Annotated in this window: 49 protein-coding genes and 2 pseudogenes; 39 read left to right on the top strand and 12 right to left on the bottom strand. The window is 58.7% G+C overall.

The window, feature by feature from the left end:
- Window positions 1-347: 347 nt before the first annotated feature.
- Entirely contained in the window at window positions 348-836 is a 489-nt protein-coding gene (locus E7813_RS18630) for a hypothetical protein (RefSeq protein WP_291576335.1), read from the bottom strand.
- Window positions 837-1,140: 304 nt separating this feature from the next.
- Here E7813_RS18630 and E7813_RS18625 point away from each other — a divergent pair, with 304 nt between their 5' ends.
- From E7813_RS18625 to E7813_RS18615, 3 genes and pseudogenes are all read left to right on the top strand, one after another.
- The gene (locus E7813_RS18625; RefSeq protein WP_291576333.1) at window positions 1,141-1,398 is read left to right on the top strand and encodes a hypothetical protein; all 258 of its coding nucleotides are present in this window, start codon (window positions 1,141-1,143) and stop codon (window positions 1,396-1,398) included.
- A gap of 92 nt (window positions 1,399-1,490) precedes the next feature.
- Window positions 1,491-1,628, top strand: a pseudogene (locus E7813_RS18620) (sigma factor-like helix-turn-helix DNA-binding protein); the annotation flags it as partial.
- A 588-nt stretch (window positions 1,629-2,216) separates the two neighbouring features.
- A complete protein-coding gene (locus E7813_RS18615) occupies window positions 2,217-2,762 on the top strand; it encodes a recombinase family protein (protein ID WP_291576331.1) in 546 nt (181 codons plus the stop codon).
- A gap of 275 nt (window positions 2,763-3,037) precedes the next feature.
- On the opposite strand, the gene E7813_RS18610 is transcribed toward E7813_RS18615, so the two are convergent.
- Window positions 3,038-3,922 carry a thymidylate synthase gene (locus E7813_RS18610; protein ID WP_291576329.1) on the bottom strand — a complete coding sequence of 295 codons (885 nt, stop codon included), beginning with the start codon at window positions 3,920-3,922 and terminating at the stop codon, window positions 3,038-3,040.
- Between the two features lie 28 nt (window positions 3,923-3,950).
- Here E7813_RS18610 and E7813_RS18605 point away from each other — a divergent pair, with 28 nt between their 5' ends.
- Window positions 3,951-4,877: a LysR family transcriptional regulator gene (locus E7813_RS18605; protein WP_291576328.1), complete on the top strand. Its 927-nt coding sequence runs from the start codon at window positions 3,951-3,953 to the stop codon at window positions 4,875-4,877.
- Window positions 4,878-4,884: 7 nt separating this feature from the next.
- Here E7813_RS18605 and E7813_RS18600 read toward each other — a convergent pair whose 3' ends face one another.
- On the bottom strand, window positions 4,885-6,459 hold the full coding sequence (locus E7813_RS18600) for a methylenetetrahydrofolate reductase C-terminal domain-containing protein (protein WP_291576326.1): 1,575 nt from the start codon (window positions 6,457-6,459) through the stop codon (window positions 4,885-4,887).
- A 19-nt stretch (window positions 6,460-6,478) separates the two neighbouring features.
- Window positions 6,479-7,357, bottom strand: a complete 879-nt coding sequence (locus E7813_RS18595; protein ID WP_291576324.1) for a 3-methyl-2-oxobutanoate hydroxymethyltransferase — start codon at window positions 7,355-7,357, stop codon at window positions 6,479-6,481.
- Between the two features lie 219 nt (window positions 7,358-7,576).
- Here E7813_RS18595 and panB point away from each other — a divergent pair, with 219 nt between their 5' ends.
- The 18 genes from panB to E7813_RS18505 all read left to right on the top strand — a co-directional run bounded on the left by panB (window position 7,577) and on the right by E7813_RS18505 (window position 26,250).
- Complete coding sequence (gene panB, locus E7813_RS18590) at window positions 7,577-8,464, top strand: 3-methyl-2-oxobutanoate hydroxymethyltransferase (RefSeq protein ID WP_291576322.1); 888 nt, start codon at window positions 7,577-7,579, stop codon at window positions 8,462-8,464.
- 59 nt (window positions 8,465-8,523) lie between these two features.
- Window positions 8,524-8,823 carry an ethanolamine utilization microcompartment protein EutM gene (gene eutM / locus E7813_RS18585; RefSeq protein ID WP_291576320.1) on the top strand — a complete coding sequence of 100 codons (300 nt, stop codon included), beginning with the start codon at window positions 8,524-8,526 and terminating at the stop codon, window positions 8,821-8,823.
- Between the two features lie 30 nt (window positions 8,824-8,853).
- Window positions 8,854-9,486, top strand: coding sequence for a hypothetical protein (locus tag E7813_RS18580; RefSeq protein ID WP_291576319.1), 633 nt, complete (start codon window positions 8,854-8,856; stop codon window positions 9,484-9,486).
- Between the two features lie 15 nt (window positions 9,487-9,501).
- On the top strand, window positions 9,502-9,807 hold the full coding sequence (locus tag E7813_RS18575; RefSeq protein WP_291576317.1) for a EutN/CcmL family microcompartment protein: 306 nt from the start codon (window positions 9,502-9,504) through the stop codon (window positions 9,805-9,807).
- Window positions 9,808-9,815: 8 nt separating this feature from the next.
- Complete coding sequence (locus E7813_RS18570) at window positions 9,816-11,273, top strand: aldehyde dehydrogenase family protein (RefSeq protein WP_291576315.1); 1,458 nt, start codon at window positions 9,816-9,818, stop codon at window positions 11,271-11,273.
- A 15-nt stretch (window positions 11,274-11,288) separates the two neighbouring features.
- On the top strand, window positions 11,289-11,714 hold the full coding sequence (locus E7813_RS18565) for a hypothetical protein (RefSeq protein ID WP_291576313.1): 426 nt from the start codon (window positions 11,289-11,291) through the stop codon (window positions 11,712-11,714).
- Window positions 11,715-11,804: 90 nt separating this feature from the next.
- Entirely contained in the window at window positions 11,805-12,110 is a 306-nt protein-coding gene (locus E7813_RS18560) for a hypothetical protein (protein ID WP_291576311.1), read from the top strand.
- A gap of 1 nt (window position 12,111) precedes the next feature.
- The gene (locus E7813_RS18555; RefSeq protein ID WP_291576309.1) at window positions 12,112-12,570 is read left to right on the top strand and encodes a dihydroneopterin aldolase; all 459 of its coding nucleotides are present in this window, start codon (window positions 12,112-12,114) and stop codon (window positions 12,568-12,570) included.
- 209 nt (window positions 12,571-12,779) lie between these two features.
- Window positions 12,780-15,050 carry an arylsulfatase gene (locus tag E7813_RS18550; RefSeq protein ID WP_291576307.1) on the top strand — a complete coding sequence of 757 codons (2,271 nt, stop codon included), beginning with the start codon at window positions 12,780-12,782 and terminating at the stop codon, window positions 15,048-15,050.
- A 277-nt stretch (window positions 15,051-15,327) separates the two neighbouring features.
- On the top strand, window positions 15,328-16,362 hold the full coding sequence (locus E7813_RS18545) for an ABC transporter substrate-binding protein (RefSeq protein ID WP_291576305.1): 1,035 nt from the start codon (window positions 15,328-15,330) through the stop codon (window positions 16,360-16,362).
- 25 nt (window positions 16,363-16,387) lie between these two features.
- Complete coding sequence (locus tag E7813_RS18540; protein ID WP_291576304.1) at window positions 16,388-17,155, top strand: ABC transporter permease; 768 nt, start codon at window positions 16,388-16,390, stop codon at window positions 17,153-17,155.
- Between the two features lie 8 nt (window positions 17,156-17,163).
- Window positions 17,164-18,018, top strand: a complete 855-nt coding sequence (locus E7813_RS18535) for an ABC transporter ATP-binding protein (protein WP_291576302.1) — start codon at window positions 17,164-17,166, stop codon at window positions 18,016-18,018.
- A gap of 390 nt (window positions 18,019-18,408) precedes the next feature.
- A complete protein-coding gene (locus E7813_RS18530; RefSeq protein WP_363331188.1) occupies window positions 18,409-19,131 on the top strand; it encodes a DUF2270 domain-containing protein in 723 nt (240 codons plus the stop codon).
- Window positions 19,132-19,882: 751 nt separating this feature from the next.
- Complete coding sequence (locus E7813_RS18525; RefSeq protein ID WP_291576300.1) at window positions 19,883-20,701, top strand: SIR2 family protein; 819 nt, start codon at window positions 19,883-19,885, stop codon at window positions 20,699-20,701.
- Window positions 20,698-22,428, top strand: a complete 1,731-nt coding sequence (locus tag E7813_RS18520) for a hypothetical protein (RefSeq protein WP_291576298.1) — start codon at window positions 20,698-20,700, stop codon at window positions 22,426-22,428. The genes E7813_RS18525 and E7813_RS18520 overlap by 4 nt, the downstream gene beginning before the upstream one ends.
- Complete coding sequence (locus E7813_RS18515) at window positions 22,421-23,380, top strand: hypothetical protein (RefSeq protein ID WP_291576296.1); 960 nt, start codon at window positions 22,421-22,423, stop codon at window positions 23,378-23,380. The genes E7813_RS18520 and E7813_RS18515 overlap by 8 nt, the downstream gene beginning before the upstream one ends.
- Window positions 23,381-24,038: 658 nt before the next feature.
- The gene (locus tag E7813_RS18510) at window positions 24,039-24,911 is read left to right on the top strand and encodes a site-specific integrase (protein WP_291576294.1); all 873 of its coding nucleotides are present in this window, start codon (window positions 24,039-24,041) and stop codon (window positions 24,909-24,911) included.
- Window positions 24,912-25,041: 130 nt separating this feature from the next.
- Complete coding sequence (locus E7813_RS18505) at window positions 25,042-26,250, top strand: DUF2235 domain-containing protein (RefSeq protein ID WP_291576292.1); 1,209 nt, start codon at window positions 25,042-25,044, stop codon at window positions 26,248-26,250.
- Window positions 26,251-26,728: 478 nt separating this feature from the next.
- On the opposite strand, the gene E7813_RS18500 is transcribed toward E7813_RS18505, so the two are convergent.
- From E7813_RS18500 to E7813_RS18490, 3 genes are all read right to left on the bottom strand, one after another.
- Window positions 26,729-28,207 carry a hypothetical protein gene (locus E7813_RS18500; RefSeq protein WP_291576290.1) on the bottom strand — a complete coding sequence of 493 codons (1,479 nt, stop codon included), beginning with the start codon at window positions 28,205-28,207 and terminating at the stop codon, window positions 26,729-26,731.
- Window positions 28,208-28,618: 411 nt separating this feature from the next.
- A complete protein-coding gene (locus E7813_RS18495; protein WP_291576288.1) occupies window positions 28,619-29,521 on the bottom strand; it encodes a TIR domain-containing protein in 903 nt (300 codons plus the stop codon).
- A gap of 497 nt (window positions 29,522-30,018) precedes the next feature.
- Window positions 30,019-31,137, bottom strand: a complete 1,119-nt coding sequence (locus E7813_RS18490; RefSeq protein ID WP_291576287.1) for an ROK family protein — start codon at window positions 31,135-31,137, stop codon at window positions 30,019-30,021.
- Between the two features lie 347 nt (window positions 31,138-31,484).
- Between E7813_RS18490 and rplU the strand changes: the two genes are divergently transcribed.
- The 3 genes from rplU to E7813_RS18475 all read left to right on the top strand — a co-directional run bounded on the left by rplU (window position 31,485) and on the right by E7813_RS18475 (window position 33,099).
- Window positions 31,485-32,033, top strand: coding sequence for a 50S ribosomal protein L21 (gene rplU / locus E7813_RS18485; protein WP_291576285.1), 549 nt, complete (start codon window positions 31,485-31,487; stop codon window positions 32,031-32,033).
- Window positions 32,034-32,104: 71 nt separating this feature from the next.
- Complete coding sequence (gene rpmA, locus E7813_RS18480) at window positions 32,105-32,377, top strand: 50S ribosomal protein L27 (protein WP_291576283.1); 273 nt, start codon at window positions 32,105-32,107, stop codon at window positions 32,375-32,377.
- Between the two features lie 125 nt (window positions 32,378-32,502).
- On the top strand, window positions 32,503-33,099 hold the full coding sequence (locus tag E7813_RS18475) for a GNAT family N-acetyltransferase (protein WP_291576281.1): 597 nt from the start codon (window positions 32,503-32,505) through the stop codon (window positions 33,097-33,099).
- A 156-nt stretch (window positions 33,100-33,255) separates the two neighbouring features.
- On the opposite strand, the pseudogene E7813_RS18470 reads toward E7813_RS18475, so the two are convergent.
- Window positions 33,256-34,174, bottom strand: a pseudogene (locus E7813_RS18470) (DMT family transporter).
- 189 nt (window positions 34,175-34,363) lie between these two features.
- Between E7813_RS18470 and E7813_RS18465 the strand changes: the two are divergent.
- Entirely contained in the window at window positions 34,364-34,849 is a 486-nt protein-coding gene (locus E7813_RS18465) for a MaoC/PaaZ C-terminal domain-containing protein (RefSeq protein WP_291576280.1), read from the top strand.
- Between the two features lie 24 nt (window positions 34,850-34,873).
- Here the strand turns inward: E7813_RS18465 and E7813_RS18460 are convergent, their stop codons facing one another.
- Window positions 34,874-35,848, bottom strand: a complete 975-nt coding sequence (locus E7813_RS18460) for an ABC transporter substrate-binding protein (protein WP_291576278.1) — start codon at window positions 35,846-35,848, stop codon at window positions 34,874-34,876.
- Between the two features lie 133 nt (window positions 35,849-35,981).
- Here E7813_RS18460 and obgE point away from each other — a divergent pair, with 133 nt between their 5' ends.
- Window positions 35,982-37,022, top strand: a complete 1,041-nt coding sequence (gene obgE, locus E7813_RS18455) for a GTPase ObgE (RefSeq protein WP_291576276.1) — start codon at window positions 35,982-35,984, stop codon at window positions 37,020-37,022.
- Between the two features lie 2 nt (window positions 37,023-37,024).
- Window positions 37,025-38,656, top strand: coding sequence for an alkaline phosphatase family protein (locus E7813_RS18450; protein WP_291576273.1), 1,632 nt, complete (start codon window positions 37,025-37,027; stop codon window positions 38,654-38,656).
- Between the two features lie 22 nt (window positions 38,657-38,678).
- On the opposite strand, the gene E7813_RS18445 is transcribed toward E7813_RS18450, so the two are convergent.
- Window positions 38,679-39,647, bottom strand: a complete 969-nt coding sequence (locus E7813_RS18445) for a Bug family tripartite tricarboxylate transporter substrate binding protein (protein WP_291576272.1) — start codon at window positions 39,645-39,647, stop codon at window positions 38,679-38,681.
- 110 nt (window positions 39,648-39,757) lie between these two features.
- Here E7813_RS18445 and E7813_RS18440 point away from each other — a divergent pair, with 110 nt between their 5' ends.
- The 11 genes from E7813_RS18440 (at window position 39,758) to E7813_RS18390 (ending at window position 50,036) form a co-directional block, all read left to right on the top strand.
- On the top strand, window positions 39,758-40,126 hold the full coding sequence (locus E7813_RS18440; protein WP_291576270.1) for a VOC family protein: 369 nt from the start codon (window positions 39,758-39,760) through the stop codon (window positions 40,124-40,126).
- 123 nt (window positions 40,127-40,249) lie between these two features.
- Window positions 40,250-41,386 carry a glutamate 5-kinase gene (gene proB / locus E7813_RS18435; RefSeq protein WP_291576338.1) on the top strand — a complete coding sequence of 379 codons (1,137 nt, stop codon included), beginning with the start codon at window positions 40,250-40,252 and terminating at the stop codon, window positions 41,384-41,386.
- 134 nt (window positions 41,387-41,520) lie between these two features.
- Window positions 41,521-42,813, top strand: a complete 1,293-nt coding sequence (locus tag E7813_RS18430) for a glutamate-5-semialdehyde dehydrogenase (protein WP_291576268.1) — start codon at window positions 41,521-41,523, stop codon at window positions 42,811-42,813.
- Window positions 42,810-43,448: a nicotinate-nucleotide adenylyltransferase gene (locus tag E7813_RS18425; protein ID WP_291576266.1), complete on the top strand. Its 639-nt coding sequence runs from the start codon at window positions 42,810-42,812 to the stop codon at window positions 43,446-43,448. The genes E7813_RS18430 and E7813_RS18425 overlap by 4 nt, the downstream gene beginning before the upstream one ends.
- Window positions 43,449-43,662: 214 nt before the next feature.
- A complete protein-coding gene (gene rsfS / locus E7813_RS18420; protein WP_291576265.1) occupies window positions 43,663-44,019 on the top strand; it encodes a ribosome silencing factor in 357 nt (118 codons plus the stop codon).
- A gap of 157 nt (window positions 44,020-44,176) precedes the next feature.
- Entirely contained in the window at window positions 44,177-44,659 is a 483-nt protein-coding gene (gene rlmH, locus E7813_RS18415; protein WP_291576263.1) for a 23S rRNA (pseudouridine(1915)-N(3))-methyltransferase RlmH, read from the top strand.
- Between the two features lie 144 nt (window positions 44,660-44,803).
- Window positions 44,804-46,075 carry a peptidoglycan DD-metalloendopeptidase family protein gene (locus E7813_RS18410; RefSeq protein ID WP_291576261.1) on the top strand — a complete coding sequence of 424 codons (1,272 nt, stop codon included), beginning with the start codon at window positions 44,804-44,806 and terminating at the stop codon, window positions 46,073-46,075.
- On the top strand, window positions 46,072-47,442 hold the full coding sequence (locus E7813_RS18405; RefSeq protein WP_291576259.1) for a S41 family peptidase: 1,371 nt from the start codon (window positions 46,072-46,074) through the stop codon (window positions 47,440-47,442). The genes E7813_RS18410 and E7813_RS18405 overlap by 4 nt, the downstream gene beginning before the upstream one ends.
- 203 nt (window positions 47,443-47,645) lie before the next feature.
- Entirely contained in the window at window positions 47,646-48,848 is a 1,203-nt protein-coding gene (locus E7813_RS18400; RefSeq protein WP_291576257.1) for a divergent polysaccharide deacetylase family protein, read from the top strand.
- Window positions 48,849-48,922: 74 nt separating this feature from the next.
- Window positions 48,923-49,426 carry an RNA pyrophosphohydrolase gene (locus E7813_RS18395; protein WP_291576255.1) on the top strand — a complete coding sequence of 168 codons (504 nt, stop codon included), beginning with the start codon at window positions 48,923-48,925 and terminating at the stop codon, window positions 49,424-49,426.
- A 103-nt stretch (window positions 49,427-49,529) separates the two neighbouring features.
- A complete protein-coding gene (locus E7813_RS18390; RefSeq protein WP_291576254.1) occupies window positions 49,530-50,036 on the top strand; it encodes an RNA pyrophosphohydrolase in 507 nt (168 codons plus the stop codon).
- Here the strand turns inward: E7813_RS18390 and E7813_RS18385 are convergent.
- Complete coding sequence (locus E7813_RS18385; RefSeq protein ID WP_291576252.1) at window positions 50,033-50,440, bottom strand: F0F1 ATP synthase subunit epsilon; 408 nt, start codon at window positions 50,438-50,440, stop codon at window positions 50,033-50,035. The genes E7813_RS18390 and E7813_RS18385 overlap by 4 nt on opposite strands.
- A gap of 136 nt (window positions 50,441-50,576) precedes the next feature.
- Window positions 50,577-52,007 (bottom strand): F0F1 ATP synthase subunit beta, encoded by a 1,431-nt coding sequence (gene atpD / locus E7813_RS18380; protein ID WP_291576250.1) that lies wholly within the window; start codon window positions 52,005-52,007, stop codon window positions 50,577-50,579.
- Between the last annotated feature and the right edge of the window lie 11 nt (window positions 52,008-52,018).

Genomic DNA, 52,018 nt, shown 5'->3' with positions numbered 1-52,018 from the left:
CTCCGTCCTCTCCGCCGCAGTAAACCCTCTATGAAATCTCCGTTCCATCCCACACTCCATCCTTTCCCTCTAAGATAAAGTGTTGCGTCAACCGGTTGAGACCACCTCCGCATAACGGACATCGACCGGCCAAGTGCGACCATTGCCCGGATGAGACGGGACCCTTGCGAGCAAACCAAACCCACAACTGAATCGGATTCGTTCGCCCTATACGGAAAACCCGTTCGCTTTCGCTTGAAGGGTAGGGCCGTATTCAAAAGGTTTCCTGATCGCATTTGAGATATACTGAAATCATTCGAGTTCCGTATGGTCATGAACTGCGATTTAGTAATCGGGCAGGGAGGCCGTCAAAATATGGGCTTACTTATCGGACGGCATATTCCCGTACGCATGTATTTCATGCCCTCTGTTTTCTTGCCCGTTGCATTGCTTCCGGTGTGGTGCGTCGTCTCCATAAAAAAATTGTACTCCCCGGTTTCCCTGTTGATATACGACTTCATCTCCCGGCTTTCACTTCCGTTGTCGATGGTGCTCGGATAAACGGCCTTCCCGGTACAAATAACAACTCCATTTTTCAGTTCGCAATTGTTCGTGTTGAGAAAAAACGAGTCTGTGTCTGCCAACTCTCCATCCTTTAAACGTAGGGTGGTCTCGAATTTATGTGGCGACAGCGAATCAATGGTAGGCTTGGTTAAAATGATCGTGAGCTTGCCTTCACATTTCAGGAGCAGATTTTTCGGCAGTTCATCAGCCGAGGCGCTCACCGGCCAAAAAAAGCTAGCAGGACCAATGCTCGTTTCATGAGTATCCCCAAACGCGACAGGGCGCGATCTCACCGTTCCACTCCATCCCCTTTTACCATGCCTCTGACGGCATCCAACGCCTTCGGCTGCGCCGAGGCAAGTCGCCGGTAGCACTTCGGGTTTATCGAACCCAAACCTCACTCAAATCGCGTTGCTCGCGGCATGGAGTGGGCACAGGCGCAATGAGAACTTGCGCCGTAGGATACCGTTTTTTCGGCCTGCGTATAAAAATCGCTACGAAATCAAAGGCATGTCGCCAAATTAGGGAAACTGCGAGCTGAAACGTGTATAGGGCAGGCGATCTGGCCTGCAGAAACAGCAAGCAGGAGAATGAGCCATGGTTGACGTGAAAAATGTGCGGGTTGCAGTCGTACACTATGAAGGTGATAGAGATTTTGCCGGGACTGGTCGCTATCTGTCGATCAGAAATTATCAGGATAATGGGCGCTTGATGATGGGACCGGCGATTCCGATCAACAGCCAAATGACCGACATGCAGATCGAGCATCTCGCTGGTTTATTGATCAAGATGGTCTGCGGTCCTGATCCTGACGAGGAGAAAACGACACTTGCTTTCATTGGTGAAGATGCCTGATGACATCTTCTCGCAAGATAAACGCTACTGATGCCCTGTGTTGCTGCGCAGGGCATCAGCGTTTTTAAAACGGGGAAGCCATAATGGACAAACTGAATTTACGGGAGCGTCGTGTATTTGAAGCGCGAGTGCTCACAGATAATCCGATGTCGCTAGAAGACCTTGCGGCCGAATTCGGCATCGCTCGTGTACGCATACGGCAAATTGAGGTGAGCGTTCTGCAGAAAATGGGGCACGACCTGATGCTTTTGGCTCTAGAACAAGAAATTCTTGCCGATAAAAATGGTGATCACTGGAACAGAACCATCGAAACAATGATCGATACCAACGCGGACTCGCTTGATGGCGTTCGCGCAAAAGCGCGGGTCGCATGCTCCAACCGGCTCGGCGATCTCGACGAGGCTGTTGTCGACTTATCGGCTTCGCACAACGACAGGACATTGGAAAATTCAATATTGCGGGACCTGATCCGGCTTTACGACCCGCATCTTGAACAAAAAGGCGCGGTGCAAGCACTGCTCATAGAATGCACGACGTAGGATAAAAAATGGGCTGAACTAAAGCGGCGATTAGCCGACGGCGCGGTGCCGTGTCAGCATTGCAACCTCGTTTGCGTCGAATTTGCTCATTCCCCTCCCCCTCGACTTTTGCGTGCTGGCGCCGCTTCGCGGAATGTCCGCCCAACTTTTTAGAACATGGCCTGCCGGCCGTTACCCAAAGGCGTTGTGCAAAAATCATGATTTATGCACAGAATGCTTGACTCGTATAAAATGCGGCTTTATGTTGTGCATATTATATGTGCGAAATGGAGGGGCGATATGGCGGTTTACGGATACGCGCGGGTGAGCACTGACGGTCAATCTCTATCCGCCCAATTGGGTGAGCTAAAAGCAGCAAAATGCGAAAAGATATTTCAGGAGAAGATCAGCGGCGCTCGGTCGGACCGCAAGCAGCTAACGCGACTAATGGCGGTCCTGGCAAAAGGAGACGTGTTGGTCGTCACCAGGCTCGATCGTTTGGCGCGGTCCACACGTGATCTGTTGAACCTGTTGGGGACGATCGGGGAAAGAGGGGCAGGCTTCAAGTCGCTGAGAGACACTTGGGCTGACACCACGACGGCGCATGGTCGTTTGATGCTGACCGTTTTGGGCGGTCTCGCCGAGTTCGAGCGCGAACTGATCCGGACACGAACCGGGGAGGGGCGCGAGCGCGCAAAGGCGAGGGGAGTACTCCTTGGTCGAAAGCCAAAGTTGACCAGCCATCAGCGACGAGAGGCCCTTGCCCGTCGGGAGGCTGGAGAGGTGCTTACGGAAATAGCTCGATCGTATAACGTGAGCCACTCGACTATCAGTCGGTTGAATTAGCTTGGCGTCGTCATCGGCAACGACGCCCATCCGATGGTTGGGCCGGGGGTTAGAGTGCTTACAGCTCTCATTAGACGCCGTTCTTCGGAGTATTCGGCTTGTTGAAGGCGACCGGAGCGACCGCCTGCTTCTGTCCTAGGGGCCGCGCGGTGGATGTTTTCGACGTTTCGGCGAAGCGCGGTCAGGGTGTGGTCGTCTCCAGTCCCGTCAAAGCGGATTTCATCTGGGCGTAAAGATGTGTGAGCCGGCCGCTAACGGAGTATGAGGATCACCAATTACACCGCAACGGGTGCCCAAATGGAGGGGTGGGGATCATAGCCGTCGAGTTTGAAGTCGTCGAATACGAATGCGAACACGTCCTGCACATTCGGGTTAAGATGCATCGTGGGTAGTCTACGCGGCGTACGGGATAGCTGCAGTCGAACTTGCTCAGCATGATTTGCATAAATGTGTGCATCGCCTAGAGTATGGATGAACTCACCGGGCTGAAGATTTACCACCTGAGCAATCATAAGAGTGAGCAGGGAGTAGCAAGCGATGTTGAAGGGAACACCTAGAAACATGTCCCCGCTGCGCTGATATAGCTGACAAGACAGACGGCCGTTCGAAACATAGAACTGAAAGAGCGCGTGACATGGAGGCAGCGCCATTTCAGCGATGTCCGCTGGATTCCAGGCGATAACCACGTGCCGGCGGGAATTGGGTACGGTCCGCAGGGTCTCGATGACGCCGGCTAACTGATCGATTTCCTGCCCACCGGGCGATTTCCAGCGGCGCCATTGTTTGCCATAGATAGGACCCAGATCGCCGTCGACGCCTGCCCATTCATCCCAGATCGAGACACCGCGCTGTTGTAGCCACCGCACGTTGGTGTCACCCCGCAGGAACCAGAGCAATTCATAGATGATCGATTTCACGTGCAGCCGCTTGGTGGTGAACATAGGAAACCGAGTGTCTAGCGGAAACCGCATCTGCAGGCCAAACGTCGAGAGGGTGCCCACGCCCGTTCTGTCCTCCTTGTGTTCGCCATGCTCAAGGATATGCTGAAGGTGATTCAGATATTGGCGCTCTAAGGCGCCGTCTTGCTCCGAAAGCTCCCGGTCAACGGACGCAGAGCGGGATGAGTTCGGATAAACAGGGGAGGAGGGTTGGATCAGCATGGCGATACATTCAATGGGAATTCGAAGATTGGCGCACGTGGTCGCCCTGGCGGAGCACGGCAGTTTTGCGCAAGCTGCAGAGGCGGTTCACCTGAGTCAACCCGCGTTTAGCCGTAGCATTCAGTCGCTGGAGGAGGATCTCGGCGTCGAGCTCTTTAATCGCGGGCAACGAAAGATCACACCTACCGCATATGGGAAGCTTGTTGTGGACCGCGGCCAGCGGGTGCTGGCCGAAGCCACGAGCCTGCAGCGCGACGTCAAGCGCATGCGCGCCCACGAGTTCGGGGAGATCGCTTTCGGGCTCGGTCCGATACCGGCCGCTGTACTGTTGGAGCCGATTTTGACGCGCTCCACGCGCGATCACCCCGGTATTCGCACGCGCGTGGAAATTACTCATTGGCGAAATCTACTCAAGTTGTTGGAAATTGACGAACTCGACTTCTTTATCGGAGACATTCGAGAACTGGTTTCGAGCGACCGGCTGGTCATCGATCCGTTGCCAGAATTTCACATTGGGATGTATGCCCGCCGGAACCATCCCGCGCTCTCTGTTCAGCCGATCAGCCCCCGCGAATTGCTGAGATTTTTGATCGGCTCCTTTAAATTGCCGGACATTAGCTTGGCAGAGTTCACGCAGTGGCTGGAATTCGAAGGCGACCCGAAGACCTTGTTCGCTGTACAATGCGACAACATGGGCACTCTTGAGCGCGTTGCGATTCGCAGTGATTTGATTGTGGTGGGTCCTCAGCTGAGCTTCCGGGAAGCAATCGCAAATCAGCTCCTTGTGGAAATTGAACTTAACGTCCCTCTGAGCATGACCACGCATATGGGGGTGGTGCGCATGCGCGAGAGAATGCTCGCGCCCGGTGCCGAATTGCTCATCGGCATGGCATTTGAGGCGTTGACCGGCGGCCCCGAGGAGTTTCCCCCGCCTCAGCCCGTCGCCGCCGGTTAGATTAGAGTCAGAGCACTTTCGGCGTTTTACCCTTGAAGTGGTTGACCCAAGAAGAGGTTCCTCGCGTTCCCTCGACCGGAGGAATGATCGTGCGCTCCAGTTCATCAAGTCGGCCTTCACTCTTGGCCAACCGATACTTCCGGTTGTGGATGCATTCGCGATCCTTGAATTCACAGGTGTTCTCGTCTGTGCCGGCGCATGATCCATTAGCAAGCCCCTTCGGACAGGTCTCGGGACAATTATAAAAGAGATATTCGATACGACAGAAACCGCAAGTTTCGCATCCAAGAGCAGCGTGCTTCGTGGTTTTTTCCAGCTGCAGGAGCGCGGAACGACCGATTGCGGTCCTATCTAGAGCGCGGACCGCTAAGCCCATCACAGACGCTCCAACAGTTCCCTCCTCGAACACGGCATGATGCAACGATTTCATGCGCGAGTACTTGGCCAATTCTTCCTCGGACGGCTTTGCGCACCCGAATGTAGGGAGATGACTCAGACTTTTAGGTGCAGGCTTCGTGTCGAACAGGTATAGTCCGCCCGCGGGAGCAAATTCGACTGTGCGTCCATCTGCTAGACGATGAGCTTCGTCCCACGCCTCCTTCCAAGCTTCCAGCGAGGGCAGCTTGCGAGCAAGGTTCTCCGCCGTCTCGATCGTCGCGCAGAGATCCTCGTACCTGTCAACCCCGCTCATGTGAACGCCGGCATAACCGAGATGTTGCGCGCCGACGATCTGTAGGGCCAGTCGGTTCCAGGCCATCCGCTTGGCCTCGGCCTTTCCTTGCGCGTGCTCTTCACAAATCTTGTTGAAGAGATCATCCGACATAAAGACTCCGGGCAATCGCCGCGAGTGGATACCCCGAGCCCACCCCATAGTGGGCATGAGAAGGTTTGCGACCAACGGCGTTCGGAAGCCTCGTGCGTCGCGATACCACGCCAGCTCTTCCAACTTCCGCATATCCCAGCCGCAATTGGTGATCAGGTAATCGACGCCAATGTTCACCTTCTTCGCCATCTTGAGGTACTGGTTGGCCAGTTCTTCCTCGCGATATTTGAAAGGTGAGATGGCGCCGGCCACTAGGCAGGTCGGCGCCATCTGCTTGGCATCGCGAATCGCATTGATCGATTCCTGATAGCGAAAACGTTCGGCTCGCTGTTCCGTGATGCCATCGCCGGTCAAGAGAAGCATGTTCTCTAGGCCTTGAGACAGCGCACGGGCGATGACGGCACGTGCCTGATCGGGCGTACGGTCCTTGCCGGCCAGATGCAACAGCGGAACTTTCCCACTTGCGGCTGCCGCGACGCAGCCGCAAGTAATGGTATCGAGTGAGTCGAGCGATTTCACGCGGTCGCCGATGTTCACCCCGGCGATGCGCGGGTCTCGCCCTAGCAGTTCAGAATTGCGCCTAAGTTCGTCCATGACACCGGGGTTGGCTCTGCTCAGGTCCGGGACATACTCTAGCGTGTAACAAAATGTTCCCTTCTGAAGCGATTCTCGAATCTGATTATGATAACCAACCTTTTGCGAAGTTACCGAACTTTCCACGGATCGCTGCTCGTCCAATTCACTCAGGTCAATTGTCACCGCTTTATTTCCTTCGGCTTTATACGGTGGTCTTCTCGACGATCTTAAGGAATTTGTCGTGTTCCTGCGGCGACATGTGCTGTACAAATTCCTCGTACGGATATCGCTGGGATAGGACTTCTTCCTTGTATTGGCGCAAGCCTTGCTGGATCAGCGGTCGCACGTCGGCAAAGCTGCCTTCGTGCTTGGGGCGAGGGAAGGCGCTGTAGCCCACTGCATCGCCGCTGATGAGATAGATGCCGTCGGGTGAGGCACCGCCGCCGACGCTGATCACCGGGATAGGCAGCGTCCGGGCTAGATACTGAGTAATTTCCACTGGCACGTACTCTATGATCACCGCGAAGGCCCCGGCATCAACAAATGCGCGCGTGTCGTCTACGATCTTGGCTGCGTCGATGGCGGCGCGCCCCTTAAACCCAAATCCGCTTTGCTCCAACTTGCGGGAGGCCTGCATGCCCATATGCCCCATGACGGGTATGCCGGCGCGCACAATCTCAGCCACGATCTTCGCCGTATGCCTGTTGCCTTCGCACTTCACGGCATCAGCTCCCCCTTCGCAAATCAGGCGCGCGGCGTTTCGAATCGCGTCCTCGGAAGAGAAGTGATACGTCATGTACGGCATATGTCCGACAACCATGCCGTAGCGGGTGACACGGCTCACCGCCTGCGTGAGGATTAATTGCTCCTCAAAGCGAACGGTCATCGGAGTTTTGTGTCCGAGCAAGGACATCGGGCCTGCATTGCCATTGATCAACATGTCAAAGCCGATCTCATCAGAAATGGCGGCCATCGGGGAGTCGTACACGCCAAGGGCAACGATAGGCTCCTTGTTAGCCTTCTTGTCCAGGATACTTTTAACAGTGACTTTACGGCGCTTTTCTGCAGACGCGGTGCTCATGGAAGAAACTCCGGTGGACGATGCGAAACTGAATAGCAGTTGTGCGCACATCCCTCCAATGCATTGTATTGCAAGACACGATGCACACGGTGCAATTAGCGACACTTGCGTCTGGCGCAACGAAATCGGTTTATAAATGCATTGGGAGACTTCGTCTTGTACTGCTAATTCTCGCGGCATCGAAACTCGCGTCACACTAAGCAGCGAAACAAGCAAACCATGGCCGACGAACTATCCAAGAGTCGCCGGAAGATCACGCCCGCGGCCATCCGTTCTCGAAAGAATGGTGGCACTCCCATAACTCTCGTGACGGCTTACGATTATCCATTTGCGTCCTATGCCGAGCAGGCGGGAATCGACATTGTGTTTGTGAGCGACGCGCTCGCGAGCGTCGGCATGGGGTGCGAGAATACGCTGTCGATGACTGTGGATGAAGTCGTATATCATACGCGTGCGGTGCGTCGGGCAGTGTCATCGAGCCTTGTGCTCGCGTCACTGCCGTTTCTCTCGTACACGACGCCGGCCGATGCCGTCCAAAATGCAGGTCGCCTGATCCGCGATGGAGGCGCGGATGCCGTAGAGCTCGAGGGCAGCGCCGATTTAGTCCCGATCGTGCGTGCTCTCACGAAGGCCGGCATCGCCGTCGTTGCGCATGTAGGGTTAACGAAAGTGCTCGCGGCGCGGACCGGAAGCTATCGCGCGCAAGCGCAGGACGCCGAGTCCGCAATTGCAATCATACATGACGCCCTGACTCTGTCGGAAGCCGGAGCATTTGCGCTCGTGCTCGAGTGCATTCCCGACCGCATCGCAGCAGCAATTACGGAGCTTGCTTCGGTTCCGACCATCGGCATTGGGGCGGGCGGTTACTGTGATGGCCAAGGTCTGGTAACCCAGGATATGTTGGGGTTATTCGAAAAGTTTACGCCCAAATTTGTGCAGAAATATGCAGCGCTTGGCGAGACGGCGCGCAACAGCTTTCGACTGTTCAAGGAGAACGTCGAGTCGGCTGCATTCCCAGGTTCCGCGCATACGTTGCCGATCGGAGACGAAAAGCTCGGCGACATCGTGGCGCGGCTCAATGGTGCCATCAACGGTACTCCGTATTGAAGGCCGCGTGAGGTTGTCTGACGCGGTAACAACTCAACTTAATGGAAGGAAAAGGAAGAATGGCAATCGAGAATATCGCACTGGGTCTTGTGGAGACCCGCGGCTATGTCGGATCGATCGAAGCGGCAGATGCCATGGTCAAGGCAGCCAACGTGCAATTGATCGGCAAGGAATTGATCGGCGGAGGGTTCTGCACAATCATGGTTCGCGGTGACGTAGGCGCAGTCAAAGCAGCGACAGATGCGGGCGCCGCGGCAGCGAAGCGCGTTGGCGAACTAATATCCGTGCACGTGATTCCGCGTCCGCATGGTGATCTGCACGTGATTCTTCCGTCGCCGACGAAGGGCGAAGTTAAGTAGGAATGTCGCCGGCTTAAGTGAGGAGACTACATGTCCAAGGCAAATAACGTGCAGCTGCGCGCATACTTCTTCATTGACCGCATGCAGCCGCAATACGCAGCGTATTTCGGTACGGTGACTGCTGGCGATATTCCGGTGGCGGGTATGGCTCAGCTGTACGTCGAGCTCGCTCCAGGTAACGAGGTGTTCCGTGTCGTTGACATGGCCGTGAAGGCGACGGAGGTGAAGCCCGGAGTGCAGATTGTTGAACGCGAGTTCGGTATGTTGGAAGTGCATTCCGAGTCGCAGGAGGCGGTACGCGAGGCGGGCCGCACCATTCTGGAACGGCTGGGCATGCGCGAGGAGGATCGGATCCGGCCAAAGGTTGCGTCGGTTCAGGTGATCACCAATGTGTCTCCTTATCAGGCGCAGCTGATCAACCGTTCGCGCCGCGGCAGCATGCTTGTTCCTGGCGAAGCCTTGTTCGTGCTGGAGGTCACGCCGGCCGCGTATATCGACATCGCGGCCAACGAGGCCGAGAAGTCCGCGAATGTTCGACTCGTTGATCTGCGCGATGTCGGGCGGTTCGGCCGTCTATTTATGGCAGGTACTGAAGCGGAAGCTCGCACGGCGCAACTCGCTTCGATCGCGGCCATCGAAGCTATCTCTGGCACTGACAAGTAGAACCGGGAGTTGTGAATGTTGATCTGCAGAACGACCGGGACCGTCGTATCGACTGTTAAGCACGAGCGGTTGCATGGTCGCAAACTGCTGCTCGTAAGACGTTGCTCACCCGATGGTAAGCCTGTGGGTGAACCATTCGTGGCGGTAGATACTGTCGGTGCCGGCGAGGGAGAGCTTGTGATCGTCGCTGAGGGCAGCGCAGCGCGCGAGCTTGATGGAACCCGCTCGGCACCGGTGGACGCTACGATCATCGGTATCATCGATTCTACGGCTATCGGTGGCAAGCTTAGCTTCGCAAAGTCGAGGGAGGCGGGTGCATGACAAGTGACTTGGACAAGGATCTGAAGGCCATCCAGCAGGCTAGGCGTTTAGCCGAACGGTGTCGTGAGGCCCAGCGCGAGTTTGCCAAGGCGTCGTCCGCCACCGTGAATGCTGTGTGTGAGGCGGCTTCCCAGGCGGCATTCAAGGGTGCTCGGCGCCTCGCCCAGATGGCACACGAGGAAACTGGCTACGGAAATCCCGAGCACAAGGTGCTAAAGAACGAATTTGCCGCCCGCAATGTGTGGGAATCGATTCGTGGTGTACCTACCGTCGGCATCATCGAGCGCGACGAGGCCAACAAGGTGATCGTTATGGCGGAGCCGATGGGCGTGGTGGCGGCGCTAACGCCGTCGACCAACCCGACATCGACCGCGATCTTCAAATCGCTGATCGCTCTCAAAGGCGGGAATGGCATCATATTTTCGCCGCACCCTTCAGCGGCAAAGTGCACGGCCGAAACGGTAGATATCATTGCCCGGGCAGCGGAAGCGGCAGGCGCACCGGCCGGCTTGGTCAGCTGTCTCGACGGGTCTTCGTACGCCGGGACGCAGGAACTCCTGCGCCACTACGCCGTCAACGTGATCCTCGCCACTGGTGGCGGCCCGATGGTTCGCGCCGCGCATAGTACTGGCAAGCCAGCGTATGGTGTGGGTCCCGGAAACGTTCCCGCCTGGGTCGATCGCAGTGCCGACATCGCGAAAGCCGCGCGCGACCTCGTCAACAGCAAGTCGTTTGACTGCAGCCTCATCTGCGCTACTGAACAAGCAGTAATCGCTGACGAACCGATCGCAGCGGAGTTGCGCAGCCGGATGGAAGATCAGGGCGCGTATTGGGTTCCTGAGGCCTATCGTAAGAAACTCGCGGCGGTGTTGTTTCATCCAGATGGCAGCATCAACCCGCGCTCCGTCGGCCAAACAGCAGCCGCGTTGGCGAATGTTGTCAGTATGGAGATTCCCGCCAGCACGCGAGTGCTCGTGGTACCCCTCGGGGGGATTGGCAAAGACTATCCGTTCTCTCGCGAAAAGCTGACATCCGTGCTTGGGTTTGCGACGGCGCGGGACGCGCAGGCCGGGCTTGAGTTGTGCGTACAAATCCTTCGTTTCGGCGGGGACGGACATTCAGCGGTGATCCATTCGCTGAATGTGGCGCAAACCGAGCATATGGCGGCGCAACTTCCCGCGTTCCGTGTGATCGTAAATTCCATGTCGTCGCTGGGCAGCATTGGTTACACATGCCGCTTCCCCCCGTCGCTGACGCTGGGTACTGGAGGCATGGGCGGTGCTATCGTCGGTGATAATATTACCGTCACGCACTTGATCAATCGAAAGTGCGTCGCGTGGGAAGTCGCGTCTCCACCGGCAAGCGTGCAATTGCCCGAGGCAACTGTTACGGGGCGAGAGCCAGGCATCGATGAGATTGTTGCGCAAGTGTTGGCGCGGCTGGGTCGTACCTCGGTCGCAGCTTAAAGAGTGAAAGCAAAAATGACGTATTTTCGTCCTTCCCAGGAGCGAGCGCATGTGACGAAGCGCTTCCTAACTGCACGGGAAGTGGAGGATATTGCCGCCGCCGGCGCGGTCGAAATCGTGCAGGTCGATGGCCTGGTCATCACGGATGCGGCGCGCGAAACAGCGCAAGATCTTGGCTTGCGTATCAAGCAACCGCAACGTCAAGCGGAGCAAGAAAGAAAACCGTCGGAACGCAACTCGCCACCAGAAGCGCCGCAGCGTGTCGAGATCGGCGCAACGCCGGCATCGATGGGACATGTCGTATCCGCGAGATTGGCGGGGGGCAGGCCGGGCACGTCGGGATCCCGTGGTGCGATCTCAGTGGATCCTTTACTGCAGGCCCTCGTTCAGGCGGTGCGCTCTAACCGACCAAGGCTGGCGGCATTGGCACAAGGAGACTAAGAAATGTCGAGTCGGGTTGCCAGGAGTTTGCCGCGGCAGTTTGTCACCAGTGATGACGTGCGATCCGCCGCCTCGCGGAGCGAAAGTCATATGACGATACCGCAGAACTGTACGGTGACCGACGAGGCACGAGAATTAGCGCTGAAGTTTTCCATCCGTTTGGAGAACGCTGGAGCTGCCAAGCAGGCTCCGGTTGCCAATTCTCCTGCGCAACGCCCCAACAACGCTCTGGCGCCCGCTGCCGATCAGCAAACTTGGCCAGAAGACACGAACCGACGTGTCGTAGAAGCTGTTACTCAGGTGCTCGAAGAGCTAAATCTGGTAGAGCGTAAAGCAGCGCTACTGCCAACGATCATTCGCCGAGTATTCGCCGGACTCGCCGCCAATCGGAGCTGAAATGAACACATACTACAGCCCCGCGGAGACGCTGGGGGGCGACCGCGTAATCATTGAGGACCTGCGGATCCCTGCTTGCATTGGTGTCTATCCGCACGAGAAGATCCAAAAGCAAGTCATCACTTTGAATATCGAGATGGGATTGGCAACCCAGGTCTGCTTCCGAAGCGATCAGGTTCAAGACACTATCGACTACGCCGCAGTCGCCGACGCGCTGAAAAGGCTGGCGGTCAGCCGGCATTTTCATCTGATTGAGGGCCTCGCCGAACAAATTTCGAATGTCGTGATCGATTCTTTCGGTGCCTCGTGGGTGAAGGTGCACATTAGGAAGATCGGTGTAATCCCCGACGCGAAGTGCGCTGCCGTAGCGATCACGAGGCTAAACCCGCGCTTTTTCGGCAGGAGGCCTTTGTCCGAATTCAACGCAGTCGCGCAGGATAAGCTAGCTGTCTCGACGTAATGGTGCAGCGAGATAGCACATAAAATTATCAATCTAGGCAACTGGCTGAATCTACGTCTCGGGTCGCGTGAGCAATCCACCCTACAGCGCAAGAAAGTCACTCATGTGGTTGGGTATAACGCGCTACCGAACCAACCACGAAGACAGGTTCGTAGATAATCCGCTCGGTGATAAAAAGGGATTGCGACAGCACAAGCAAGAGGTGCTGGATGGAGACCGGTATGCGGAATGAACATGGGAAAGTTGGTCGCACGGTGGCTGAATCGACGCCATGGTGGCCGCAGTCCCTGAAGGGGCCGGTAGGCTCGCCCAACATCCTGCTCATTTTGTTCGACGATGTCGGTTTCTCTGACTTCGGTTGTTACGGCTCTCCTATACGGACACCCGCAATCGATCGGATTGCGGCGGAAGGCATTCGCTACTCGGGATTCCACACCACTGCGATGTGCTCGACGACACGTGCTGCACTACTCACCGGTCGAAACCATCACTCGGTGGGGATGGGGTGTTTGGCGAATTTTGATAGCGGTTACCCAGGCTATCGCGGCAAAATCGCGCGTGAAGCCGGCACACTGGCCGAAATTCTGCGCGGCACCGGCTACCGCAATTACTTCTGCGGAAAGTGGCACGTAACGCCGATGAGCGAAGCGGGATCAACCGGTCCCTTTGATGGTTGGCCCCTTGGGCGCGGGTTCGATAGGTTCTACGGCTTTATGAATGCCGAAACCGATCATTACACGCCCGAGTTAGTCCAGGACAACTCGCGCGTTGATACTCCGGGTACCTTCGAGACGGGCTATCACTTGACGGCGGACCTGGTCGATCACGCGATTCAATTCGTTGCCGATCACGTCGCGCAGCGACCAGACCTCCCTTGGTTCACATGGCTGGCTTTCGGCGCATGCCACGCACCCCATCAGGCGCCTCGAAGCCTTATCGACAGCTATGAGGAGGTTTTCGCGACAGGATGGGATGTCGAACGCGAAGTGCGTCTGGCGAGCCAGAAAGACATGGGGCTGGTACCGCAGGAAACGCGACTTCCGCCTCGTAACGCTGGAGTGCTCGCATGGGACGAGCACACGGCGGAGGAGCGGCGACTTTTTATACGGCTGCAGTCCGCCTATGCAGCTATGCTGGATCATGCGGATCAGCAAATTGCACGTCTAGTCGAATTCCTCGAACGCACAGGCGCGCGCGAAAACACGATGATCCTTGTGCTTTCTGATAACGGAGCCAGTCAGGAGGGGGGACCGCTCGGCGCTGTGAACACGCTCGGCAGCTACAACTTTCAAGAAGAATCCTTTAAAGTAAAATTGGAGCGATTCAACACCATCGGTGGGCCGGGAAGTCATGCCAACGTCCCGCACGGCTGGGCTATGGCTTCTAACACTCCGCTCAAGCGCTACAAACAGAATACCCACGGAGGCGGAATCCGGGATCCTCTCGTGATCTCGTGGCCCAATAGCATTCCCGCGCGGGGTGAGATCCGCCATCAATTCGCTCACGCGTGTGACTTGTTGCCGACGCTGCTGGAAGTAATTGGCGCTCAGATGCCGGAGCAGGTAAGCGGCATTCCGCAGATGCCTATCGAAGGTGTAAGCTTCGCCCGAAGCTTCAACGACACCCTAGCGCCGAGCAAAGCTTCCGCCCAATATTTCGAGATGTTCGGACATCGAGGCATCTGGCATGATGGTTGGAAGGCTGTGGCCTATCACGCTCCCGGAGCGTCCTTCGACGAGGATCAGTGGGAGCTCTATCACCTCGATCGAGACTTTTCTGAAACACGTGACCTCGGGATGGACGAACCGGGGCGCCTTGAGACGTTGAAGCGAATGTGGTGGCGGGAGGCGAAGAAACACAAGGTATTGCCGCTGGACGATCGATTTGGCCCTCGTTTCGCCGAGAATGCGGCGCGGATCTTAGGCGATAGGCGTCAGTTCGTGTTTCACAAAGGTGTGGGTCATGTGCCAACCGACCTCGCACCGGATGTGCGTAGCCGAAGCTACACCATCGAAGCCAGCGTAGAGTTATCGGGTGACGACAGCGGTGTCCTCATCGCTCACGGCGACGCGACGACCGGATATGTGTTGTTCGTCCGTGACGGCTACCTAGTACACGACCTCAATCTCGGCGGAGTGCACGAAATCGCTGTATCCGATCGCCGTATTCCTCGCTCAGCCCGCACGCTGGGCCTGCGTGTGGACCGGCTCAAGCGAGCTCCAGCCGGTGATGCCTTAGCGAGTCGCTACACGCTGTTGATCGAGGGCCAGGTAGCGGGCTCCGTCTACACCCAGAGGTACTTCAAGTCGCTCATCTCCTGGGCTGGTTGCGATATCGGGTGCGATCGTGGAACTCCAGTCGGAGACTACGTCGCGCCATTTGCGTTCACAGGTAAGCTGTCAAAAGTTGTCGTGACTTTAGATAACGACCAGCAGCTGGACGGTGATGCTGTTGGGCGTGCGGAATTAAGTCGAGAGTGACTCGACTTTTCGTCTGGGAACGAAGCCCGACATCCGTTCCTTGGAGATTGGATTCGCTAGGAACTTTGGATCGAACGACACATCACTGTTCGAGCACGCTTCCTAATGTTATTTACCCCAGAGCCGACGTGGGCAGATGAAAGTGATGAAGGTCGACCGCATGTTGCGCGGGATGCAACGATTCTGGATGAAATATGCAATTGTGGATGCAGATCACCACGGGTAATCTCAAAAGAAAAAAGGGAGTGATGCTAGTTAGAAACCGCCAGGAGGCGACATGAGATTCCAACAACTTCTTGGGCTCGCACTGGGCCTCTTGCTCTCAAATGGCGCAGCGACAGCCCAGGACACGACCTCGAAAGAGCTTATTCCCATCAATATTGGCGGTCCGAGCGCCGGCTACTTCATGACGTACGTCGCGGCCGACCTTGGCCTGTACCAGAAGCACGGCTTAGAGCCAAATATTCGTTGGTTCACGAGTGGAGCGCCTCTACTCGCGGCCCTCAAGAGCGGTAGCATCGATCAAATTGTCACGGGGTTAGCGTTTGTATTCGCGCTCGGCCAAGACATCCCTCTCAAGATTATTTCTTGGGAAGTCGACAACGCGCAGGGCGAAGGCCTGATCGCGACCGAAGGTAGCGGCATCTCTAACTTTAAGGACCTTGCTAAGGCAAAGAAGATTGCGGCAACAGCTGGCACATGCTCGCAGGTGTCGCTGAAACTAATGGCCAAAAAAGCAAGCGTTGACTACGACAAATTGAGCGTGGTGAACATTGCTCCGCCGCTATTTGCCAGTGCATTCGCGAGCGGTGCGATCGACGCCGCTGTCGGTTGGGCTCCGTGGACGATGAACCTTCCAGCAGGCGTCAAGGTCGTGTCTTGGGATTCCGAGTACGGCGGCGTCTGCCCGAGTATTAATGGTTTGAGGCCCGAGTACATCGCGAAGTACCCCAGCGTGCCGCAGAAGCTGTTAGCCGTTCAGGCCGAGGCTCGCGAAATGATCGCGAAAAACCCTCAATTGGCGATCGACGCATTGCAGCGTCAGCTGCAACTTTCACCCGCAGTCGCGAAAGAGTTCTATGAGAAACATTGCTGCAGCAGGCTCCCTACGTTTGAGCAGCAGCTGGATCCACAATCGCCCTGGTCGCTCGTAGCCCCGAACGGCGGACTGGCGGCGCAAGCGTTACTCGCAAGTCAGATGCTGTATGAACTCGGCACGATTCCAACTCCCCTTAAACCGGAGACTGTGACTGCCGCCATTGACCCTGCGCCGCTGCGCGAATTTCTCAGCAAGCACCGGAACGCCGAGTGATAGTTGAGAAGTAAAGGTGAAGCAGATGAAGCGTATTCCTCCGATCTTGATCTCCTCGGCTACGATCGTTGCGATTTTCGTGGTTTGGTTTGTTGTAACAAACGGGGGGCTGGTTGGCCCGACTTATCTCCCTTCACCTCAAGCTTTGTTTTGGTCCTTTATGCGCCTGTTGACAAATGGTTACCAGCGTACGCCGCTGTGGGAACACATCGGCATAAGTCTGTTCCGCGCACTGTGCGGCTTCTTGCTGGGTGTTGCCGTCGGGATCCCTACGGGGTTAGTGACAGGTTACAATCGCCTGGCGGACGCCGCCATGTCACCAGTCATGGCATTCATTCGGCCAATCCCACCCATCGCATTCATTCCTATGGTCGTGTTGTACTTCGGACTTGGTGAAGTTGGAAAGATCGTACTTATCTTCATCACTTCATTCAACTATGCCCACGTCAACGCACATGCTGGTGCTGCGCATGTGCCCATCGCGTACATTCGCGCTGCGAAGACCCTTGGCCTAACACCAGGACAAATTTTTCGAAAGGTGGTCTTCCCCGCCGCATTGCCCCACATCTTCACTGGACTGAAAGTTGCGATGGCATTGAGCTGGGCGGTCGTCGTGGCTGCTGAGTTAGTCGGCGCGCAGAAGGGGCTCGGCTTCATGATTTCCGACGCAGCGCAGGTTTTCCAAATACCTGTCGTTTTTATCGGAATCGCGTTGATCGGGTTCATCGGGCTTGCACTAAACATGGTCCTCAGTGCTGCTGAGTCGAGTATCGTTCATTGGAAGGGCCGGTGAGCTCTTCATTGCCAAAGATCGCCAAAATTATGTATCGCAAATCCGCTCCGTATCTAGCGCACGTACAATCTCGATCGAATGTCGGGCGAGCCGAAGACAAGGTGGTCCTTAAAGACGTCTCAAAGAACTATTTAAAATCTGGATCCTCTGGAGACGCAACGCTCGCAGTCAAATCGCTGAACATTGCAATCAAGAAGGCTGAGATCGTCAGCATTCTTGGTCCCACGGGCTGCGGCAAATCCACGGCAATGAATATGATTGCTGGATTTGAGCTCCCCAGCCAGGGTGAAGTTTTGCTCGACGGCAAGCCCATCCTCGCACCGGGGCCCGACCGGGCCGTCGTATTCCAGCAGGCGTCACTCTTTCCGTGGCTAACGGTTTTCGAGAACGTGGTCCTCGGCGTCAAGTGCCGAGGTGTTAGCCCCGACACCTACTACAACCGCGCGGAGCACTTGCTAGATGCAGTCAAGCTCAAGGGCTTCGAGAAACACTATCCTTACCAGCTCTCTGGAGGCATGCAGCAACGCGTTCAGATCGCCCGGGCGCTCATATCGGAGCCTGAGGTGCTATTGATGGACGAACCATTCGGTGCCTTGGACTCACAGACTCGCCTGATGATGCAAGAGCTGGTGTTGCAATTGTGGGTTGAGTATCAGCCGACGATCATCTTTATCACGCATGACGTGGCAGAAGCGATCTTCGTTTCAGATCGTATCCTCCTAATGTCGAGCCGTCCGGGCAAGGTCAAACTCGCTGTGTCGGTCGACGAGTCCAAACCGCGAGGCCAGGAGTTCCTTACCAGCGCTAAGTTCGTCGAGCTGCAGGCGAGCCTCCTCACAGCACTCAAGCAGGAAGTTCACTAAGGACTTGTCGGCTATTGCGTTGTCTCAGTTGCACACGGTACCAGTCGAGTTTAGCAGCTTTTTCTAATCGTCAGATCCCCAATCAAGACCGCAAGGAGTGAAGAAGTTAAGAATACCCGAAATTTAGGCTTTTGCGTCTTCACCCTTGAAGCGGCGCTCAGAGAGGTTTACCACGCACTACGTCGGATGCGGCGCTATGACTTACGAGGATACGTTAACGTTTGGTTCTCGGTGCGGGCCGCTACCTGCGCAGCGTCGATTGCGTCCAGCGCGATTCGATTTACGAAGGACGGCTTCTCCGCGCGCTACGATTTCGATCGCATCCTAGGCTGAAGACGGTGGGCCTTCATCGTACGGTCCACTCTGATGGCTTAGTGGAGAGTAAGTGTCATGATGAAAGAAGGCAGTCTCCAGCTCGGGTCCGACGGTAAGCAAACTGTTCGATTGATGTCACCGTCGAGCTCAGCAGAGTGCGTGAACCTCTTCGTGCACTTTTATCGAGGCGAAATGGGACGCGCACTTAGTTGGCGTGATCGACTTGATAGGACAAGCAATTGGGCTATGACCGCCGCTGCCGCAATGCTATCAGTTTCGCTTTCCTCACCTAACTCTCACCATGCGGTATTGATCTTCGCTATGCCGATTATGGCGTTGTTACTCGCGATCGAGTCTCGACGATATAGGTTTTTCGACGTCTATCGAAATCGTATTCGGACGTTAGAACGCAACTACTATGCTCCGTTGTTTTCTGTGGATGTTGAGGCGGAGGAAGCTGATTGGAAAACCAGGTTGAGTGAGGATCTTCGACGGCCAGCTTTCTCGGTTAGTATGTCGCAGGCGATATCCCGACGACTGCGCCGAACTTATTGTTGGATTTTTTTAATACTGCTGGCTGCTTGGCTTCTAAAGACGTTAATGGTGTTGCAATTTGAGACTAGTCAACATCGCGTGGTAGCTTCATTCGAAGCTTGGTTGGCTGAACTAGCAATTGGCCCCCTCAACGGCGGCTTTACTCTCTTGGGAGTAACGACTTTCTATACTTGGATTGCTTATGCCACCTTGAGTAATCGGCAGATTGCAGGCGAACTCTCTATCGGGGACGTTCATGTTTAAAATATGGTTCAGTGTGCGGATTGAAGTGGACCGCTAAGCTAGTCGCATTCGATTTTGCGGTGCGGGGCAGGACGTCGGGTATCTTGTTGTATTCGGTCACAGCAATTGCGGCGCCAGCGCCAGTTCTCATCTTTATGATCTCGCTGCATGGGCAACCTCGCGGGTGGGATCAGAGCTGTTAGCGCCACTTCTAAGAAAATCCGAACTCTGACAAGGTGCGCTAAAGTGGGTAGGATCGTATACACCAATGATAAATGGTAACCGCGGTTAGACCCCGACCGCCGAATAGATGAGGTCAACAAAGAAGCTCATTAGCGTCGCCAACGCGCTTTGAGGGTGTTTCCGGCCTGCCGCTAGTGGGTGGTTGCCCCCGCGGGTCCGCGGCATCACCGGTCAATCGGCTTCTATTTCTCGGAACGATCTCGCGAAGGCGGTCAAAGGGACCGCCTGCCTAGCTTGGACTGCACGGCGCTTCTATCTGGCGTGGTGGCGAACGTCCGCTTTTTGCGCCCATTCGGGCATACCTGGCCGACAGCGGTTGACATCCATACTCGGAAGGCGATTAGTTTTGCTAATTGCTACTTTTACCCGACCATTGCACATGGCGAGTCAAAAGGAGTGGCAGCTTGGGGGAAATGTGCGTTTTTTGCCAACCGGGGCAGACATTCCGGATGAGCTGATCCGGGCCGTTACGAACGGCAGCGTGACTTTCCTCTGTGGGGCCGGTGTATCGCACCGGGCTGGACTGCCGATGTTCGGGCAATTGACGGCTGACATATACAGCCGTCTCGGGGCATCTCCTGACGACGAGTCGGCGGAAAAAAGGGCAATTGACAATCACGAGTACGATCGCGCGTTAGGATCGCTAGAGAAACGAACACGTCTGCCGAGGGCACCTTCGTTGGTTCGGGACGCCGTAACGGATTTGCTCAAGGCACCGCGAGGGTCGTTCCTGGATCACTCAGCGCTGCTAGGCTTGTCATGTGATGCTGAAGGTCGCCCGCGCCTACTCACGACGAACTTTGACACATTGTTCGAACGCGCTGGCCGTAAACTTGGCCTGTCAGGCGTCCCGAGTCAGGCTGGCATTTCAATTCCAAGAGCAGGCGGTGAACGCGACTTCGGCATTCTACATTTACATGGTCGAATAGCTGACCGTGGCCTGCGATTAGAGGCATCCGACTTGGTTCTTACCAGCGCAGATTTCGGAGATGCCTACCTTCGCACTGGATGGGCATCGCGCTATATCGAAGATCGAATGCGTCTAGGCACGCTTGTGTTGGTTGGCTATCGGGCCGAAGACGCGGCAATGCGCCTTCTACTGGAAGCGCTCGATGCAGATCGTGACCGATTCCCTGATCTTGGACGTATCTACGCGATGGAAAAAAGCACGCCGGGCTCTGCTTCGATATGGAAAGCTAAGGGCATCACAGCCATTGAGTTTGCTGACTACGACGCAATTTACGCGACGATTCGCGAGTGGGCGCGGTACAACGCAAATCCAAGAAGTTACGGCCTTGCACGCCTTACCAGTATCCTGGGTACCGGGGTAGCGGGAGCTAACTCATGACGCGAGTTGACGAAGGAATTACTGGAGCGCGAAGAACGCCTGCTGATTCGACCGAGTTCGAACGTGAACAGCTTCGCTTTTTCCTCTCGGGCGACGACTTCGCGGTGAAGCTGCATGACCTCAATCCATCGTTGGCTTGGTTGCCCGTTTTCAACGACATGAAACTCATTGAAAATGAACGGCAGTTGATTGCGTGGATCCAAAATAACTTTGGGAGCGTGGAGGCGATTCGAGAAGTGGTCGCCAATCTTGCCTTTTTCGGACCGGATACCGCGACGTTTCTCAAAACTCGCTTGGATGCACAGGCTGCAGCCTTGCCACCACTTTTGGTAAAGAGTTGGAATTTGGTGTTCCGTCACATGCGCATAGCCAAACAGGGCTTTGCGCGCGTGGAATGGTTCGACTTATTGCCGCAACTCAAGCGTGGCGAACATGACAACGTCACGTTGGAACGCCTCGCCGAGGTTCTGCGTCCGAAGCTAAGAATCACGAAACCTTTCATCTGGCGAGAGCAGCCCGAAGATAAGGTGCCAGAGAATCCGTCGGACCTAATGTCAATCAACTACGAGATTGAAGAGGGCCTTTCCTCCTCAGACGTCCTGGCTGCCTGGCCGCGAGATGCCGACGCTAATACAGATGCAAACCTGTTGCGTTACTTGAACGCCGCTCTCGTTGCCGCGCTCGCTGACGCAACGGATGTCGGAGTGGAAAGCAGCGAAGGCTACAGCACGACGGACTCGGACGTCCCATCAATAGCAAAACATTCCCAGAATGAGTACCGCTCCGGTTTTCAAGCCATTGTAAGGGTCGTCGCCGAAATCTGGAGCCGTCTCGCTCGGAAATCATCAACACCCGCAATCGCCTTTGTTGAAGAATGGCGCCACAGCGATTTCCGACTAATCCGTCGTCTCGCCCTATTTGCTGCTGCGGACAAGGTCGTTCCCGCCGCGCTGGCAGCCAAGATGCTGATTGATCTACCAATCGGCGATCTTTTTTTATCCAGCGTTGAAGTCCAGCGATTGATACCTGAGCGATGGATTGAGCTCGATGAAACGCAACAGGATGCCATTCTCGCGCGGTTGTGTGAAGGCCCTCCGCGCGGTTGGTATCGTGAGGGAACCGATGGAGATCGAGCGATAGATCACCTTCGATACGACGCGTTGTCCAACATGGTGCGCCACGACCTCCGCATCGGAGATAAAGCGTCGCGTATCCTAAGGCAAATACAGATTCGGTATCCGCAATGGATGCCTAAGCCGCCCGAGCAAGCAGGCTTTCGTGTCTGGCATGAGAGCGGCTTTCGCGATAGGGCAGCAGAACCGGACGATCTCACCAACGTGACCGATGAGAATTTGGTGGCGGAAGCACAACGGATCGTCGCAAATGCGAGCTTTATGGAAGGCAGTAAATGGGAGGGCCTTGTTTTAAAAGACCCCGACCGTGCACTGCGAGGCCTTTCCTTCGCAATGAAGCACGGCAACTGGCCGCAGGAGTTCTGGCAGCAGCTGTTGTGGTCCCGAACGCCATATTTGGATCAAGGGACCGAACCACACGTCGCAATGCTATTGGCAGATTGCCCCCTTGATGTGTTGGTGACTTTCACGTCCGCGGCGGCGGCTTGGTTAGACGAGCATGCCAAGACATTGTCCGCCGACCTTTTGTGGCCCCTGTGGGATCACTTGGCGCAAGCCGCACAGATTGAAACTCCGGAACATGCACATGAGTGACTCCTTCGGTGAAGCCATTAATTCGCCTGCCGGGCACCTGGCTGAAGTCCTGCTAAAGAGATTCCCAGAAGCAAAGGACGAACTCTCGGCGGAATTTCTGGCACGCCTCAACATCTTAGTCGATTCCACGGGGCGATTTGGCTTCCTAGCCCGCGTACGTCTTGCAGCTGCCATACCTTTTCTCTTTCAGCGCGCCCCTGGCTGGACCAAAGAGAAGTTGATTCCGATGTTCGATTGGTCGTCGTCGTCCGACGCCGCGGATGCATGGGGAGCACGCAAATATTCAAGTTGGATCGGCTCGCCGGAACTTTTCGGTCTACTCAAATCCTCGTTCCTAGCGATGTTCGAGCGGCCCGATACTCCTGGAGAAGAACTTCGCTTCTTTGCCGATTGGCTCGGCGCAATACTCTTAGCCAATGAAAAAGATCGTGCAGGATTTCCGCTGACCCCTGCGGAGGCACGCAGCGTTCTCCGACGCGCAGGCCCGAGAGCATTGACGAGCCTAGCGCACCGTTTAGCAATCGAAATGGAGGCGGCGAAATCAGAGGAAAAGGTGAAGCGCTGGCGAACGGCTGTGGCTCCTGTTTTCAAGGCGACTTGGCCACTTGACGTGGATTTGCAGACTCCCGCAACGACTTTCAAGCTCGTGCAGATACTCAGCGCTGCTGGCGACGCCTTTCCTGATGCGGCCGACTTGATCATACCATTTATTCGCCCTGAAAGGGACGAAGGCCACACAACCGTATACTCAATCGCAGGTTTTCCAAAAGAATACTACACGACATCGCCTCAGCAAGTGCTGGACCTGCTTGTAGCCGTAGTCGGAGAAGCTCCCGTCGGAAGCGTGTTTTCATTGAGTACTGCGCTAACCAGATTGCGAGACGTCGCACCGAATCTCGCAACGACACGAAAATTCCAGAATTTGTTGAACGCAGCTTCGCCCCACGTTTGACATCGAAACGCGTCACGCGCTCCGCGAGCAAGGTTCCTTTGCTTACCCGGTGCTTACCCGCTGGATCGTCCCCGAATCGAAAAATAAATTAAGTCGTTAGGGCGCACGATTTCTGAGAACATGGTCGTTTTATCGCTCGAAAGCATCGGACGGCTTTGGCGTTCTTTGGAGGTGCCGTGTGACTGATGTCATGATCAGGTGGGCGCCTAAATTGGGTTCCCTTTGGGGGCCTGAAATCCGCAAGTTTTCCTGAGCGCGACTTCAAAATTCGTGGGGCTTTATTCTTAACGGCCGATCGGTGGTGGGTCGTGCGGACGCTTTCAACCTCGCCCGCGTGGGGTCCGCAAATGGAAGCCCAGTTTTCTAGTCAAGCTTAGCGCGTGGCACATCAGCGGCACATGACTACCGATAACTTTAGTAATATCAGTGTGTTAGCTCTGTCCAAAGTCACCCTCATAACCTGAAGGTCATGCCTCTCTTAAGACGACTGCGATCGATGCCGACGTGATAGGCCCGGAAGAACGGGAGTTCTCCGCCCGGATGTGCGGTAAGGCCTTTTAGGATGTCCTTTGGACCTCAAATCCTTGAACCGGTCGCAGCCATGACTAATTTCAGCCGAATTATCGGACGTTAGTTTGGCCGAGCTATGGAGGCCCTCGTGACAAGAGTATCGCTCCTCGACGACATCACGGATCGCCAGCAGGAAAATGGGGCAATCTATTGCGATCGGTTTACCTTTGCTTTTGAACACAGCTTCCGTGACGACAGATACCTTCCCCCGAGAGCCCAGTTCGCTTGGAGACCAACCCGGCGAAATCGCTATCTCGATGGTGGCCTGTTTTTGAAGCTGGATCAGGCATGTAGTCGGCTGACGGGTCTTGATCGCTATATACCGCTTGTCATCTTCCTTGTGGTCGAAACGGGATTACGGCTGGAAGAGCTGTGTTCCGTAAAATGGGAAGATGTTTTGCTCGACAAACGTCGTTTGGACGTACCGAAGCCCCTTTGGCCGAAGGACCATGAGGCCCGGACAATTGTCCTGTCGGTTCGGGTGCGTATGTATCTCGAACAGCTCGCATCCGCGCTGAAAGCCGATGACCGGTTTGACCCGTCGTCAGTGCTTATTCCGATTACGCCGACCGCGATACGCAAAGCTTTTGAGCGGGTGGTGAGCCTGGCACAGGTCAAGATCGGCGAGTCGCTGTTCGACGCCCTGCATTCCGACGCCGAAGTACGTTTCAAGGAGGCCCGTTTGACCAAAATCGAGCGCGAGATCATGCTTGGATCGGCGTCCCGGATTTTGCCAGGGTCTCAAGAGGACCTCGTCTCTATTCAGCGCAAGCTCGATTGGAATTTCCTCGACGGCAAGACCTACGAAGAAGCCAAGGACAACCTTCCCATAGTTCCGGCGGATCAAATCATTTCCCTGAGGAAACTGATGGCCAGTTGGGGCACGCTTGAAATCCCCGAGGCAAGCCCGACCGTGATCCGCCATTTTCCCAACGTCGTGCTGCGCATCCTCGCTGCCTGACGGCGTCGCCCTTTTTAGGAATCGACGAGCACTGGCTTGGCGACAACCTCTTCTGATTGTATCATTGAGCCGATAAAACCGATTTATATCGGCAAGTTCCGATTTCACGGCAGAAAGCCGGACGGCCCTGATGGACACCACCGCAAAGGTAACGTTGACGGGCGCTCGCCCCGGGAAGAAGCGCATTGCCGTATTTCTCGATGGCACCTGGAACACGGTCAACGACAACACCAACATCTGGCGGTTGAAGTCTCTGCTCGCCGACGCCGGCTCCGATGGCGTGCCGCAGGTCGGCTACTACCAGAAAGGCGTCGGTACGACGTTCGGCAGCTACTTTCTGGGCGGCGTCCTCGGGTCCGGTCTGCAGGACGAAATCATCACCGCTTATGAGTGGCTGATCGACCATTACAGCGAAGGTGATGAGCTGTTCATTTTCGGCTTTAGCCGTGGCGCCTACACAGCCCGCAGCCTTTCGGGACTCATCTCGAAATGCGGTCTGATCACCATCGGGGCACCGCTGTCAGTCAAGCAGCTTTACGACCGCTATCGCAAGGCCGGCGTTCCCCTAACCATCCGTCAACTTCAGGATCAGCAGGCTCAAGGCAAGACCGATTTCGGTTTTGAGGAGCGGTGGATTCTCAAATACGCGCTTGCCATCGACATCGACTTTCTCGGAGTTTGGGACACGGTCGGCGCGCTCGGGCTACCGTTCGGGAACCTACCCATCCTCGGCAAGCAGGATATGCAGTTTCTGAACACCGGGCTCCGTACGTCGAACAAGTTCGCGTTCCACGCGATGGCGATCAACGAGAACCGCAAGATATTTGCGCCGACCCTCTGGACCGTCGATTATCCCAACGGCGCCCCGCCGCCGCATCACCACCGCACCCTCGATCAGGTCGAGCAAAGATGGTTCATCGGTGCGCACGCGAATGTCGGCGGCGGCTACGAAAGCGATCCGCTGCCGCAAGCGCCTCTTAGTTGGATTGTCGACCGCGCCGTGCGCCTTGGCCTGACGTTCCGTCGTACGATTGATCTCGACCCGCCGGAAAAGCCGCCGTCCCAAATTTATGACTCATGGTCCGATTTTGCGTATGGGACCTACAAACGGATCTCTCCTCGCTACTGGCGGCCAATCGGCCCGGAGCCGGCTGCGAGCTCCACAAGCGAGATGCGTGAGAACATTAACGAGACGATTGACGCCTCTGTGTTTGCCCGATGGCGCGACGATGCTGGATTTCGTCCGCCGAACCTTGCGGACTGGGCTGGTCGTCGCAAGGTCGATCTCGGCAAGCTCACCGATAGCGTTGCTGCCGATACCGCCGCGCCCATTCCGTAAAGCGTCGCCGTCCTAACCGGCACCCGCCTCGGCACGTCGGCGTTTTTCAACTGCTTTCGCCACGGTCAACGCGGCGAACTCTGGTCACCCTTTCTCATACGTTCTTCGCTCTGACCGCACAGCGGCTTCGTAAAGGCACGGTTTCACCCGCGCGCGCGGCTCGTCAGGATCGCTCGCTTCGGTCGCACAAGGCGACCTGCAGCTCCGCGCGGCTTTTGCGGTGCCTTCGACAGTCTTTGACGGTGGCGCTCTTCGCGCGGGCGATGAACCCTGGAAAAGGCCAACGTGATCGGGACCGTTGCGGCCCTAGGTATAGCGCGAGTTGCGAGCTGTTTTGCTGCGAAAAGCAAATTCTAACCACGCTTACTTTGCACCTGCGGTTCCGTTCTCTCGGCGAACGCCGAGGGCTCATGCGGCGCATGGTACGCGCGCAGAACCCCTGTCCAATACTAAAGCTGGCTTATTTATAGTAACTCGGTCACGCCCCAATAGATGGCGCAAGGTTCTTTTGATCGGGTGTTCTTCCAATTATCTGCTTGAAGAGCTTCGCCGCGCCGGTCACCTTTTCCTGGTAGTCCGCGTAGGCTGTCGGCGCCAATTTGATTGCCGCTTGCAAGTCGCCCAAAGCTGCGCCGGGCGGAAGGGCTGCCTTTCTGAACTCCGCTTCAGCGTCACGCAGCTCGGTCACCGCTGCATTTAACCGTGTGGCGTCGTTGGCGGTGACAACTTTACCCGCGATGTAGACGATCTGACTCAAGCCGAGGATTCCGAGAATATTCTGGGGGATTGTGAACGACGCAAGTTGCGCTATGCCGCCGATCAAAAGCGCGATTCCAACAGCAACCGTAAACACGAAGCTTTGAAAACGATAGACATCAAAACTCCCGTCGTTGGAAATCAGATCATAGAAACTTGGCTCAGTCTGGGCAACAACAGTTGGACTGTCGTACCAGCCTTTGTTGTAAAGCCAAGTCAGGTTGGCCGGGTCCAGGTTGTTCTTGGAGTTGTCGGTCCCCTTGGCTGCGGCAGCTCCGATTCCCGCAATACCGAGGAGCTCCAGGATTGTAGTTGATAGATCGGACAACACACCCGTGCGTAACAGGACGACGACCAGCATCGAAAACACGATCAGAGTAAAGAAGAAAACCTGGAACGCTGACAGACTTCCACGATTGTCCGAGCTGGCAGTGATACGAATTGGATTTACCGCGTGCCATCCATTTAACTTCTTCTCTGTGACATACATAAACGCGCGCGACACGAGCCAGTAGAGCGCGATCAGGACGATGACTGCGAGCGCCCAGCTCAATTCAAAAGGGCTTATGTATACTGGCGTATAGCTTACGTTGACCGGGCGTTTGCTGACACATTGATAGATGTAGAGGTTGCGCTTCGACCACCACCATCCAGAGGCGACATCTATGGGAACGTCGAGCGAAACGATCGTATCCCCAGCGGACAGCAGCCGTTTGACGACGAGATCGTCATTGGGGCTGGCCTTACGTGCCCGAACGCGTCGTAGGCTGTCGTCGTTGGGAATTTTGTTCTGATCGGTCAACAGCGCAAAATAATAGCCGTCCGAATCGTTCGTACCCTGTATCCCGAAATCGACTGTGCTCCAGGCAGGCACGAAGTTCGTATTGTAGACGATGGAGGGACTGCTCGCGGACGCGGATCGTTGGCGTAAATCTTCCCCACCCGCGCAGTCGGCCGCCGATTTTCGAGGAGTGGCGGCGTCTTTCAGTTTAGCGATTGCAGGGTCAGCGGTCGTGCCGCCCGACGCAGGCGGGCTACCCTTGGTTTGACCGCTAACGACCGGCGGAGTCGTCGATGACTGAGCGCCCGCGGGAATGGATGCGATGAGCGGCCCGCAAAGGACGATAACGAGCGTGCACCAACGTACCGGCCTTCCGAGCCGTAACCCGGACGGCAAAACAGTCGACTTGCATTGCAACAATCGGTCTCTCCATGCGCTGGGTGAATTATGAGTTGATCTCAATCCGGAATGCTACCGAAAATGGCAACACTTGAATGGCCGATGATTTGGTGGAACCAGTTCTACGACGATTATGCACAAGAAATGGACCCTTCCCGAGAGATCGGCCCCCACTGGGCGTACGTACCGTGCCGTCATCTCAGATCTGCCGGCCCGCCGAAACCGGCGTGAAATTTTCATGACTTCCATCGTGGGAGCAGACGTTCCTATCGGCGAACCGGCTATCTGCAAACATGGCGATCACCTTATTGGACGCATTCTCGACATGGCTTGCCTGAGAGCCTCCAAACTTGGGGCAAAATCATTCCGTAACTGGATTGGCATACCTCGTAATTTTCCGCTCAATGAGCCAGACCGCTAAGGAGCCACCACTTATCGAAGGGCATCCTTTGCCGCCCTAAGCTTGTCTCTAGTTCTAGTGTCTTTCGCGAGGATACCGTCAATCTCGGCCGCGACTTCTTCGGCCTTTCGGTCGCCTCTGCGAAGCGCCTGATGTTTCGATATGAACCCCGTGGGGTCTTCGCCCATTTGCAGCGAGATAATCTTTACTCCGCGGCCAACCGCATACCCCACCTCCTGCTGAGTCCAGATACTTTTGGCAAACCCTGCTGTGTGGATTGCCAGAAAAGCGTCCATCGTTCGGAGCGCATTCTCTATTTCGGATTGCCATTCTAGGGTGGGCTCAATGTCCTCGTGCGCTACGAATCCATCAATACCATAGCGGACGAGACAACTTTTAAGGCGAGTCGCCTTGTCTTTGTGAATCGCAACGTGACTGATGAACAGGCGGAAACGCTTAGGGTTTACCCAGTTTGCAGGCGGAGAAGCGGCCGTTGCGCCATACGACTGATCTTCGGGTTGATCACTGAGTTTGTAGCCCTCGAAGACGCCAAACTCTTCACGCTTGACTATGTGAGCACCTGCATGCGCAACCACGGGCCTAATTGCTTCGACTAGCTTTTCTAACTCCTCCCTTGGACGTGTTTCTCTATCAAGAGCAGCATTGACGAATTTGGCGAAATCGTTGGTACTCAGCTGAAGTGGGTTGAAACGCGCATCGTTAATGATCTCGTCGTCTGACCAATCGGAGTTGTTGACGGTATGCTGCCACATATCTCTGGCTGCGTTCGGAAACCGAGAGTCGCTAGAGGGCAGGTTTTCTAAATCGAAAATCTGTCCATAAAAGTCTGGTGCATCAACTGTACCACTCCAAACAAGACCGTTTCGAGCAACGTTACGCAGTAGTGCCTTTCGCAATTCGGTCGAGAACTCCATTTGTGCATCCGCCGATCGATGTTTTGCCAAGAAGCGCTATTCTCGGCAGCCCAAATAGATTGATGGCGGCTCATCTTGCCAGTTTGACCGCTCGGCGGGTTCGTACCGACACTTTTCAAATGGGTGGGGCCGAGCGGAAAAGCTCCACGAACATTACGGAAACGCGTTGCTACCATTTTGCTACCCAATTCGGTAGCACGGGCCGGTACGGGATATGACAGGGCAGTAGCCTTCCGGCAAATTCTGCAGACAATTCAACACAAGTTGGGACAGAACAGAACGGGGGAAGACGCCCATAACCGCATTTCGAGTGCGGTGCATTCGACCACTCTGCCACCTCTCCAGGCGCCATTTGGGGCGATTCCCGCCCGTCGGTCGGGGCGAGTTCTAGGCGAGGATGGCGGGCCAGACAAGACGAACGGAGGAAATTCCCGGGTAAGCGTGGCCTTCCCGCGGATCGTCCTTGCGTGCCGAGGGACGCTCCCGCGGAGATGTTCTCAATCCTTGTTCTTCTTTTCTTTCTTGTCGTCCTTGTCCTTCTTGTCGTCCTTATCCTTGTCCTTCCGGCGGTTGGTGAAGCGCGCGTTGCCAAGGCCGGTGCCGATGGTCAGCACGCCCCAGCGTTCGACATCCTGCATGAACGGCGCTTCGGAGAGGCCCTGCGCCACGCCGTCATTGTGCATCAGCACCGCGGTGTCGTGATCGCCGATCTGCGGGATCGCCTCGACCAGGCTCGCGGGCAGGTTGAACTTGCTGCTCTCCCAATTGCCGGGCAGGTTCTGCGCGCCTTTTTCGATTCCGCCGTCCTCGTTGATCACGCCGGGACAGGCAATGCCGATGAACGGCGCGAGCTTGAGGCCTTCCTCGTCGGCCGCCGCGATCAAATCCTTCAACATCTTCGCGAGCCGCTTCACCGCACCCTCGCGGGTTGGCTCGTCATCGGCATGGCGCCACAGTTCGGACTTCCAGACTTCCGCTTTCGACAGGTCGGGCGCCTTTTTCCAGCGGGTTTCGACCACCCCGCAGCGGATGTTGGTGCCGCCGATATCGACCGCGAGAATGCTGTCATGGGCCTGGAAAATCCACGACGGCGCCAGATGCAGGCAGCCGATCAGGCCGGCGTCATCGGGGTCAAAGCGGATCGGCACCAGATCGACTTCGAAGCCTTCCGCCTTGAGAAGAATATCTGTACGGGCGATCGCGAGTTCGCCGACCCGGCTCTGCCGGAAGCCGCCGCCGACCACGATTCGTTCGGTATCGGCCCAGGCCTTGGTCTTGAGAAACCGCTGCGTCACATGGGCCAGTTCCCGGGCGAATTCCTCGATCGCGCCATGCACAAGGGCGGCGGCGCCGACATCGTCGCCGACCAGCGCCTCGTCGAGCGCGCTCTTGCCGATGGCCTCGGCGGATTTGTCGCCAAGCGGATCGTCGCCGTTCTTCTTCAGCGGCTTGCGCAACGTGTCCAGAATCTTGCGGAACGCGCCTTTGCTGGCGCGGTCGCCGAGAAAGCCGTCATCGTCCTTTAATTCGATATTGAAGCTGTCCACGTCCACCGAGGGTAGACGGGTAGCCCCGTGCCTGCCGATGCCGGAGGTCGTCAGGGTGTCTTCAGCCATTTTTGCCCTTGCCCATGACGGAATGGGATGACAACGGCGGGGGAACCCGTTGGTTTCATGGGCGCGATGTTGCGACGAGATGTTGCGACGAAGCGGCCTGGCTGATTCGGCCAAAATGCCTCAAATCCCTCATATTTGGCCGGTTTTCGGGGTGCTTTGCCTTGACTCGGGGCTCTCACCGGCTATAAGTCCGGCCAACCCGGCGCGGGATTTTCTCGCGCTGTTTATTTTTGTGCGGTTTCGCGGGATCGCTCCCCGATTCGCGCGGAAATCGAACCCATAACGACTGAAGAAAAAGCCGGCCCGGACCTGTCCGAGGCCGGGATCGAACACGAAGGAATTAAACGATGTTCGCAGTCATCAAAACCGGCGGCCGGCAATACCGGGTCGTTCCGGATGATGTGCTCGAGATAGGCAAGATCGCCGGCGATGTCGGGACGATCGTGCAGCTTGGCGAGGTCTTGCTGGTCGGCGGTGAACAGCCGGTGCTGGGCATGCCCACGGTTGCCGGTGCTTCGGTGGCGGCCGAAGTGCTGCAGCACAAGCGCGGCCCGAAGGTGATCTCGTTCAAGAAACGCCGCCGCAAGAATTCGAAGCGCAAGCGCGGTTATCGCGACGAGATCACGGTGCTGCGCATCACCGAGATCCTGACCAACGACAACAAGCCGACCATCGGCCCGCGCCCGAAGAAGGAAAAGCCGGTCGTCGCAACACCGGATGACGGTGACGACGAGGCGCCGAAGGCGGCCAGGAAGAAAGCCCCCGCCAAGAAGCCGGCGGCCAAGAAAACGGCAAAGGCCCCGGCGAAAGCGGCTGCGAAGCCCCGCGCCAAGCCCGATGCCAAGAAGGCTCCGGCCAAGAAGGCCGCCGCCAAAGGCAAAAGTGATAAAAAGTGAAGCGTGACATAAAGTGAAATGATTCCGTCAAGGAATTGTTCTAGAGAATAGATGGAAGTTGGAGACGGGCCATGGCTCACAAAAAAGCAGGCGGTTCATCGCGTAACGGGCGTGATTCGGCGGGCAAGCGGCTCGGGATCAAGACCTATGGCGGCGAGCACGTGATTCCCGGCAACATCATTGCGCGCCAGCGCGGCACCACCTGGCATCCCGGCCTTAATGTCGGCATGGGTACCGACCATACTCTGTTCGCCAAGGTCGAAGGCCATGTCGAGTTTCGTTCCAAAGCCAACGGCCGCACTTTCGTATCGGTGGTCCCGATGACGGAAACCGCGGCCGAGTAAAACGGTGGACACCATGCGTCCGCCGGGTCCTGTTGAACCGGCGGAGCTCGAGAAGGCTCCAAGGGGAGGCGGGAAACCGGCCTCCCTTTTGTTTTGATGCGTTTGCTTTCGCACAGGAGCCCGACATGCTGCAGGACATTCCGACCCCGACATTGCACGAGGCCAGTAAGTGCGTCCTCGAGACCGAACGGCTGATGCTGCGCAGGCCGACGCTCGCGGACGTAAAAGCGATTGCGGCACTCGCCAACGACCGCCACATCGCGGAAAATACCCGCCGCCTGCCGCATCCTTATTTGCACGACCACGCCGTGGAATTCGTCCGCGCGATGGCGGACGATCCGCGCGAGACCGTGTTCCTGATCGAGAACAATCATACGCCGATCGGCATGGTCGGCGTCGACTGGCGCAAGCCCGATGCGCCGGAACTCGGCTATTGGCTCGGTGTCGACTATTGGGGCCAGGGCTTCGCCACCGAAGCGGCACGTGCGGTGATCGATTTCACGTTCGAGGAATTCGAGTTCGAGCGCCTGATCTCCGGCGCCCGGGTTGCCAATCCGGCCTCGCGCAATATCCTGGAGAAGTGCGGCTTCCAGTGGAGCGGCGTCGAATTGCATCGCTTCGAGGCGCTGGGATCGTCGACCCCGGTCGATTGCTTCCGGCTCTCGCGCAGCGTCTGGTCGTCGCTGAAGAACTGGGGCAACTCGACGCGCCGCGCGCGGTAGGCGCTTCACCCGCACACCGTCATCCTGAGGTGCGCGCTCTTGCGCGCCTCGAAGGATGGGCCGCACATTCGGAGTTCGCGTCCGTCATCCTTCGAGGCTCGCCGAAGTGGCTCGCACCTACGGGTGAACGCAATTGCGTTCATCCCGGGGATGACGTTACACCGGTGGACTGACCACCTGTTCCCCGCGCCCCAAATCCCGCTCGCGCAGGAAAATATAAAATCCCGCGCCGATGATGATGGCGCCGCCCACGATCGTCGCCGGCGACGGAACGTCGCCGAACACGAGATATCCGAACATCACCGCCCAGACGATCATCGAATACTGATACGGCACCACCAACGAGGCCGGCGCGAGCTTGAGCGAACGGTTGCCGCAGAGCAGCGCGCCGACCGAGATGCAGCCGGCCGCGGCGAACAGGCCCAGGCTGCCCAGGGTCGGCGCGACCCAGCCGACCGGCGCCAGCACGGCGCCAAAGGCAAACGTGCCGGCAAATTGCGCCGACGCCAGCACGATATCGGGCGTCGCGCGCAGCGAGCGGGTGATCAGCATCAGCACCGCGAACGCCATGCAGCCGCCGAGCGCGACCATCGCCGGCCATGTCACCGTCTGCGCCGAAGGCCGCAACGCGATCAGCACGCCGCAGAACCCGATCAGGACCGCGCTCCAGCGCCGCCAGCCGACCCGTTCGCGCAGCACGACGGCCGACAGCGCCGTGACGAAGATCGGACAGGCCAGATAGTAAGTGATCACGTCGGCGAGCGGCAGATAGACAGTGGCGAGGAAGAAAGCGGCGACCTCCAGTGTCGAGAGGATCACGCGAAACAATTGCAGCCATGGCCGTTCCAGCCGCCGAAATTCACCGCGATGGCGCCAGATCGACGGCGACAGCACGATCAGCGCCGCGGTAGCGCGTAGCAACAGCAATTGGCCGACCGAATAGGTCGCGACGATGAATTTTGCCGAGCGTATCGCCGAACGCAAACATGCACACCGACATCAGCATCAGGCCAATGCCGGCGAGCCGCGCGGAATGCGCGTCGGTATCGGTCGAGATTCTCGAAAGCAGGCTCATATCCGGCAGCGCATCGTGTTATGGGTCATGGCCGGACATAGTCGTCTGAAGGACGGCGTCGCTTCCGCTTGCCTATGTTCGGGCCATCCACGCGTTATATGCGGCGCTGTTTTAAAGACGTGGATGCCGGGGACAAGCCCAGGCATGACGAATTGGCAGGATTTGTAAAACCCTCAGGGAATATCAGCCATGTCCGACTTCGATCCCGCGATGCATCGCATGGTGCCGCAACAACGCTGGTTCGAGGATTTCGTGCCCGGCGAACGCTTTGTGATCCCCAGCCGCACCATGACATCGGCGGTTTTCGCAGCCTTCCAGACCGCCAGCGGCGATACCCATCCGGTACATTACGACGCCGAATATTGCCGCGCCCGCGGCATGCCTGACATGCTCGCGCATGGTTTCCAGACCTTGATCCACACGGCTCCTGGAGCGGGACTGTTTCCCTATCTGGTGGAGGAATCGCTGGTCGGGTTTCTCGAACAGTCGAGCCGGTTCTTGAAGCCGGTGTTTGCCGGCGACACCATCTACCCCGCGCTCGAAGTGACCGAGCTTGTGCCCGGCCGCACCACCGGCGTGGTGGTCCTGCGCAGCACTGTGTTCAATCAGCGACGCGAACTGGTTTTGGAGGGATCGCAGAAATTCCTCATTCGCAGGCGGGCCGCCCAACCGTAATGGCGGGTAGACCGGCTACCTCACTCACTCGATCACCTCGTCGGCGCGGGCGAGGATACTGGCAGGAATGTCGAGGCCCAAAATTTTTGCCGTCTTGAGATTGATGGCGAGCTCCACTCTTGTGGATTGCTGAACCGGAAGATCGGCGGGCTTCTTGCCCGCAAGAACCTGACCGGTATAGACGCCCACCGAATGGAACTGATCGACAACACTGCCGCCGTAGCTTATCAAGCCGCCGGCGCGGGCGAAGAAACGGAATGATCCGACCGCAGCCAATGCGTTGCGCGCAGCGAGCGACGCCAGTTGTTGGCTCCTGCTACCGAAATACGCATCGGCGCCGATGATCAGAGCATCAGCGCGCAGTGCCGCCAATTCTGCGAAGGCCTTTTCGATTTCCTGTTCGTTCGCTGCACGAAGGACGTGGAGCTGAAGCCCCATCGTTTGCGCCGCCGCGCGCGCGTCATCCGATAACGGATCGGCGAGCGCGGTCGCCGGGTTGACAAGCAATCCAATCCGTCTCGCGCCGGGCATCATTTCGTGCAGAAGCTCCAGCCGCTTCTGCCCCAGTTCGAGATTGAAATTGGTAACACCGGTGATATTGCCCGAGGGCCGGTTGAGGCTGGAGACGATTCCAAACGCCACCGGGTCGCCGCCGACCGCGAAGATGATCGGAATGGTACTCGTCGCAGCCTTCGCGGCCTGTGCCGAAGGCACGCCGCCCGCCGCGACGATGGCCGCGACCTTTCGCTGAACAAGATCGGATGCCATCTCGACCAATCCGCCGTAACCGTCGCCCCAGCGGTATTCGATGGCAACATTGCGGCCCTCATCGTAGCCGGCCTCGCTCAGTCCGCGGCGGAACGCCTGCATCGGATCTGTCGTCTTGTCCGGCGCTCCGCTGCTGAGATACCCGATCACCGGCATGGTCTGCTGCGCGCGCACCGCGAGCGGCCAAGCCGCCGCGCCACCGAGAAGGGTCATGAACTGGCGGCGCTTCATGAAGTTTTCCGGATTTCGCGGGTTGTTGGCTCGAGACCGTTGCAGCCCATTAAAGTCCTAAATTATTGGACTTTATCAATACTTTCCCGGCTAAAAGGTTGCCGCATCGACGCCCCTGCCTTACCTATAGAACATGAAATTTCTCGACGAAGCAAAAGTCTACATCCGCTCCGGCGACGGCGGCAATGGCTGCGTGGCGTTTCGCCGCGAGAAGTATATCGAGTTCGGCGGCCCCAGCGGCGGCAATGGCGGCCGCGGCGGCGACGTCGTCATCGAAGCAGTCGACGGCCTGAACACGCTGATCGACTATCGCTACCAGCAGCACTTCAAGGCGCAGAAGGGCACCAACGGCATGGGCAAGGATCGCCACGGCGCCAACGGCAAGCCGGTCGTGCTGAAGGTGCCGGTCGGCACGCAGATCTTCGACGAGGATCGCGAGACCCTGATCCACGATTTCACCACGCTCGGCGAAAAATTCGTGCTGGCCGAAGGTGGCAATGGCGGCTTCGGCAACGCGCATTTCAAATCCTCCACCAACCGCGCGCCGCGCAACGCCAATCCCGGTCAGGAGGGCGAAGAACGCTGGATCTGGCTGCGGCTGAAGCTGATCGCGGATGCCGGCCTGGTCGGCCTGCCCAATGCCGGCAAGTCGACTTTCCTCTCGGTGGTCAGTGCGGCGAAACCGAAGATCGCCGACTATCCGTTCACCACGCTGCATCCGCAGCTCGGCGTGGTGAACGCCGACGGCCGTGAGTTCGTGCTGGCGGATATTCCGGGATTGATCGAAGGCGCACATGAAGGCGCCGGCCTCGGCGACCGGTTTCTCGGCCATGTCGAGCGCTGCCGCGTGTTGCTGCATCTGGTGGATGCGACCTGCGAGCATGCCGGCAAGGCCTACAAGACGGTGCGGACCGAGCTTGACGCCTACCAGGGCGACCTCGCCGGAAAAATCGAGATCGTGGCGCTGAACAAGATCGACGCGGTGACGCCGGAACAATTGAAAGCGCAAAAGGACCGCCTGAAGCGCGCCGCTAGGAAGACGCCGCTATTGATATCGGGCGTCACCGGCGAAGGCGTCAAGGACGCCTTGCGCGCGCTGGTCGCGGTGATCGGCGAAGCCCCGGTGTCGACAAAGGCCAAGGGCGCGGCGCAAGCGGAGCCGTGGCTGGCGTGAACATGACGCGCCCGAAGAATGTCATCTGGATCATGTGCGATCAATTGCGCCATGATTATCTCGGCTGCACCGGGCACAAGACGCTGAAGACCCCGAACATCGATGCGATGGCCAAACGCGGCGTGCGCTTCTCCAACGCCTATGTGCAGTCGCCGATCTGCGGCCCGTCGCGGATGTCGTTCTATACCGGCCGCTACATGCGCTCGCACGGTTCGCACTGGAACGGCTGGCCGCTGCGGGTCGGCGAGCCGACGCTCGGCGATCACCTGAAGAAGATTGGCGTGCGCAATGTGCTGGTCGGCAAGACCCATATGGCGCCGGACCTCGAAGGCATGAAGGCGCTTGGCATCGAGCCTCAATCGATCATCGGCGTGCATGTGGCGGAATGCGGCTTTGAGCCCTATGAGCGCGACGACGGCCTGCATCCATCGGGCCGCCCTCGCCCGCGCTACGATACTTACCTGCGTGAAAAGGGATTTGAGGCGGCCAATCCCTGGGAGCATTGGGCCAATTCCGGCGCCGATGCGGATGGCAGCCTGCAGAACGGCTGGCTGCTGGTTCATGCCGACAAGGCGGCGCGGATTCCGGACGAACATTCCGAGACGCCCTACATGACGCGCCGTGCGATGGACTTCATCGCGGAAGCCGAACACGACGGCCGTCCATGGTGTCTTCATTTGTCCTACATCAAGCCGCACTGGCCCTATATCGCGCCCGAACCCTACGCCAGCATGTACGGCGCAAGCGACGTGCAGCCGGCAATTCGGTCGGAGAAGGAACGCCAGGAGGCGCATCCGGTTTTTGCCGCCTATATGGACATGCGCTACTCCCGGAACATGTCACGGGACGAGGCGCGCGAAAAAGTCATCCCGGCCTATATGGGCCTGATCAAGCAGATCGACGACCAGATGGGCGTGCTGATGCGATTTCTCGAAACGCGAAGCCTGCTCGACACCACCATGATCGTGTTCACCTCGGACCATGGCGATTATCTCGGCGATCACTGGATGGGCGAGAAAGATCTGTTCCATGATCAATCCGCCAGAATCCCGCTGATCGTGATCGATCCGTCTGCTGAGGCCGACGGTACCAGAGGCACGGTCTGCGATGCACTGGTCGAGGCGATCGATCTGGCGCCGACCTTCATCGAATATTTCGGCGGCAAGCCGCCGGATCATATTCTGGAGGGACGCTCGCTGATGCCAATGCTGCACGGCGCAACGCCCGCCGGGTGGAGAAAAGCGATCTTCTCGGAATACGACTATTCGATGCAGGACGTCCGGCTGAAGCTGAACCAGCCGATCGAGCAATGCCGGCTGTTCATGGTGTACGACGGTCGCTGGAAATACATCCATGCCTCGGGTTTCCGCCCGATGCTCTATGACCTCCAGAGCGATCCGCAGGAATTAGCCGATCGCGGCGACGACCCCGCATGCGCCGATGTCATCGCGCGGCTGCAGGCAGCCTTGTTCGAGTGGGCGCTGCATCCCAAGGACCACATCACCACCAGCAATGAGAAGATCGCGGCCTACGCGGAAAACCAGCTTCAGGTCAAAGCCGGCGTGCTGATCGGTATCTGGGACGAGACCGAGCTTGCCGCGATCGAGCGGAAAATCGGGCTACGGCCGCAGTAGCGCCTGCTCAAATAACGCCCGATCAATTGTTGATCTTGTAGCCGGTCGCCTTGACGATCGGCTGCCAGAGTGCGGTGTTGGCGGCGAGTTCCTGGACAAGGCCTTGCTGCGTGGAGCCGACCGGAATCAAGCCGATCGTCCACAGCTTTTCGCGGATCTCGGGTTTGGCGATCGCAGCCGCCACCGCCGCGCTTAACTTGCCGGCAAATTCCGGTGGACTGCCGGCCGGCAGCCACATGCCGTACCAGCCGTCGGCAACCAGATCGATGCCGTTCTCCTGCAATGTCGGGACATCGGGCAGGAACGGCGAACGTTTGACGCTGGCGACGGCAAGAACCCTGAGACCGCCGGCCTGATGCTGGGCGACCACATCGGCAACCGTGGTCACCGCGAACGGCAGGTGACCGCCCATCATGTCGTTGATGATGGGCGTGGTGCCACGATAGGCCACCCGCGTTAAGGGAATGCCGAGCACCTGTTCAAGCCTCGATCCGGTGAAGTGCGGAATGGTGCCGTTGCTTGGCACGCCAAACGTCGCCTTATCCGGATGAGCCTTGAGCCAGCCGACAAATTCCTTGAAATCCCTGGCATCGACGGCGGGGCCCACGACGACGCAAAACTCGAAGCGAGCGAGCAGCGAGACCGGCACGAAATCCCGGGCGGTGTCGAAACTTGGCTGGGCCTCCACCATCGGCAGCAGATACATGGTCGGGCCGGTGGTGACGAGGATCGTTGTCCCGTCGGGACGAGAATTCTTGACGGCCGTGATGGCGATCAGTCCATCCCCGCCGGTACGATCCTCGACGATGAAATTGCGGTCGAGCGGTTCGGTGATCTGCTGCGCGAGAATCCGGCACAGCGAGTCGCCGCTGCCGCCCGCCGCGAACGGAAAGATGATCCTGGTCAATGGGCCGGATTGGGCGAACCCATCGCCCGCCTTTACGGTTAACGACAGACCGGCGCATGCCGCAATAAAATCCCGGCGATTCATTCGATGTTCCGTCCCTGGCCGATTTGGCTTGTTACACTGAATACGCCAGCTTGCACCGGCCGTCATCCTGCTGCAAAACGGTATTATTGCGAGATCACAGGGAGAAATCGATGATCGGCTATGTCACCCTGGGCACCAGGGACCTCAAGAAGGCCGCGGCCTTCTATGACAAGATCGCGGCCGAGATGGGCATCGGACGCTTCATGGAATCCGACGATTTTATCGCCTGGGGCTCGGGCGATGGCGCGGGCCTCGGGCTGACCAAGCCGTTCGACGGCAAGCCGATGTCGGTCGGCAATGGCGTCATGGTCGCTTTGGCTGCCAAGGACCGGGCCGAAGTCGATCGCATCTACAAGCTGGCGCTGTCGCTGGGCGGCACCGACGAGGGTGCTCCCGGGCCGCGTGGCGACGGCGGCTTCTATGCCGCGTATTTCAGGGATCTTGATGGCAACAAGCTCAATGCCTTCGTGATGAGTTGATATAAGTTTACCCCCTCGCAGCACACCGTCATACGTGGCGACGAAGCAATCCATTTCTTTTCTGCTTCGCGTCTGGATTGCTTCGCTTCGCTCGCAATGACGACAAAAATTGACCCGTTCACCATGGCCCGCCCTGAACTCAAAAATTTCCGCCGCATCGTCGTCAAGGTCGGCTCGTCGTTGCTGATCGATTCCGATGCCGGGGAGGTGCGGGCGTCATGGCTCGCGGCGCTTGCCGCGGACCTCGCAAAACTGCACGGCGAGGGACGCGAGTTGCTGGTCGTCTCGTCGGGTTCGATTGCGCTCGGGCGCAGCCGGTTGAAGCTGCCGCGCGGAACGTTGAAACTTGAGGAAAGCCAAGCCGCGGCAGCGGTGGGACAAATCGCGCTGGCGCGAATCTGGTCGGAAGTGCTGGGCCATCACGAGATCGGCGCCGGCCAGGTTCTCGTCACCTTGCAGGACACCGAGGAGCGCCGCCGTTATCTCAACGCGCGCTCGACCATCGCGAAGCTTCTGGAATGGCGCGCGGTGCCCGTGATCAATGAAAACGACACGGTCGCCACCAATGAAATCCGTTACGGCGACAACGATCGCCTCGCCGCCCGCGTCGCCACCATGGCGAGCGCCGATCTTTTGATCCTGCTGTCGGATATCGATGGCCTCTACGATGCGCCGCCAGGCAGCAATCCCGATGCGAAACTGGTTCCGATCGTCGAATCCGTCACGTCCGAGATCGAAGCGATGGCGGGAGCTGCGGAATCCGAACTGTCGCGCGGTGGCATGCATACCAAGATCGAGGCAGCGAAAATCGCAACCACCGCCGGCACCCATATGCTGATCGCATCCGGCAAGATCACGCATCCGCTGCAGGCGATATCGGATGGCGGGCGCTGCACCTGGTTTCTGACGCCGGCCAATCCGGTAACCGCGCGCAAGCGCTGGATCGCGGGCTCGCTGGAGCCCAAGGGCACGCTTACCATCGACGCCGGTGCGGTGAACGCGCTGCGCGCGGGCAAGAGCCTGCTGCCGGCCGGCGTCATCCGGGTTGACGGGCAATTCGCGCGCGGCGATGCCGTGGTGGTACGCGGCCCCGACACCCGCGAAGTTGGCCGCGGCCTCGTCGCCTACGACGCCGAGGACGCCGAGAAGATCAAGGGCCGCTCGTCGCCGGACGTCATGATCATCCTTGGCACCAGCGGCCGCGCGGAGATGATCCACCGCGACGATCTGGTGATCGGCCCCGGCGGCACATTCTCTTAAGGTAGGCCAATGGCCTACCGGCCGCTCATTGACCGCAATATCCGGCCCCAGCAACCGGCTGCCAAGCCTCCCGCGACCTCGCAAAACCCGGATTTTCGTGCTAGGATAAGACCTTAACTGGACTTGAAACCGATATGACCGCGCCGTTGAAGGCGATCGACGGAAACGCCGATTTGCCGACCCTGATGACCGACCTTGCCGCCCGCGCGCGCGCCGCCGCGCGGGTGCTGGCGATGGCGTCGCCCGAGCAGAAGAACCGGGCGCTCGATGCGATGGAGCGCGCCATTCGCGGCTCCGCATCTGCGATTCTCGCCGCCAACGCCGAGGATGTCGCGGAAGCCCGCGCTGGCGGCGAAAGTACAGCCTTCATCGACCGCCTGACGCTGACGCAGGCGCGCATCGAGGCGATGGCCGACGGCGTCGCGACCGTGCGCCAGATTGCCGATCCGATCGGCGTCGTGACCGAAAGCTGGCAGCGCCCGAACGGCATGACGATCGAGCGCGTGCGGGTGCCGCTCGGCGTCGTCGCGGTGATTTTCGAAAGCCGCCCCAACGTCGCCGCCGATGCCGGCGTGCTGTGCCTGAAATCCGGCAACGCCGTCATCCTGCGCGGCGGCTCGGACAGTTTTCGCTCCTGCCGCGCCATCCACGAATGCCTGGTGCAGGGGCTGCGCGAGGCCGGCCTGCCGGAGGCTTCGATCACGCTGGTGCCGACCCGTGACCGGGCGGCGGTGGGCCTGTTGCTCGGCGGATTGAACGGCGGCATTGATGTGATCGTGCCCCGCGGGGGCAAGAGTCTCGTCGCCCGCGTCGAGGCCGAAGCCCGCGTCCCGGTGTTCGCGCATCTCGAAGGCGTCAACCACGTCTATGTCGATCACGCCGCCAATCTCGAAATGGCGAAATCGATCGTGCTGAACGCCAAGATGCGCCGTCCCGGCGTCTGCGGCGCCGCCGAGACCCTGCTGGTCGATCGCGCCGGCGCAGCGGCCAATCTCAAGCCGCTTGTCGCAATGCTGCTCGACGCTGGCTGCGAAGTGCGCGGCGACGACGCCGTGCAACGGGCCGACCCGCGGGTACGGCCGGCTTCCGACCAAGACTGGGACACCGAATACGAGGACGCGATCATTGCCGCGCGGGTCGTCGACGGCGTCGACGAGGCGATCGCGCATATCCATAACCACGGCTCGCATCACACCGATGCGATCGTGACCGAGGACCAGGTCACGGCGCGCAAGTTCCTCAATGAAGTCGATTCGGCGATCGTGCTGCACAACGCATCGACCCAGTTCGCCGATGGCGGCGAATTCGGCTTCGGTGCCGAAATCGGCATCGCCACCGGCAAATTTCACGCCCGCGGTCCGGTCGGCGCCGAACAATTGACCAGTTTCAAATATCGCGTCCACGGCACCGGACAAACGCGGCCGTGAACGCCAGAGAGTCTTCAAACGCCTCTCAGTCCATCCCTTTCCATACCAGCGGCATGCGCATCGGCCTGCTCGGCGGCTCCTTTAACCCGTCCCATCACGCCCATCGCGCCATCAGCCTGTTTGCGATCAAGCGGCTGAAACTCGACCGGGTCTGGTGGCTGGTCAGCCCTGGCAATCCGCTCAAGGACAATGGGGAATTGCGCGATCTCGACCAGCGCATGGAAGCGGCGCGTGGGATGACCGCCGATCCGCGTATCGACGTCAGTTGTCTCGAATCCGTCATCGGAACGCGATACACTGTCGACACCATTCTTTATTTGCGACGCCGCGCTTGCGGCCTTCGCTTTGTCTGGATCATGGGCGCTGACAATCTTGCGCAGTTTCATCGCTGGAAGAACTGGCGGCGCATCGCTTCCGAAGTGCCGATTGCGGTGATAGATCGTCCGCCGCAAAGTTTTCGCGCGCTGGCAGCGCCCGCCGCCCAGGCGCTGGCGCGTTATCGCCTGCCCGAGAGTGAGGCCGCTGGACTGGCAGACCGGCGCGCGCCGGCCTGGGTGTTTCTGACGGGCATCAAGCTAGCGCTGTCATCGACCGGCTTGCGGAACCCCGACGGCAGCTGGAAGACAAAGAAGTGACAGTGAGAAAAGAAGTAACGGAACCGGATCACTGGAATATTGAAACCATTAACCCCACATGCGTAGTATAGCGAGCGGGCGTCGGGATTCGGCGTCCGCGATACAGTGAAAGGAATGGTCCCTGGCCACATCTGTATTGTCCAAGTCTGTTTTACCCAAGGTTGCCAAGACGTCACCTAAAACCGCGCGTAAAACATCGACCCAAGCTGCGGCCTTGAAGGCGCAACCCGACGCCGACAAGACCCTGAAACTGATCCTCTCCCGCCTCGACGATATGAAGGCGGAAGAAACGGTCACCATCGACCTTCGCGGCAAATCCGCATTTTCCGACTACATGATCGTAACCTCGGGCCGGGCCAACCGGCACGTCGGCGCGATCGCGGAAAATGTCGCCAAGGGTCTCAAGGAAACCGGAATCAAAAGCATCCACATCGAGGGCTTGCCCAATTGCGACTGGGTGCTGATCGATTCCGGCGACGTGATCGTGCATGTGTTCAGGCCCGAGGTACGCGAGTTCTACAATCTGGAAAGATTGTGGACGCAAGGACCAACGGCGGCCAAGGCGATTTGAGTCGATCCGGACTGTAGCGCCGATGTGAATCGGCCGAACGCGTGGTACCCTGCGCGCGTCGAACGACGCGCGAGTTTCGATTTGACGCGTTTTCCGCGGCCAGCCGGTTTCCACCCTCGGGTCAGGTTCGAGGGCATGCTTTGCCGGAAAATTCTTGATGCATCTCGTCGTCATCTCAATTGGCCGGCTGAAGCAGGGCCCGGAACGGGAACTGGCCGAACGCTACCGCGAGCGATTCGACGACATCGGCCGCAAGCTCGGTTTTCGCGGTCTCCAGATGCATGAAATTCCCGAAAGCCGCGCGCGTGACGCTGCGACCCGGATCGCCGAGGAGGCCGCGGCGATTTCAGCCGCGATCCCGGCGAAATCCGTCCTGGTGGCGCTCGACGAGCGCGGCGATAACATCGACAGCAGCGCTTTTGCCCGGCATCTTGGCCGCTGGCGGGATGAACAGGTCGCCGGCGCTATTTTCGCGATTGGCGGCGCGGACGGACTTTCGCCCGATTTGCGGCGCAAGGCCAAGCTGCGGATGGCGTTCGGCTCGGCGACCTGGCCGCATCAAATCGTTCGCGTGATGCTGCTGGAACAAATTTATCGGGCCGCGACCATCCTGGCTGGCCATCCCTATCACCGCGCGTAAGCTCCATCACCGAAAAGCACAGAAGGCCTTGATTCGAATTCGATGCAACCGGCGCGGAACATTGATTTGAAGCCCTGCGCCGCCCTTGGCGGCGGGTTCCGTTCGCTCCGCATTGCGCTTTTCGTTGCATCGTTGTTCGCCGGCATGAACCTGCCGCTCGCTTTCGCACAGGTCGCGGAATCGACGCCGCAGGCGATAACCCTCTCGCCCGAGGCGATCAAGCAGCGCGAGCAGGAACTCGAGGCCGCCCGGGAGCAGCAAAAAAGCGCTACGGAATTGCAGCAGAAACTCAAGACCGACATCGCCGCGATCGGTCAGGACCGCAGCAAGCTCAATGCGCAGCTGATCGACATCGCCGCGCAGGTGCGTAGCGTCGAGACCAGGATCAATGATGCCGAAGCGCGGCTGCGTCCGCTCGATAGCCGCGAGCAGCAGATTCGTAGCTCGCTCGATTCGCGCCGTTCCGAGATTGTCGAGGTGCTGGCCGCGCTGCAACGCGCCGGACGGCGCACGCCGCCGGCCTTGCTGGTGCGTCCGGAAGACGCCCTGCAATCGCTTCGCACCGCCATGCTGCTCGGGTCCGTGGTGCCCGAATTGCGCGCGCGTGCTGAAAAACTGGCAGCGGACCTCGGCGAACTGGTTGCGCTTCGCAAGACCATCGCCTCGGAGCGCGACCGGCTGGCAGTCGACCGCGACAAACTCACCAGCGACCAGACCCGGCTCGCCGCCCTGATCGACGAACGGCAGCGGAAACAGAGTGCGATCGAAAAGGACATGGAAGCGGAAGGCGCGCGCGCCCTCACCCTGTCAAAGCAGGTCGACAGCCTGCAGGGCTTGATCGCCAAAATGGAGCAGGATTTGAAGAGTGCCGCGAAAGCGGCCGCAACCGCCAACCTGCAGGGCGCCCCGGCCACCCTCAACGGCAAGCCGAATCTGGCGGCCCTGAAGGACCCGGCCCGGATGGCCCCGGCTATTGCTTTTGCGTCCGCCAAGGGTTTATTCGCAATGCCGGTTAATGGCGTCAAGATTCGCGAATTTGGCGGTTCCGACGGCGCAGGTGGCGTCGAAAAAGGCATTTCTTTGGCGACCCGGGCCGGCGCCCAGGTCACAACACCGTGTGACGGCTGGGTTGTTTACGCCGGACCGTTTCGCAGCTACGGACAACTCTTGATCCTTAATGCCGGGGGCGGGTATCATGTGCTGATCGCCGGGATGGAGCGCATTTCGGTCAGCATCGGCCAGTTTGTACTTACGGGGGAGCCGGTCGCGACCATGGGGACCACGTCCCAGGTTGCATCCATCCTTGCGGCTAACGCGAGCCAGCCCGTGCTCTATATCGAGTTCCGTAAGGACGGCACTCCCATCGATTCAGGCCCATGGTGGGCCGCAAGTGAAGGCGAAAAGGTTCGCGGATGATGCGCAAGACTTCCATAGTTCTACTCAGCGCGGCCACCGGAGCTGCGTTGATGTTGTTCGTGACCCAGCCACGTTCCGTGTTCATGGGATCGAGCGCGCGCGCCGCGACATCGGATACCTACCGCCAGCTCACCCTGTTCGGCGACGTGTTCGAACGGGTCCGCAGCGATTATGTCGAGAAGCCGGACGACAGCAAACTGATCGAATCGGCCATCAGCGGCATGCTGGCAGGCCTCGATCCGCATTCGAGTTACATGGACGCCAAGAGCTTCCGCGACATGCAGGTGCAGACCCGCGGCGAATTCGGCGGACTCGGCATCGAAGTCACGATGGAAGACGGATTGATCAAGGTGGTTTCGCCGATCGACGACACGCCGGCGTCGAAGGCCGGCATCATGGCCAACGACATCATCACCAATCTCGACGACGAGGCCGTGCAAGGCCTCACCCTCAATCAGGCGGTCGAGAAAATGCGCGGGCCGGTCAACACCAAGATCAGGCTCAAGATCATTCGCAAGGGCCAGGACAACCCGATCGACGTCACGCTGGTGCGCGACAACATCCGCGTCCGCTCGGTGCGCGCGCATGTGGAAGCCGACGATATCGCCTATATCCGCATCACCACCTTCAACGAGCAGACCACCGAAGGCCTGAAGCGGGAAATCGGCAACCTGTCAACCCAGATCGGCGACAAGCTGAAGGGCTTCATCATCGACCTGCGCAACAATCCCGGAGGATTGCTGGAGGAAGCAGTGACGGTTTCCGACACCTTCCTCGAGCGCGGTGAAATCGTCTCGACCCGCGGCCGCAATCCGGAGGAAACCCAGCGCCGCGCCGCGCATCCGGGCGACCTCACCAAGGGCAAGCCGCTGATCGTTCTGATCAACGGCGGCTCGGCATCGGCTTCCGAAATCGTCGCCGGCGCATTGCAGGACCACAAGCGTGCAACGCTGGTCGGCACGCGTTCGTTCGGCAAGGGCTCGGTGCAAACCATCATTCCGCTAGGCTCGGGCAACGGCGCGCTGCGCCTCACCACCGCGCGCTATTTCACGCCGTCGGGCAAGTCGATCCAGGCCAAGGGCATCGTTCCCGATATCGAGGTGCTGCAGGACGTGCCGGACGAGTTGAAGTCGCGGACCGACACCAAGGGCGAAGCCTCGCTGCGCGGCCATCTGAAGTCGGAAGGCGACGAGAAGACCGGTTCGCAATCCTACGTGCCGCCGGACGCCAAGGACGACAAGGCCTTGAAGATGGCGGACGACCTGCTCCACGGCGTCAAGGTCAATGCCACGGCACCCGCTACCGCCGACAAGGCGGCGATCGACAAGGCTGCCGACAAGTCCTCCGCCAAACAAGAGGCGAACTGAGGCGTCACCGGCCTGACCGGCTTTTGCACAATAGGGCGGCCTTCGGGCCGCCCTTTTTGTTGAATGGTCCAGATTGCTGGATGGTCCAGACCTGCAACCGGCGGCTCCTGGAACCCTGCTTTTCAACGCTGCGGCGGCGCCGGGCCTGCCGCGGCATTGCCCTGCCGTGGTATCGTCGGGCGCGGTTGATTCGGGAAAGCTTGATGGCAGAGACGGCCGACGATCTGAGCACGCCGCTCGGACAGGAGACGGTGCGCGTCAAGCGCCGATATCGGCTGCCGTTTACCGGAACTCAGGCGCTTGCCGTGCTGCTGGGCCTGTTTCTGGTCGCCTTCGCAGGCTTTGCCATCTTCAATGACAATCCGCTGGGCGGCGAGCCGATCGCGCGCATCGCACTGCGTGAGGCGGCCCCAGAGAGCGAAAAATCCAGCCCGGCGTCCTCGAACCCATCCGCGCCGGCAGCGAAACCAGCGCCCAGACAAACCGCGCCCGACGATCGTAAGACCGTCACCATTATCGACGGCTCGAGCGGCGCGCACCATGACGTCGTGATATCCGGTGACGCCGCGGACAAGGGCGAAGCCGTCGCCGAACCCGCGATGATGGCCGGGATCGATCCGCGCCTGCTCGAAAAATCACGCTACGGCATGATCCCGGTGGTATCGGATGGACTGAAGCCGTTCACGGTTTACGCCGCCGAAGCCGACCGCGCCAAGGCGGCGAGGATGCCCACGGTCTCCATCGTGGTCGGAGGCCTCGGCGTCGGCGCCGCCAAAACCACCGACGCCATCATGAAACTGCCACCCGCGGTGACGCTGGCGTTTACGCCCTATGGTTCGGATCCCACCAGGCTGGCGGAGCGCGCGCGCGCGCAGCGCCACGAGATTCTGCTGCAGGTTCCGATGGAACCGTTCGATTATCCAGACAACGACCCGGGCCCGCAGACCTTGCTCACGACGTTGAGCACCGAACAGAATCTCGACCGGCTGTACTGGCATCTCAGCCGGTTCCAGGGCTTTGCCGGGATCGCCAACTTCATGGGCACACGCTTCGTCGTCACGGACGCAGTGATGCAGCCCATTATCCGCGAAGCTGCCAAACGCGGGCTCGGTTATCTCGACGACGGGTCGGCGCCGCGCAGTGTCGCTGCCTCATTGGCGGCTGGTCAGGCGATGCCGTTCGCCAGGGCCGATTTAAACATCGATGCGGTACCGACCGCGGCGGAAATCGACCGGGCGCTGGCCACGCTTGAAAATCTGGCGAAGGAACGCGGAACCGCGGTCGGCATCGCCTCGGCGTTGCCGATTTCGATCGAGCGGGTTGGCGTCTGGATCAAGACGCTTGAAAGCCGTGGCATCATGCTTGTGCCATTGACAACGGCGATGCTGAAATCAAAATCAGGCTGAAGATCGACCGGCTGGCGCGAATTCGGACCCGCCGGGTCTCGTCCGCCTGCGTGACGGCAAGAGGCTTTGACTGGATGGCGCGCTACGAAGACCTGCCCTATCGAACATGCGTCGGCATGATGCTGATCAACGCAACAGGGCTCGTCTTCATCGGCCGCCGCGCCGGCGGCATCGAGCACGTCGACGAGTCTCACGTCTGGCAGATGCCGCAAGGAGGCGTCGACCCCGGCGAGGACACATGGTCGGCCGCCAAGCGCGAACTCTATGAGGAAACCAGCGTCCGCTCGGTCGAGAAGCTCGGCGAGGTCGCGGACTGGCTGATCTATGACATTCCACGCATCGTCGCCGGCCGCACCTGGAAGGGCCGCTATCGGGGCCAGCGGCAGAAATGGTATGCGGTTCGCTTCACCGGCGAAGACGCCGAGATCAACGTCGCCAACCCCGGCGGAGGCCATAAGGCGGAGTTCGTCAGCTGGCGCTGGGAGCCGATGAAGAATCTTCCCACCCTGATCGTGCCGTTCAAGCGCCCGGTCTATGAGCGCGTGGTGAAGGAATTTTCCAGCCTCGCGGGCAGCTAGTGGCGACGGCACTCCAGGACGCGACTGAAATCAGCGAACCCGGAAATCTCGAGATTCCGGTCTGGTCCTTTCCGACCATCCCGGAACAGCGGCTATTGAATTGATGACAGACGGCAAACCCTATCGCCCCAATGTGGGGATCGCCTTGTTCAACGTCGCGGGGCAGGTCCTGATCGGACGACGCTTTCGGGATGACGGACCGGAAATCATTCTTCCCGGCCTGGAGTGGCAGATGCCGCAGGGCGGTGTCGACGCGAATGAAAACCTGCGTGACGCAGCAATGCGCGAATTGTGGGAAGAGACCGGCGTGGTGAACGCAAGCTATCTCGGCGAAACCGACTGGCTGGTTTACGAATTTCCGCCATTCGCCGGGCCATCGTCGCACCGGCTGGCGAAATTCCGCGGCCAGCGGCAGAAATGGTTCGCGCTGCGTTTCACCGGGCAGGATGCCGAAATCGATCCGCTGACGCCGCGCAACAACCAGCCCGCGGAATTCGACCAGTGGCGGTGGGAGCGGCTCGACCGTGTCGCCGATCTCGTGGTGCCGTTCAGGCGCGAGGTATATCGGTCGGTGGCGCAGCAATTTGCAGCATTCGCGCGACGAAGCTAATGCAACGCGGTCGAATTGAGCTCGTGCTGGATGCTCTTGAAATGATCGAGCCGCTCGACCGCGCGGTCAAGTTCGGAGCCCTCGTTCTCGGCGAGCTTGGCTTCCATGCTGGAAATCTGATCGGCGAACTGGGCCCGATCGAGATCCTGCAGCGAGGTGGCGACATCGGCGAGCACGGTGAGACCCTTGTCGGACACTTCGGCAAGACCGCCGAGCACGATGATCTTCTGCTGCGTTCCGCCTGACATCACGGTGAGGATGCCCGGCCGGATTGCGGCGACCACCGGCGCATGACCGGCGAGCACGCCGAAGTCGCCCTCGACGCCGGGGACGTCAACCTGGTCGACTTCGCCGGAGAAAGCGAGTTTTTCCGGCGAGACGAGATCGAAGTGGAAGGTGGCCATGGTCGTTCCGCTTTCCATTGTCACCCGCGGGCCTGACCCGCGGGTCCATCACTCAAGACAATTTTGTCGATGGATTGCCGGGTCATCTGGCGCGGAGATGCACTTCGCGCTTCTGCCCGGCAATAACGACAGTTTCTCAGGCGGCTTCCGCAGCCAGCTTCTTGCCCTTTTCGACCGCCTCTTCGATGGTGCCGACCATGTAGAAGGCCTGCTCGGGCAGATGATCGTACTTGCCTTCGCAAAGTCCGCGGAAACCCTTGATGGTGTCGGCGAGATCGACGAACTTGCCGGGCGAGCCGGTGAAGACTTCGGCGACGAAGAACGGCTGCGACAGGAAGCGTTCGATCTTGCGGGCGCGGGCGACCGTGATCTTGTCCTCTTCGTTCAGTTCGTCCATACCGAGAATCGCGATGATGTCCTGCAGCGACTTGTATTTCTGCAGAATCTGCTGGACCATGCGCGCGGTCTGGTAATGCTCCTCGCCAACGATCAGCGGCGACAGCATGCGCGACGTCGAATCCAGCGGGTTGACCGCCGGATAGATGCCTTTCTCCGAGATCGCGCGATCGAGGTTGGTGGTTGCGTCGAGATGGGCAAACGTGGTTGCCGGCGCCGGATCGGTGTAGTCGTCGGCGGGGACGTAAATCGCCTGGATCGAGGTGATCGAGCCCTTGGTGGTGGTGGTGATGCGCTCCTGCATCGCGCCCATGTCGGTAGCAAGCGTCGGCTGATAGCCAACCGCGGAAGGGATACGCCCGAGCAGCGCGGAGACTTCCGAGCCCGCCTGCGTGAAGCGGAAGATGTTGTCGACGAAGAACAACACGTCCTGGCCCTGATCGCGGAAATGCTCGGCGACCGTGAGGCCGGTGAGGCCAACGCGGGCACGGGCGCCCGGAGGTTCGTTCATCTGGCCGTAGACCAGCGCGCATTTAGAGCCTTCGCCGCCGCCCTTCTTGTTGACGCCGGATTCGATGAACTCGTGATAGAGGTCGTTGCCTTCGCGGGTACGCTCGCCGACCCCGGCGAACACCGAATAACCGCCATGCGCCTTGGCGACGTTGTTGATCAGTTCCTGAATCAACACGGTCTTGCCGACGCCGGCGCCGCCGAACAGGCCGATCTTGCCGCCCTTGGCGTAAGGCGCCAGCAGGTCGACGACCTTGATGCCGGTGACGAGAATTTCCGATTCGGTCGACTGCTCGGTATAGGCCGGCGCCGGCTGATGGATGGCGCGGTTACCTTCGGATTTGATAGGCCCGGCTTCATCGACCGGCTCGCCGATCACATTCATGATGCGGCCAAGCGTACCCGCGCCAACCGGCACCATGATCGGGTTGCCGGTGTCGCCGACTTCCTGACCGCGGACCAGGCCTTCCGCTGTATCCATCGCGATGGTGCGCACCGTGGATTCGCCAAGATGCTGCGCGACCTCGAGCACCAGGCGGTTGCCGCCGTTCTGCGTCTCGAGCGCGTTGAGAATGGCCGGCAGATGGCCTTCAAACTGGACGTCGACGACGGCGCCGATGACTTGGGTGATGCGTCCGGTCTGGTTGGCGGGTGTAGCCATGAAACTCTCTC

Source organism: Bradyrhizobium sp., assembly GCF_004799405.1.
Lineage (GTDB): Bacteria > Pseudomonadota > Alphaproteobacteria > Rhizobiales > Xanthobacteraceae > Bradyrhizobium.
Note: the sequence above shows the minus strand (reverse complement) of the source record. Positions and strands in the feature narration are given on the sequence as shown.

Excerpts from the sequence above, each read along its gene's own strand:
- E7813_RS18525 (WP_291576300.1), top strand. The coding sequence starts at position 19,883 with ATGTTCGGGCAATTGACGGCTGACATATACAGCCGTCTCGGGGCATCT.
- E7813_RS18545 (WP_291576305.1), top strand. The coding sequence starts at position 15,328 with ATGAGATTCCAACAACTTCTTGGGCTCGCACTGGGCCTCTTGCTCTCA.
- E7813_RS18445 (WP_291576272.1), bottom strand. The coding sequence starts at position 39,647 with ATGAATCGCCGGGATTTTATTGCGGCATGCGCCGGTCTGTCGTTAACC.
- E7813_RS18465 (WP_291576280.1), top strand. The coding sequence starts at position 34,364 with ATGTCCGACTTCGATCCCGCGATGCATCGCATGGTGCCGCAACAACGC.
- E7813_RS18430 (WP_291576268.1), top strand. The coding sequence starts at position 41,521 with ATGACCGCGCCGTTGAAGGCGATCGACGGAAACGCCGATTTGCCGACC.
- E7813_RS18505 (WP_291576292.1), top strand. The coding sequence starts at position 25,042 with ATGGACACCACCGCAAAGGTAACGTTGACGGGCGCTCGCCCCGGGAAG.
- rpmA (WP_291576283.1), top strand. The coding sequence starts at position 32,105 with ATGGCTCACAAAAAAGCAGGCGGTTCATCGCGTAACGGGCGTGATTCG.
- E7813_RS18390 (WP_291576254.1), top strand. The coding sequence starts at position 49,530 with ATGACAGACGGCAAACCCTATCGCCCCAATGTGGGGATCGCCTTGTTC.
- E7813_RS18490 (WP_291576287.1), bottom strand. The coding sequence starts at position 31,137 with ATGGCTGAAGACACCCTGACGACCTCCGGCATCGGCAGGCACGGGGCT.
- E7813_RS18530 (WP_363331188.1), top strand. The coding sequence starts at position 18,409 with ATGATGAAAGAAGGCAGTCTCCAGCTCGGGTCCGACGGTAAGCAAACT.
- E7813_RS18385 (WP_291576252.1), bottom strand. The coding sequence starts at position 50,440 with ATGGCCACCTTCCACTTCGATCTCGTCTCGCCGGAAAAACTCGCTTTC.
- E7813_RS18580 (WP_291576319.1), top strand. The coding sequence starts at position 8,854 with ATGTCCAAGGCAAATAACGTGCAGCTGCGCGCATACTTCTTCATTGAC.
- E7813_RS18595 (WP_291576324.1), bottom strand. The coding sequence starts at position 7,357 with ATGAGCACCGCGTCTGCAGAAAAGCGCCGTAAAGTCACTGTTAAAAGT.
- eutM (WP_291576320.1), top strand. The coding sequence starts at position 8,524 with ATGGCAATCGAGAATATCGCACTGGGTCTTGTGGAGACCCGCGGCTAT.
- rplU (WP_291576285.1), top strand. The coding sequence starts at position 31,485 with ATGTTCGCAGTCATCAAAACCGGCGGCCGGCAATACCGGGTCGTTCCG.
- E7813_RS18560 (WP_291576311.1), top strand. The coding sequence starts at position 11,805 with ATGACGATACCGCAGAACTGTACGGTGACCGACGAGGCACGAGAATTA.
- proB (WP_291576338.1), top strand. The coding sequence starts at position 40,250 with ATGGCCCGCCCTGAACTCAAAAATTTCCGCCGCATCGTCGTCAAGGTC.
- obgE (WP_291576276.1), top strand. The coding sequence starts at position 35,982 with ATGAAATTTCTCGACGAAGCAAAAGTCTACATCCGCTCCGGCGACGGC.
- panB (WP_291576322.1), top strand. The coding sequence starts at position 7,577 with ATGGCCGACGAACTATCCAAGAGTCGCCGGAAGATCACGCCCGCGGCC.
- E7813_RS18515 (WP_291576296.1), top strand. The coding sequence starts at position 22,421 with ATGAGTGACTCCTTCGGTGAAGCCATTAATTCGCCTGCCGGGCACCTG.
- E7813_RS18460 (WP_291576278.1), bottom strand. The coding sequence starts at position 35,848 with ATGAAGCGCCGCCAGTTCATGACCCTTCTCGGTGGCGCGGCGGCTTGG.
- E7813_RS18410 (WP_291576261.1), top strand. The coding sequence starts at position 44,804 with ATGAACCTGCCGCTCGCTTTCGCACAGGTCGCGGAATCGACGCCGCAG.
- E7813_RS18575 (WP_291576317.1), top strand. The coding sequence starts at position 9,502 with ATGTTGATCTGCAGAACGACCGGGACCGTCGTATCGACTGTTAAGCAC.
- E7813_RS18400 (WP_291576257.1), top strand. The coding sequence starts at position 47,646 with ATGGCAGAGACGGCCGACGATCTGAGCACGCCGCTCGGACAGGAGACG.
- E7813_RS18540 (WP_291576304.1), top strand. The coding sequence starts at position 16,388 with ATGAAGCGTATTCCTCCGATCTTGATCTCCTCGGCTACGATCGTTGCG.
- E7813_RS18405 (WP_291576259.1), top strand. The coding sequence starts at position 46,072 with ATGATGCGCAAGACTTCCATAGTTCTACTCAGCGCGGCCACCGGAGCT.
- E7813_RS18495 (WP_291576288.1), bottom strand. The coding sequence starts at position 29,521 with ATGGAGTTCTCGACCGAATTGCGAAAGGCACTACTGCGTAACGTTGCT.
- atpD (WP_291576250.1), bottom strand. The coding sequence starts at position 52,007 with ATGGCTACACCCGCCAACCAGACCGGACGCATCACCCAAGTCATCGGC.
- E7813_RS18520 (WP_291576298.1), top strand. The coding sequence starts at position 20,698 with ATGACGCGAGTTGACGAAGGAATTACTGGAGCGCGAAGAACGCCTGCT.
- E7813_RS18625 (WP_291576333.1), top strand. The coding sequence starts at position 1,141 with ATGGTTGACGTGAAAAATGTGCGGGTTGCAGTCGTACACTATGAAGGT.
- E7813_RS18395 (WP_291576255.1), top strand. The coding sequence starts at position 48,923 with ATGGCGCGCTACGAAGACCTGCCCTATCGAACATGCGTCGGCATGATG.
- E7813_RS18615 (WP_291576331.1), top strand. The coding sequence starts at position 2,217 with ATGGCGGTTTACGGATACGCGCGGGTGAGCACTGACGGTCAATCTCTA.
- E7813_RS18440 (WP_291576270.1), top strand. The coding sequence starts at position 39,758 with ATGATCGGCTATGTCACCCTGGGCACCAGGGACCTCAAGAAGGCCGCG.
- E7813_RS18550 (WP_291576307.1), top strand. The coding sequence starts at position 12,780 with ATGGAGACCGGTATGCGGAATGAACATGGGAAAGTTGGTCGCACGGTG.
- rlmH (WP_291576263.1), top strand. The coding sequence starts at position 44,177 with ATGCATCTCGTCGTCATCTCAATTGGCCGGCTGAAGCAGGGCCCGGAA.
- E7813_RS18450 (WP_291576273.1), top strand. The coding sequence starts at position 37,025 with ATGACGCGCCCGAAGAATGTCATCTGGATCATGTGCGATCAATTGCGC.
- E7813_RS18610 (WP_291576329.1), bottom strand. The coding sequence starts at position 3,922 with ATGCTGATCCAACCCTCCTCCCCTGTTTATCCGAACTCATCCCGCTCT.
- E7813_RS18555 (WP_291576309.1), top strand. The coding sequence starts at position 12,112 with ATGAACACATACTACAGCCCCGCGGAGACGCTGGGGGGCGACCGCGTA.
- E7813_RS18475 (WP_291576281.1), top strand. The coding sequence starts at position 32,503 with ATGCTGCAGGACATTCCGACCCCGACATTGCACGAGGCCAGTAAGTGC.
- E7813_RS18565 (WP_291576313.1), top strand. The coding sequence starts at position 11,289 with ATGACGTATTTTCGTCCTTCCCAGGAGCGAGCGCATGTGACGAAGCGC.